The sequence below is a fragment of the Methylobacterium aerolatum genome, assembly GCF_022179085.1.
GTDB lineage: Bacteria > Pseudomonadota > Alphaproteobacteria > Rhizobiales > Beijerinckiaceae > Methylobacterium > Methylobacterium aerolatum.
Genome location: NZ_BPQE01000006.1, coordinates 1 through 57,671, shown reverse-complemented (window position 1 = coordinate 57,671; position 57,671 = coordinate 1). Strand labels below are relative to the sequence as shown.

Below are 57,671 nucleotides of genomic sequence, written 5' to 3'. Positions count from 1 at the left end.
GCCTTCTGTAATCAATGGATCACAGACCACGCCTCAATCTCTTGATGGAGAGCATACTTTTGCGCCGAACATCCATTCACTTCGGCGAAAGAAAGCATTCCTTGAAAAGGAGCCCCGCCCGGTGCCTCGGGCGGCCGGGCGGGGCGATGCGATCAGGCGTGATCGCCGAACTTGATGTGCTCGACTCCACTGTAGGACAGCGTGGTCCCATCGCTGAACGACAACGTGGTCACGCCATTCTTGAGGCTCGTCGCGCTCACGTCGGACGCGAGGTGATCCTTGATCGTCAGGGTGTCGTCGCCATTGCCGCCGATGATTGTATCGCCGGCTCCGCCAAAGATGGCATCGTTGCCGTCGCCGCCGTTCAACCGGTCCGGACCGCTACCTCCGTCCAGCGTGTCGGCGCCGGCTCCGCCGAAGAGGGTGTCGCTTCCGATGCCACCGTAGAGGATGTCGTTGCCGGCATCTCCGTACAGCAGGTCGTTGCCCGTCCCACCGTAGAGTGTGTCGTTGCCGCCGCCACCGTAGAGGATGTCGTTGCCGCTATCGCCGTAGAGCAGATCGGCTCCGTCCTCGCCGTAGAGTTCGTCGGCTCCAGTGCCACCGTACAGCGTGTCTAGACCGGCGCCGCCATAGATCGTATCGCTACCGCTTCCGCCGTCGATCAAGTCGTTGCCGCCGTCGCCGTAGAGCTCGTCGGATCCCGAGCCGCCGGAGACTGTGTCGGCGCCAGCGCCAGCGCTCACGATGTCGTCTCCGTCACCGGAATAGATCGTGTCGGCACTGGTTCCGGTCAGTGTGAGGACATCGTTTCCGCTGCCCGAGACGACGATCTTGTCGGCGTTGCTACCGATTGTCGAGTCCACGTCGTCCGCTGTCGTGAAGACGATCGCGTTGGCCGACGCTGGTACGCCGCTCACGGTTCCCGAGACATCGCTGCCATAAACGACCACGTCGGCGGTCGAGGAGGGACGTTCACCGACGTCGACCAAGCTCGTTGCTGCCGTCGAGGCATCGCTGGCGCCGTAGACGCCGACATGCTCGAGCGTCGAGATGATCTCCTGGCGCAGTTCGTCCGAGACGCCGGAGGACGCCAGCGTATCGTCGAGCTCAGTGCGCGTATAGTTGTAGTTGCCCATCAACGTCTCCTTTTCGGAGTGAAAGGAAGAATCGTGACTCGACGGTCAGCGCCCCGTCATCGACACTCCGCGGAACATCCGCACCCTGCCCAAAGCCGAGCGCGAGGGAGGCGCGGGTGTCGGTCGCACGTCCGGCTCCGCTCGAGGCCGGACAGTTGCAAGGGTGAATCTCAGGCCGACGAGCGCCTCGCGCCCCGTCGGACACGTGAATTGCAGGCGCGGGCCAGAGGCGGCGAGAACTGGCGAGCCGAGGAAAAGGGCCTGCCCCTCCAGCACATAGCGTGAGGCGCCCCGTCCGCTCAGCTCGATGCTGATGCCGACGAGTGGTGCAGCCTCTCCGCGAGTCCCGGCGAAGGTGCCGGTTCCGCAGCTGTTGAAGCGGCGAAGCTTCAGGCCCCGGCTGACGACCGTGCAAAGCAGATCGACGTCGGGCGGCCGGCCGTGCCAGCGAATCGTGAGACCTTCGATCCGGCATGGCAAGCTCGGGCCGCCGATCCATTCGCCCATCTCGACTGGTACATCACCACGTCGCGAGACATGCGCCAGGACATCGATGCGAGGGGGAGCGGCGTATGGTGACCCATCGCCCTCGACCTCCGTGTCCAGGCTGTCCAGGCGTTCCAATTGTAGGTCGGCTTCGAGTGTACCGGTCGTGCCGGACGCGGTAATCACCATTTTGGTAGGCTGCTCAGCCCGAATGAAGATGCATTCGCCAGGTGCATTCAAAACGCGCTCGGCGGAGCCAGGTGCCGCGATAAGCGACAGGCCGGCCTCCGTGAAAGGCTCCACTTCAATTCGCGGAGCTCCACGCCCGGCTGTACTTGCGACATAGCGTAAAGCGAATATGCCCTTACCGACCGAAATGGTTCGGGATTGAGACTGTGGAACTAGTTTGGTAGCACCACTGCTCATCTTCGGCTCGCTGTGTCTCTCATGTTGCCGTTTGTTGCTAATTGGCGATGATCGTCACTGTCAACGCGATTGTGAACTCCGACGGATCAGATACGATTTGATAATTACTGTACATTTTTTTCCGATGCGGTAATTATCTGCGAAATAAATCCATAACTTACATATTAATTTGCGGCAATTATTCCTGTATACTTTGATGGGTGTTTTGGTGATACGATAGACCCCAAGATCGGATTTTGTGGCTGCAAAGCCGAAAATTGTCTTGGTTGTCAGCAGTCTTGCTTAGGCTCCCCCTGGCTAATGTGGAGGAACCCGCCAGCAGCAGAAAATCCTCAGTTCAATGGCGCTACTTGGTTGCGCGACGGCATCTCCTTCGCAGCGTCCCGTCGACGTGCTCTTCGTTCACGCGAACTTTCCCGGTCAATTTGCCCTCATCGCGGCCGACCTCGCCCGCACACCTCGCTACCGCGTCTTCGCGATCGGGTCGCAGACCGCTCGTTCACTCCCGGGCGTCGAACTGGCGACCTACGAGATGCCGGCGTCTCGGCCCCGTGACGTTCACGCATTCGCAGTCCGGTTTGACGTCGAGGGAAGACGGGCGGAGGAAGTGATTTACGCTGCTAATTCTCTCAAGTTGCGCGGAATGACACCGCGTGTGATTTTCGTTCATCCTGGCTGGGGAGAAAGCCTGCCGCTTCGTGAGCTCTTCCCCCAGGCGCGCATCTGCGTTTACTGTGAATTCTATTATCGGACATCTGGCGCCGACGTGGGATTCGATACCGAATTCCCACAATTCGGTGTAGATGGCCTGACCCGGATTGCCGCACGCAACGCATCGACCTTGCTTGCTTTGGCGGACGCGGATGCAGGCATCGCGCCGACACACTGGCAACGTGCGACCTTTCCCGTGGCGTTTCAGGATAAGATCGAGGTTATCCACGACGGCCTTGATGCTCGGCGGTTGATCCCCGGTAATGCGACGTTCTCTCACCCAGCTCTCGCCGGGCCGTTGCGCACCGGCGATGAAGTGGTGACGTACGTGGCGCGGGGGCTCGAGCCGTACCGCGGCTTTCACAGTTTTATGCGCGCACTCTCAAGAGTACTTACCGCACGTCCAACGGCGCAGATCTGCGTCGCCGGATCCGATCGCGTCTGTTACGGAACCGCTCCGACCGGTCATCGATCCTGGCGGGACATGATGCTCGCCGAACTGGACGGCACGCCCGGTTTGGACCGCGTCATATTTCTCGGACAACTGCCGCACGCACAATACCTCGATCTGCTTCGGGTATCCCGCGTGCACGTCTATCTGACATATCCTTTCGTGTTATCTTGGTCGCTTCTCGATGCGATGGCGTTGGGATCACTCGTGATCGGATCGGACACCGCGCCCGTGCGCGAAGCAATCACGGACGGCGAGACTGGCCTCCTCGTGCCATTCTTCGAGCCTGATCAGATCGCTGCGCGCATGATAGAGGCATTGGTCGATCCGGAGCGATTTCAGGCGATCCGGGTGAAGGCGCGCGAGTCGGTGCTGAATCACTACGAGTTCGAGACACGGATCAAACCGGCTTACTACGGACTGATTGAACGCCTACTTCTCGCAGGAGAAAACCCCAGGTTCGTTGTCCAAGATGAGTATTCAACGAAGGCGGATAGAGAAGGTCGAGATAGTTTGCATGAATTTTACTGATTGTTACTCATAAGTAGTGAAAGTCAAAAACTTGCATCGATGCATTTGAAATCGATCTCGACATCTTGCGCTCAGTCATCGGAGCGCTGGTCGCGGACATCGCTGCCAAGGAGATGTGAGTTAGCGCGCATCCTTGAGTCTGGCGCAGATCCGACGCTGATGGGATCATGAGGCGCCGATTGGAGATGTTCGAGTTGGTCGAGCTTTTGTCGACCAAACATCTACCGCTTCGAACGCTTGAGACAGGTGATCGGCCCTCCGGTCTGGTTCGTCGTCCCGGGCTGCCTGGGAAATGCAGCGACGGCCGTCTTGTCTGCGGATCAGCATCGACTGATGCCCGTGCCACAAGCCTGATTGACTCGTTGTAGCATCGTCAGAAGCACGCTGAATATTTCGCATCACGATCGCTGCCCATTGCGATGCCTCGAAAATGGGTATTGCCGTCTGTCGGCAGCGGGTAGCGAGACTTCTGCCGGAGTTGTGGTTTGACGCCTTGGCAAAGCGGAGCGCGGACGCTTTCGGCCGAGGTGCAAGCTACGGCGAGGAAGCGGCCGTGGGGGCCGGCATTGCCCAGCCCGAGTTCACGCTATCGGCCACCGAAGCGATAGCGCATGACCCATTGGCGCGATCCGCCTGGCCAGCCGGGGAAATAGGGGTTGCCGCCATCGCTGCGGAGGCCGACCGGCAGGGAAACGATCTGCTGAACCGTCGGCTGGTTGATCGCGGCCATGGCGGCGCTCCAGCGGTTCGCGCCCCAGCGATTGCCCACGCACGACGCGTGTCCTTAGCGATCTCGTTGTGACCGCTCGTAGCCGTGCTGCTGAAGAATATGGCGCTGCGTCAATGGCTTCAACAACGGGCGAAGGCACGTGTATCCCCGCGTGTCAGGGGAGGGGAGGAGACAGAGGGAGATGGAATCCGTTCGCCGCTAAGCCGCTGATCCTAAACGCATAGACCCTGGACGTGTCGCTCACGCTGTCCCGTGCCCTCGTGACACCGGCCCACCTGACCAGTCCGTGGCGGCGGGGGCAATCCCCGGGCGGACCGACGCCCGTGGCAGGGCGTCGCCAAAATCCGTTCAGTTCGGTTCGGGTGGCTGATGAAGGCTGCGATGGGCGGATCAGCCAACCTGACAGCGCGCCGCTGACGCCGCATAACTCGGAGCGCCCGCATATTATCATAAAACTATAGTATGATTTTTAGCATGATCTTGAATAACTGACTCAATGTCAAAACTTTTTGTCGTTTTTGACGACGAATGTTCAGCCCATCCAGCGGGATCACAGCCAAGCTGATCCGACATTGCTTGCCGCACAGCGGGGGCTGCAAGAACACTTTCCGTTGAGCCGTCGACCAATATTCTAATATCAATCAAATAATCCCCCGATTTGGCCGGCTTGAACCAGTTTCGACCCGACAAATCCCGCGAACTCCCCTCTGGGGACGGCTTGTCATTCCTCCTTGGCCTGGAGATGGCCGAATGGATCGAGGCGAAAAGCCTCACCGGGGCCGATGCTGCCGATGTATCGGTCCACGCGGCCCGCGGTTGCCGGCGTCGGACCAATCGCAGCGTCTCGCATGATGCCTCACGCCCTTCGGGCGCAACCCCCGTTCGATACGTTCCCCGCCACTCTCGACTGAACTGTGCCCCATCACAGGCATGAATGATCCCGGCAGGGGTTATGATTTGAAGTTATGTTTAAAATTCCAAATCAGTTTAATTCCGGAAAAATTCATTTCGGTAATAAAACTTATTTTATTTGGCAAATATTATCTGAGGCCGTATGGTCAAGCTGCTGGAAGTTGTTCCAGCCAAATCACTTAAAATGCTGCAACACTGGATTTCGCAGAGGCGCGAAGTCTGTGATTGCACGACGATTTGGGTCGATGCCAGTACGCAGACGTGTCTGGCGTCGGATGCGGGGACACCATGCGAAATCTCAGGTTAATTCTGCTCTGCACTTCGGCTGTGATGATCGCTGGAGAACCTGCACTCGCTGCGGATCTGCCTGTCAAAAAGGCCGCCCCCGTCGAGTATGTGCGCGTCTGCACGACGTATGGTGCAGGATTTTTCTATATTCCTGGAAGTGATACTTGCCTCCGAATCTCCGGCCGGGCGCGGTATGATTTCCTGTATCAGTCGAGCAAGGTCCGCACTGGCGCAGGCGGTGACCTCACCGGATATGTCGGCCTCCTCCGCCTCAACTTCGATGCCCGGACGCAGACCGATTACGGCACGCTCCGCGCCTTCGTGCGTGCGGATATTGCGACCCGTAGCGGCCCCTTTGTGACTTCGGGCTCGCGTCAGCGGGAGGGGCAGGCTTTCCCCGGAATCGGCGGAGACGCCTTCGGTCGAACGCAGGATTTCGTCAACGCGGACAAAGCCTTCATCCAATTCGTAGGTCTCACGGCTGGGCGCGCATCCTCTTTCTTCGACTTTTACGCCCACGATTTTGAAATGATTGGCGGCACCGCCGGATCCGACAATTATAGCACGAATCTGCTGGCCTATTCGGCAGTACTCGGTAATGGCGTGACCCTCACGGCGTCGATGGAAGATCCGACCTACCGGCGTTTCCCGGTTTTCGGCACGGGCGCAGCCGTTGGTGCGTTTTCGGCCGCGGGTGGATTCGCTGGCTACAGCAACGGCTTCAACCCCTTCACACCTGCGACCTTCCTCGCTCCCATTATCGTCGCGCCGGGCACCGTCGCCTTCGCCGACGTGACGCAGAAGAGCCGGATGCCCGACTTCGTCGGCGTCGCCCGCATCGATCAAGCCTGGGGTTCCGCCCAGATCTCCGCCGCCGTGCACGAAATCAACGTCGGCGATGCAGTCTCGACCGTCACCGGAATCGGTACCGCGACGGCCGGGCTCGGCGTTTCGCCGACCGGCCGCGCCGCGAACGCCTATGGCTTCGCCGTTCAGGGCGGTTTGAAGGTCAACCTCCCCTTCATCGCCAAGGGTGACGCGCTCTACCTGCAGGGCGCCTATGCCCGGGGCGGGATCACTTATACCGGCATTTCGAACTACACGGCTCCGTATGACGCACTTGCCGCAGCACCAGTCGGTGGCGGGTCTTTCCTGCAATACTACGCAGATGCCGTGCTGAACCCGGCGACCGGGCGGCTCGAACTTTCCACGTCATTTTCCGCAGTGGCGTCTCTGCTGCACTACTGGTCACCTGATTGGCGCTCGTCCGTATTCGGCAGCTACGCGCAGATCGACTATAATTCTCGTGGCCGTAATGCGCTCGGAGCACTCGGCTTCGGCTTCGCTCCGAACGGCACCAATGCCGCCAACGCCCTCGCCTTCTCGACGAGCCCGATTTTGCGCGGCAACAACCAGATCGTCACCGGTGCCAACCTGATCTGGACCCCAGTGAAGGATCTCGATATCGGCGTGGAAGGCGAGTATGTCCGCACGGCCCTAAACAGCGGCGTAACGCCCGACATCTCGAAGAATTCGCTGCGCAACATCAGTTCGCAGGATGCTGCCCAGTTCCGCTTCCGCGTACAGAGAGATTTCTGACGCCACCCTCTCTGTCCGAAGGACGGCCAGACGCCCGACAGCGCGGCGCCCTCCGGGTGCCATGCCGTGATCCGGCCCAAAATCATCCACGCCCCTGCGCCCGGCCTCACGGCCGGGCTTTTCATTTGTGCGAGGGCCACTCTATTGAATTGACATTCAACGAATAAAACTTTTTTTCATTGCGTCACAGCCAAGATGATCTACAAAAAAGTCAGCTCAGCGGTGGCTTAGCTGGCCTTCGCCGAGCGATTGCTTAGGTTTCCGTGCCGATCGACCCAGGTACCGGGGTCGGTCGGCTCTCAACCAAAGCTTCAGACCCTTCACTCAGCCGACCGGGAAACCGGTCGGCTTTTTCTTGTTCGGCAGGGTGAAATTTAAATGCGTTTTGCAAATCAAAATGCATGTTCGATATCAAACCATTATTGTTCGATAAAATGTTGAATTTATACTTTGATAGCGGCAATATAGCGACATGTCGCCGAGGGGCGACGCCACCAATACGAGAGACCGCGATGAAGACCTTTGCTCTGGCCTGCACCATCGGCGCTGTTCTGATGTCCGGCGCGGCCTATGCCGAAGGCGCCCAGCAGCGCATCGATCCCCGTCTGATCACCCTCACGGGCGGCGATGGGCTCGATGCCGATGCCTATGCGCAGGGGAACGATCATACCGGTGGCATGTGGGAGGGCGCCACCGGTTCCAGCAGCTCGTTGGCGGCCCAGCGGCCGACCTACGTGGGTTCCATTCCGGTCAACCGCCAGTGGAGCCGATTGCCGGCGAATCGTCGTCGGCCCTACGGTGACGCCTACTGAAGAAGGAACGCCAGGCGGTTCTCTCTGGGATGAGAGAGAACCGTCGAGCTCTTATGCGCGCACTGTCGCCAACCGTGGGAGTGGCTCTGCCGCCGTGACGGGCGGCGTCCAGACCAGGGTCGCGCGCGTGCCCCCCTCATCGCTCGCGATGGTGAAACGAGCGCTGTGCAGCCTCGCGATGGAATCGACGAGGCTGAGGCCGATGCCAAAGCCGCTCTTTCCCGTTATCAGGGCTCCCCGGCGGTAGCGCTCCCGAACGGCTCCGAGTTCCTTCTCGGGGATCCCGCAGCCGGTATCGGACACGCGGATGCCAGGCGGATCGCGCATCAAGGCGACATCCACACGTCCGCCGGATGGCGTGAACTTCAGGGCGTTGTCGATGAGATTGCTGACTGCTTCAAAGATGAGGCTGCGGTCACCCTCAACCGCGCACGGATCGTTCGGCCGTTCCCAGCTCAGTGCGATCTCGCGTTCCAGGGCCAGGGGCTCGTAGTACTCGACCGCATCCTCCAGCAGCCGGGCGAGATCGACGTGCGTGAACCCGGAGCGGCGCAGGCGATCTTCCATCTCCGAGATGCGGAGCAGCGCCGAGAAGCGCACCACGATATCCTTTACCTCGGCGAGCGCGTCCTCGTTACAGGCGCGGAACGCCTCCATGGTGTCGGCCTTGCGCAGGGAACGCTCGAGCGTTCCGACCACGCGGGTCAGGGGGGTACGGAGATCGTGAGCGATGTTCTCGTTCACACCCTTGATTTCGAGCATCAGCCGTTCGAGTTGGTCGAGCATGTCGTTCACGATGCGGGTCAGGTGGGCGAGATCGGCTGAAACGCCCCGTGTCGGAAGGCGCTCGCTCAGATCGCCGCGCATAATACGCTCGACAGCCTTGGTGATCGCGTCGTTCTGGCGGAGCGAGCCCGCACCGAAGATCACCGCGCCGACGAGGCCGATGATGATCGTCGCCGCCATGCCCCAGAAGAAGGTCTCGACGAGGGCCTTCTCCAGCGCTTCTAGATCCTTGGCGGAGCGACTGACGAGAACGAATTCACCGGTCGGAAGGCGCGTCAACTGGCTGAACAGCGTGCGCAATCCTTCGGCTCCCTCCTGCGTGAGGATGAAGGGCCGATTGAACGGAGCCTTGTCCGGAAAGGGAATTGGCGCCCCCGCCTTATGGCTACGGTCCGCGCCGAACAGCACGAGCGGACGTCCGCCTTCCGCGAAATCCTCCGACGCATCGATGCGCTCACGCAGGGCGTGCGGCGGCAGGCTCAGGAGGTGCTTCGACTCCCAGCTTACCCACTCGAACGCCGCCCGGCGCCCATAGCTGCGGGTGTCGACGTAGAGAAAGGCGGACAGCGCGAGCGAGGCGGTTCCGAAGGTCGCGAAGAAGAGGCACGCGACCCGGAAACCGCTCGTGCGGCGAACTTCAAGCAATCGCACGGAGGATGAATCCGGTATTTCGTACCGTGTGGATGCGAGGGTTCAGTCCATCCGGATCGAGCTTTTTGCGGATCTTGCCGATATGGACGTCGATGACGCTCGACTCATGATTGAAGCTGTATCCCCAAACCGACTCGAAGATCATCTTGCGGCTGACCAGAACGCCCGCGTTCTGCATCAGGAACTCGATGATCGCGAATTCCTTCGGTAGCAGTTCGACTTCGCGACCCGCGCAGTGAAGCACGCGCTCGATGAGGTCGAGCTTCAGGTCGCCAACGACCAATTCACTCCCCGCCTCCGCCGCCATCTTGCGCCGGGCCAGGGCATCGACGCGGGCAGTCAATTCGATGAACTCGAACGGCTTGGCCAGGTAATCGTCGCCGCCCGCGCGAAGTCCGTCGACGCGCTCGTTCACCGCCGAGAGGGCGCTGAGGATCAGGACAGGGGTCGAGACCTTGGCGGCCCGCAGCTTGGTCAGGAGGGCGAGGCCATCGATCTCTGGAAGCATGCGATCGAGCACGATGACGTCGAAGTCGCCATCCATGGCCTTGCGCAAGCCGATGGACCCGTTCGAGGCTTCGTCGACCAGAAAGCCGTACTCCGTCAGCGCGGAACCGATCTCGGCGGCAACCCGCTGGTCGTCTTCCACTACCAAGACATTCGCCATCCGTTTTTCCTTTTTATTATGTATCCGCCGGGCGGGCCTCCGACCCTGCGGTTCGGCGGAGTTATGATCTCCCTGATCTGAGTCAATTGGAGGTTCGTCCGGCTGGCTCGGGTGCACTGTCTCGTTGCCGAGTGCCGCGTAGGGATCGTCGTGAGGCATCCCGTCACTCCGCACTGGCCTGGACGGAGAGCTTTGCGACCGATCCCTCAGAGCGCCCTTCGGGTTTCGGCGCCACATGGCTGCCGTCGCGCAGGTCGGCGGGCGGGTTGAGAACGATGGTCTCGCCCCCCTTCAGGCCCGTGCGAAGCTCCAATCTCGTCCCGAGATCGCGCGCAATCGTGATCGGGCGCAGCATCACCGTGTCGTCGGGCTGGACGACGGCGACCTGTGTCCCTGCCGCGTCGAAGATCAGGGCTTCCGAGGGGATCGTCACGAAGGGATGCGCCCGCGGCACGTCGAATGTGACGTTCACGTAGAGGCCCGGTCGCAGGATCCCGTCCGGGTTGGCTACATCGACTTCGGTGTCGAGCGTGCGTACGGAGGACCGGAGCGCGACGGAACTGCGCGACACGGTTCCCTTGAAGGTGCGCTCGGGCATCTGCGGAACCATCACCGACGCGCTCACGCCATCGTGGATGCTGACGGCGGCCGATTGCGGCACCTGGACCGACACGCGCAGCACATCCGAGCTGTCGATCGAGAAGAGCGGCGTGCCGTTGCCGGAATCGGCATGGACGAGATCGCCGACGTCGACCATGCGGGCGACGATGATGCCGTCGAAGGGTGCCGTGACGTTCTCGAAGGTGGTGAGGGTCCTCAGGCGATCGACGGTCGCCTGCTGTGCGGTGATGTTGGCCTGCGCCACCTTCACCTTGGCTTCGGCGGCCGTGAGCGAGGCCGAGGCGGTGAGCATTTGCGCCCGGCTTTGGTCGGCGTTCTGCTTCGAGGCCCAGCCCTGCCCCGCCAGCGTCGAGGTACGGGCATCGGTCACGTTCGCGAGGGTGACGTTGGCCTTGGCCTGCTCCACGTCGGCCTGCGCGACGGAGAGTTGGGCTTCGAGCTGGCCGAGTTGCGCCTCGGCTTGGCGCTTCTGCTGATCGAGATCGGGCGCGGCGATCCGAATTAGCAGATCGCCCTTCTTGACCCGCGAGCCGATATCGACCTTGCGCTCCGAAATGTAGCCGGTGGCCCGCGCGAAGATGTCGGCATGGTCGAAGGCCTGGGTCTGACCCGGCAGGGTCAGGCTCATCGGTGCGTCGTCCTCGGAAGCCGGCACCGTTCGGACCGTGGGGACGAAGCTCACCGCGTCTTCCTGCGTCTCCACCGACGTGCGGTAGGTCTGCCAATGGTGCCAGCCGCCCAGGCCCAGCGCGCTGCCGAGTGCCAGGATCGCCACGAGCACCGGACGTTTGCGCGGCGGCGGCAGGCGCGCGTGGCTGAGGGCTTCACCGGCGGTGTCGTGGCGAAGCGGATCGATCTCGACGGCATGGGCGTGAGCCCGCTCCGCGGCGTCGCTTGCGGCGTCGTGGGGGTGCGTGAGCAGGCTCATCAATAATCCTCGAGGGGCTTGATCGGGTTGCTACGGAGAAGGGTGTAGAGAAGCGGCACGAAGAGCAGGGTCGAGAGCGTACCCATGCCGATGCCGCCCATGACGGCGCGGGCCAGGGCGGCGTTCTGCTCGGAGCCCTCGCCGGAGCCGATTGCCATCGGGATCAGACCCAGAAACATCGCCGAGGCCGTCATCAGCACCGGGCGCAGGCGGGTGTTGCCGGCCATCAGCGCGGCTTCGACGGCCGAGCAACCGGTGGCCTCCCGGTGCTCCTTCGCGAAGGTGACGAGCAGGATCGAGTTCGCGCTCGCCACGCCCACCGACATGATCGCTCCGAACAGCGCCGGGATCGAAAAGGCGGTACTGGTGAGGAACAGGCTCATCACGATGCCGCAGAAGGCCAGCGGCAGCGCGGCGATGACCACGAAGGGATCGACCCAGGTCTGGTAATTGAGGACGAGCAGCAGATAGACGGCGACCAGAGCGATCCCGAGCCCGATCTCGATATGCGTGAAGGCGCCCTCCATGCTCTCGATCTGGCCGCGCACGCGGATCTTGTCGGGCGCGGGCAATTGCGCCTGCACCTGCGCGACGATCGTCTCGACCGCGTTGCGCACGCTGCCGAGGTCGGCGTCCTGCACGTTGGCGAGGATGTCGAAGGTCGGCTGCGTGTTGACATGGTTGATGACGGTCTGCTCCGGCTGCCGCTCCATCGTGGCGATGTTCGAGAGTAGGATCGGAATGCCGGGCTCGCCATCGCCGCTGCCGTGCACCGAAACCGGCGTGTTCATGAGTCGCGAGATGTCGGCATTGCGCCATTCCGGCGTCTGCACCCAGAGCTGGTAGGGCGTGCCGGATTTCGGATCCGCCCAGAAATTGGGGCTGACCTGGAAGGAGCCCGAGAGCGAGACGTTGAGATTCTGGGCGATGGATTGTTCGCTCACCCCCATCTCCGAAGCGAGACGACGATCGACGTTCACGTACATCTGAGGCGCGTCGACGATCTGATGCAGATGGACGTCCACTGCGCCGCGCACGGCCGAGATTCGACGCACGAGGTCGCGGGCAACGGCGAGATCCTTCTCGTCGTGGCGACCGGAAACCTGCACGTCGATCTGCGCGACGGTGCCGAAATTCAAAATCTGCGTGATGATGTCGGCTGGTTGAAAATAGAAGACATCCGACGGAAATGCCTGCCGCAGCACCTTCCGCAGTTTCCGCTCGTAGAATGAGATCGGCTTATGCTCGCCCTTGAGGTTGATGAGCATCTGACCATCGTTATACGCGACGAATGAGGCATCCATGAATGCGTAATTGTAGTTAGAGGCCGGCAGGCCGATATTGTCGAGGATCAAACCGAGCTCGTCCTTAGGAACAACTTGGCGGACGATGTCCTCGACCTGTGCGAAGGTCTTCTCGGCCTCCTCGATCCGCAGCCCTGGCCGGGTGCGGATGTGAAGCGTCATCTGGCTCGACTCGATTTGCGGGAAATAATCCTGTCCGACGAAGGGGAAGATCCCGGCGGTCAAGACGAGGATGCAGGCCACGCCAGCGAGCGCCCGTTTGGGATGCCCGATCACGCCGCCGAGAACCCCGACATATCCGGCGTGGAAGCGGGTGAAGCCGCGCTCGAATGCATTCCGGAAAGCCAGGGCGCCTCGCAGGGGGAACCCCAGCACCCAAGCAAACGGTGCGAGCAGGCGCGACAGGACAGAGCGTCGGCGAGGCGTTGCCATCGGGGCAGCCGCGATGCCGCCGTGATGCTTGGCGTATTCCGGCGCGACGAGGACGTCGATGAGGATTGCCACCAGCGTGCGCGAGAGGAGGTACGAAGCGAGCATCGCGAAGACGACCGCCTCGGCCTGCGGCACGAACAGGTACCGCGGGGCGCCGGTGAGGAAGAACACCGCCGAGAAGGCCGAGCAGATGGCCAGCGTCGAGATCAGCGCCGGCTTGGCGATACCGGCCACGCCTTCCAGCACGGATTGCCTGAAGGGGTAGCCCTCCTCGAACATCCGGTACGTGTTCTCGATGGCGACCGTGGCATCGTCCACAAGGATGCCAACGGCGAGTGCGAGGCCGCCGAGCGTCATGACGTTGATGGTCTGCCCCAGCGCCACCAGTACCGAGAGCGACGTGAGGATGCAGAGCGGGATTGAGACAAGCACGACCAGGGTCGAGCGCCACGAGCCCAGGAACAGCAGGATCGCGAGTCCGGTGAGCCCCGCCGCGATCACCGCCTCGCGGACGACATCGCCGATCGCATCCGAGACGAAGACCGATTGGTCGAAGAGCGGTGCGATCGTCATGCCCTTCGGCGAAGCCGCGCGGATATCCGGCAGGGCTCGCTTGACCGCGTTGACGACATCGAGCGTCGAGGCGGACCCGTTCTTCAACACCTGAAGGAGCACCGAGTGCCGGCCATCGGCGCGGACGATGTTGATCTGCGGCGGCGAGCCATCGCGGACATGGGCGACATCGCGCAGCAGAACCGGCTGATCCTTCACCACTTTGATCGGGATGCGGTTCAGCTGCTCGATGAGTTGCGGGCTCGAATTGAGACGCACCGTGTACTGTTGCCGACCGATCTTCGCGAGGCCTGAGGGCACCACAAGGTTCTGCTTGAGCACCGCCTCGGTCACGTCGAGAGGCGTCATCCCCACGGCGCGGAGCTTGGCGAGGTCGAGATCGACCATCACCTGCCTGGGCGCGCCGCCATAGGGCGAGGGCAGGGTCGAGCCCGGCACCTGCGCGAGGCGCTGACGGGTGCGGTACTGCGCGTAATCGAACACCTTGGTGAGCGGCAGGGTCTTCGATGAGAGCGCGAGCTGGATCACCGGCACCGAGGAGGCCGAGAAGCGCATGATCACCGGCGGTTGCACACCGGGCGGCATACGCGAGCGGATGGCATTCATCGCGGAATCGACCTGCGTCATCGCGAGATCGATGCTCACGGAGGAATCGAAGTAGATCCGCTCCGTCACGGTGCCTTGGATCGAGGTGCTTTCGATCCGCTTGATGTTGTTGACGTTACTGGACAGCGAGAACTCGCTGTAGTTCGTAATCCGCTGTACCATGTCGGTCGCGTCGAGACCGCTATAGGTCCACACGACGACGACGACGGGAATATCAACCGAGGGTAGTACGTCCTTGGGCGCCACGGTGATGGCTCCGAAGCCCGCCAGACCCATGAGGATCGCAAGGACATAGAAGCTCTTTCGGAATTTCAGGGCGAACCGGACGAGATTCATCGGTCAATCGCGCATCCTGAGCATCCCCTCTCGGATCCGGCGCGTCACTCGCGCCGTCTCAAAGCAGAGAAGATGTGATTTGAGTGATTTTCGCAATAAAGATCTATTACAGAGATCATATAGCCTCAAAGGCTGATTTGTTCGAATGAATTCGCGATTGTTTTTTAAAAATTATTTTTAAAGCAAAATTCTAATTTCGAACTTGCATGCTGCCTTTGCCGAATTTTTTTCAAGCGCGTGAAGGCTGCACTCTCGCCGCGACCGAGATTATTCGGTTTGAAATAAAATTTGGAATGTATATTTATTTTATCGATTGAACTTTATTATTATTGATCGATCCAGCGTTGTTCGCAAGCATTCCTCTTCACAGCCACCGGGGGTGGCGTTGGTGTTCGGAGGCTGCGATGAGACCAGGCCGCATATTCAAGCTGGCTCTTACAGCGATCACGCTGCCATGGCCGCTTCCAGCAATGGCCCGCAACGAACAGCCGGCGGGCGGTGCGTTCATGAATAGCTACACGAGCGATCCCTACTTCGATCCGAGATCGCGCTATTCGCAGGCGCATTCGCTCGGCGACATCGGCGGCCAGCCGATGCTCACGGAGCCCTACGACGAGGCTCCGCCCTGTCCTCTTTTCGACACCGCGTGCGAGCGACAGCTCGAACGCGCGCGGCATCACGCCTATCCCTGACCGTGGTCTTGCCGGCAATGCAGACCAGTGCCGCCCCCGCTCACATTCCCTTGAGCCGCCACCGTGGAGGCAGCCGGGATGCATCGATCATTCAAGCCCGCCGCTCCCGCGCGCAGGGATGTGATACCAGCTGACCGTGACGCTGGGTCTCGGCTACCTCGTCGGCCCCGCGATCTTCGCCGCCGCTTCCAGAGTCACTTGTGCATCGATCCAGTCGGAGGTGTCAGCCGAGACTGGAAAAATTGATGCAAAAACAATGAGCGAGTGCAGGCTCGCATGAACGAAGTGAGGGCGTCACTGCACTAGCGCCCGGATCCATATTGGTAGCGCGAACGGCTCGGGAGTGACTCACGGCTGCTACGGAGGGGCCGATGGACCATTTCTGGCTGACGGATGAGCAGTTCGCGAAGATCGCACCGCTTCTGCCGAATGACACGCGGGGCAAGCAGCGCGTGGGCGACCTGCGCGTGCTCAGCGGCATCGTCCACGTGCTGAAATCCGGAGGGCGCTGGACGGATGCGCCGCGCGAGATCTACGGGTCGAAGAAGACCCTCTCCAATCGCTTCGTGCGCTGGGCGGCCAAGGGGATCTGGGTCGGACTGTTCGAGACGCTGGCCCGAGCTGGCGGGCCGCCCTCTCAGGTGCTGATCGACTCCGCCGCCGTGAACGCCCACCGCTGCACCGCAGGGGGCAGGGGAGAGCGGAGCCAATCCATCGGCGCTCCCGGGGCCGGCGCACGACCATGATCCACGCCCTCACCGACCGCTTCTGCCCCCCGCTCGCCTTCCTGCTGACCGGCGGGCAGGCCGCAGACTGCAAGGCCGGCGCGCTGCTGCGCGAACGCCTGCCCGCCGCCACCGTCAGCTACTGGTTATGAGTCCGGACGGGAGGGCGCGAGCGGGAGGCCGGCACCTACGAAGCCCTGGTTCGCCGGGTTCGCGAGGCGTGGCGGGCTGCCTTCGTGCGGGAGGACGGCCTCATCGGTCAGGACCGACATGAGGATTACATCAGAGCCCTCGCGTTCGAGCTCCCTCCTGCGCACGAACGGCCTGCGGCCGCCGAACGGCTGGCGCAACTCGTCGTGGAGGCGGATCACCATCTCGCGACGGGTTTCCTGAGCACATCCCTGCTCCTGCCTTCACTGGACGCGCATGGCTATGCCGAGACCGCCTATCGTGTCGTGATGCAGACGACCACGCCGTCGTTACTCCATCAAGTCGAATAGGGCGCGACGACGACCTGGGAGACTTGGCCCGGCTACACGCGCTGCGGCCGAGCCTACATGTCACATAACCAGCGACGGGGCGATCAAGTCACATTGTTAGTGGAGGTCCCCCCGGGCACCACGGCGGAAATCCTGTTCGACGGCCGCCACGAGGTCGAGGCTGGCTGCTACCGCTTCACCGGATCGGTCTCAGGGAGCAACGCATGACGCGGCCTCGGCGAAGATCAACGGGCGGCTCCGCTGCCTCGGGCCTCTGGCAACGCCTGAAGTGGATGCTTGCTGGTGTGGCGTTGATTTGGCTCTATGCGCGTCGCACGCGGGGCTTCGATCGCATTGATCCGACGCTCCGCTCCACCCTGCTGCGCCTCCGGACGCCCTCGTTTGGCCCAATCCTGCTGAGGCTCGCCCGCATGGCCGATTTCGCGACGGCCTGCGTTGACGGCGTGACCGTCGAGACGCATCGCGTGACCGTCAAGGGCGTGACGACCAAAGTCTACGTGTATCGCCCGGCGAGCATAAAACCGTCCGGCCCTGCGATGTTGTACACTCATGGCGGTGGCATGATCATAGGATCTGCTCGGAACTACCACGCGTTCGTTTCGGCCTATGCCCGCGATCTCGGCATCGTCGTCGTCAGCGCCGAATACAGATTAGCGCCCGAGCATCCGTTTCCAGCGGCTTTGAACGATCTTCATGCGGCGTGGGGATGGCTTGTGACATCCGCCGACGAACTGGGCATCGATGCGCGCCGGATCGCAGTCGCGGGAGAGAGCGCAGGCGGTGGTCTCACGGCCGCACTGTGCCTGCGCCTGCTCGATGAAGGCGGACAGATGCCCGCCTTTCAACTGTTGAGCTGCCCGATGCTGGACGACCGTACGACCCTCAAATCTGCCCCGGCCGGACGCGGCCAGATCGTCTGGACCGAGGAATCCAATCGGTACGCGTGGTCTGCCTATCTCGGCCATCTCCCAGTCGAGGATTGGGCTCATCCCTATGCGGCGCCAGCGCGCCGTGAAGATCTGAAGGGATTACCTCCGACGTGGATCGGCGTCGGCACGCTCGATCTCTTTTACGCGGAAGACTTGGACTATGCTCGTCGCCTACGGCTCGCCGGAACGCCGTGCGAGTTGGAAATCGTCGAGGGTGCGTACCACGGTTTCGATCGGAGACGTCGATCTCCCGTCGCCGCCGCCTATGGACAGCGCATTCGCGACGCCCTCGCGGCAGGGCTCGCCATTGATTGATGAAGCGCGGCGAGACCGAGATGCAATCCGGGTCGATAGGCTGACGCCTCAAAGTGCGCTTGATCGATTTGCAAATCCTTTGAGATACCCTTCCGGTCGGGCTGCCTTGATGGAGATGCTCCACGGTGTGCACTTGGCGCCAAACGATTTGGCCCCTACAAAGGGGCCCTGGTCCTGCGTGCAAGCTCAGGCTGCTAGCACGCCTTTCCAATGGCATTTCATTCGGCATTAGGCCGGTGACAAGGCGCTCGGTCACGCGGGCCGACAGCCCCTCGATCACCGGAGGGTTAGCCGCACGGTCGATCGTCAACAATGTGAGCCCGTGGACGAGAAGCTGGCCCACGCCGTCCGCGAACGCTGGCCGCCGGCGTCGATCACGGTCACCTCTGGGCGGCGGAAGGTGACGAAGGAGGACCTGACCGAGAACGGCCCGTCCTTCGCCAAGCGTACCCGCCGGACGACATCGTAAAGGCCCTTCACGACATCGCCGCTCAGATGGCGACTTAGTCGTCCAGTCGCCAAGCGTCCGCATTCTTCGAGGCTGCGCCCGAAAGCGGAATGGCAACAATCCACCCTGAGCCGTCCTCCTGCTCCCGACCCTACCCAGCCGAAGACATCACGGGGGCGGTTTCGCCGAAGCGGCCATAGGTCGCTAACGCCTCCAAGTTGCGTGGCGCTGGTTCGTGCGGATACCAGCACGATGCATCAGGACAACGTCGTCTCTTCCGAACCGCGCAGTGCTCCCGCCGCTTTCAGCGGAGGCGCGGTCATTGGAGCGCTTGGTGGCCTGATCGGGCTCGGTGGTGCGGAGTTCAGGCTCCCGCTCCTCATCGGGTTGTTCCGCTTCGCTGCCCTGGAGGCCGTGATCCTGAACAAAGCCATGAGCCTCGTGGTGGTCGCCACCGCCTTGCCCTTCCGTGCGAGGACGGTACCCTTCGCTGAGGTTGGCGCGCACTGGTCGATCATTCTCAACCTTTTGGCAGGAAGCCTGCTCGGCGCTTGGTTTGGCGCGGGCTGGGCCACACGGCTCCGGTCGGAGACCTTGTACCGGGTCATCGCTATGCTGCTGGTGATGATCGCGGCCGTGCTTGTGCTCGGTCACGACGCCAGCACCGGGGCGGCGCTAGTCACCGGCCCTGCGCAGATCGTGGCCGGGGTGATCGTCGGGTTCCTGATCGGCGTGGTGGCATCGCTGCTCGGTGTAGCGGGAGGCGAGCTACTGATCCCGACGCTGGTCCTGCTCTTCGGCGCGGACATCAAACTTGCCGGGAGCCTGTCCCTCGCAGTGAGCTTGCCGACGATGATCGTTGGGTTCACACGCTACAGCCGAGACCAGAGCTTTGCCGTGATTGGACGCAACCGAGCGTTCCTCCTTGTCATGGCGGCGGGGTCGATCATCGGCACCTTCATCGGGGGTCAACTGCTCGGAATTGTCCCGAGCGGCGTCCTGCTCCCGCTCTTGGCCGTGATCCTGGTTGTCTCAGCCGTGAAGGTTTGGCGTCACGCCTAGCATCCGGCTTGCTAAGTGTGTGTCCGCTTTCGTTCATCACCGTTCGGAAGCGGAAAGGCAGAAATCCACCCGAGTAAGTCACGCATCGCTGCCGCTGTGCGCCAAGAGCCGACATGAGCTCGCTGCCCGAAACCAGACGTTCGGCTGCGCGCGCATCACGGCCATTCGGCGATCGACGCCGGTATCCCGGAAGCGGACGTCGTCTCCCATTGAATGATGGGCGCAGACTGTGCGTGAACTATCATGGAACCCGTCGTGCGGAGTCGGGCGGCGAAGAACGATGGCTATCCGCCCGAAGAACGGCTTCGGGCCAGCGGCCGCAACGGGGTCGCCCTGTGCCGATCGAGCCGAAGGCAACCAGGATTCGGAAGAAGTCCAACAGGTCATGCGATTGGCCAAGCCGCCTTTCTGAAGCCGCTCGCTTGGCGGGTGGCCGCTTCGGAGAAGGCCACGCCTTTCGCCTCGAGAGCCCCGGCCCGTTCGGGTCTCAGAGGTCGGTATGCCTGAGTGCCGGATGAATGCTGCAGATGGCCGCTCGCGCCCTCCCTTGAGAGCTCGTCCCTTTTAGGGATACTTGATACATAATGCTCGTTTGGGGGGAGGATCCGATGGCACGACTGAACGTGAACGGGGTCGTGCGTGAGGTCGATGCCGAGCCGGACACGCCTCTCCTCTGGGTCATCCGCGAGCAGATCGGGCTGACCGGCACCAAGTACGGGTGCGGCATCGCCCAATGCGGCGCCTGCACCGTCCATCTCGACGGGGCGGCCGTCCGCTCGTGCTCGATGCCGCTCTCGGCGGTCGAGCCGGGCCAGAAGATCGTCACGATCGAGGGGCTCGCCCCAGATGCCCGCCATCCGGTCCAGCAGGCATGGGCCGAGCTCGACGTGCCGCAATGCGGCTTCTGCCAGCCGGGCATGATCATGGCCTCGGCGGCCCTGCTGGCGCAGACCGCACGCCCGAGCGAAGACCAGATCCGCCAGGAGATCACCAACATCTGCCGCTGCGGCACCTACAACCGCGTGTTGGCGGGCATCAAGCTCGCCGCCGAGCGCGGCCAGGCCGGCTGAGGGGGAGGGAAACGATGAGCCTCGAACCCAAGGCCGCCCCGCAGGTCGCCCGCCCCACCCGCCGCACCTTGCTGGCCGGTGCCGGTCTCTTCACCCTGGGCTTTCATATCCCGTTCCCCGCACGCGCTGCGACGCTCGGTGCGGCGCCCACCACGCCGGAGGTGAATGCCTGGGTCGTGGTGAAGCCGGACGAGACCGTCGTGATCCGCATCGCCCGTTCGGAGATGGGTCAGGGCACGCTCACCGGCCTCGCACAGCTCGTCGCCGAGGAACTCGATTGCGATTGGGCGCGGGTCACCACCGAGTACCCGAGCCCGGGGCAGAACCTCGCCCGCAAGCGCGTCTGGGGTGATTACTCGACCGGCGGCAGCCGGGGTGTTCGCGACTCCCACGAGTACGTGCGCAAGGGCGGCGCCGCCGCCCGCTTCATGCTGGTCGCCGCCGCCGCGAAGGGCTGGGGCGTGCCGCCCGCCGAATGCCGCGTCGAGCGGGGTGTGATCACCCACGGCCCGTCCGGCCGCAGCACCACGTACGGCGCGGTCGCCGCCGAGGCGGCCAAGATCGAGCCGCCCAAGGACGTCACCCTCAAGGATCCGAAGGACTGGACCATCGCAGGCAAGCCGCTGAAGCGGCTCGACACCTTGCCGAAGCTCGACGGCAGCCAAGTCTACGGGATCGATCTGAAGCTGCCCGGTCTGCTTAATGCCGCCATCCGGGATTGTCCGGTCACCGGCGGCAGCGTGAAGAGCTTCGAGGCCGCGGCGGTGTCGGGCATGCCCGGCGTGAAGCGCGTGATCCAGGTCGGCGACAGCGCGGTCGCGGTGGTGGCCGACACGTTCTGGCGGGCCAAGACCGCCCTCGACGCCCTGCCCATCGTCTGGGACGAGGGCCCGAACGCGAAGGTCTCCAGCGAGACCATCGCGGCGGTCCTGCGGGAAGGGCTCGATGCCAAGGAGGCCTTCGTCGGCAACAAGGCTGGCGACGTGGCGGGTGCGCTGAAGGGTGCCGCCAAGGTGGTTGAGGCCGTCTACGGCGTGCCGTTCCAGAACCACGCCACGATGGAGCCGATGAACGCCACGGCGCTCTGGACGCCGGAGCGCTGCGAGGTCTGGACGCCGACGCAGAACGGCGAGGCCGCCCTTGCCGCGACCGCCGATGCGGCCGGGCTGCCGGCCACATCCTGCGAGGTCTACAAGATCCACCTCGGCGGCGGCTTCGGCCGACGCGGTGCCACCCACGATTGGGTGCGGCAGGCGGTGCTCATCGCGAAGGAGATGCCGGGCACGCCGGTCAAGCTGCTCTGGACCCGCGAGGAGGACATGACGCATGGCCGGTATCACCCGGTCACGCAGTGCCGGATGCGCGCCGCCCTCGATCAGGACGGCAACCTGACCGGGCTGCACATGCGCATCTCCGGCCAGTCGATCCTGGCCGCCATCGCCCCCCAGCGCATGGTCGAGGGTCGTGATCCGGTCACCTTCCAGGGCCTCAACCCCGGCGGCCCGGAGGCGGCGATCGGCTACACGATCCCGAACATTCTGATCGATCATGCCATGCGCAACCCGCACATCCTGCCGGGTTTCTGGCGGGGCGTGAACCTGAACCCGAACGCCATCTACCTCGAATGCTTCATGGATGAGCTGGCCCACGCCACCGGCCAGGACCCTTTGGCGTTCCGGCTGAAGCTGATGGACAACCACCCGAAGCACCGGGCCGTGCTCCAGGCGGTGGCCGACAAGATCGGCTGGAAGACCAAGCCGCCCGAGGGCGTCTACCGGGGCATCTGCCAAACGATGGGCTTCGGCAGCTACGTGGCGGGGGCAGCCGAGGTCTCGGTCTCCGACCAGGGCGAGTTGAAGATCCACCGCATCGTGGCGGCCACCGACCCCGGCCACGCGGTCAACCCGCAGCAGATCGAAGCGCAGGTCGCGGGCTCCTTCGTCTACGGGCTCTCGGCCGCGCTCTACGGCGCCTGCACCGTGAAGGACGGGCGGATCGAGCAGACGAACTTCGACAGCTACCCGGTCATGAAGATGGATGCGATGCCGGCGGTCGAAGCCATCCTGATGCCGTCCGGCGGCTTCTGGGGCGGCGTCGGCGAACCGACCATCGCGGTCGCCGCGCCGGCCGTGCTCAACGCGATCTTCGCGGCGACCGGCAAGCGCGTCCGCCAGCTTCCGCTGAAGGACACGGACCTGCGCCGGGCATGAGGGTCCTGCTTCCGGCGCTGACTCTGTCCGCCTTGCTCGTCGGGGGAGGGGGCGCGGACGCTGCCGGGACGCGGCCGCCGCCCGGCGCCTCGTCCTGCACCGGCTGCCATGCCGAGGGCTCCGCCATGGGCGTCCTCGCGGGGCGACCGGAGGCGGAGATCGCCGGCGCGCTCGAAGCCTTCCGCTCGGGCTCGCGCCCGGCAACGATCATGAACCGCATCGCGAAGGGGTTCGACGCGCAGGAATCACAAGCTATCGCTGCTTGGTTCGCGGAGCAGGGGAAACCGTGATGCGCGCTTCCCCCTCGCCGAGCCGGCGTGCCCTGATCGGTGGAGCCGCGGCCGCTGCGCTGGCCCGTCCCGCACTTGGCGGCACGTCACCACGCGTCGTGGTCGTGGGCGCCGGGTTCGGCGGCGCGACGGCGGCGCGCTGCCTCGCGGCGGGCGGCGTCGACGTGACCCTGGTCGAAGCAGCCGAGCGATACGTCGCCTGCACGGGCAGCAACGCGGTCGTCGTGGGCCTGCGCGGCATCGAAGCCCAGACCTTCGGTTATGAGGCCCTCGGGCGGGCCGGGCTGCGCTTCGTGCGGGGGATGGCGAATTCCGTCGATCCGGCGGCGCGCCGGGTCACTCTCGGCGATGGCATGACGCTGCCCTATGACCGCCTGATCCTGTCACCGGGCATCGACCTTCGCTTCGACGCGGTGCCTAGTTACGACGCGAAAGCCGCGGAGGTGATGCCCCATGCCTGGAAGGCGGGAGCGCAGACGGTGCTCCTCGCCCGACAGCTCGAGGCCATGCCGGAGGGCGGCACGGTGGTTCTCTCGGCGCCCGCCAACCCGTATCGCTGCCCGCCCGGCCCCTATGAGCGCGCTAGCCTGATCGCCCATTTCCTGAAGACCCGGAAGCCCAAGGCGAAGCTCGTTCTGCTCGACGCGAAGGACACGTTCTCGAAGCAGAAGCTGTTCGAGGCGGCGTGGGCGAAGCTCTATCCGGACGTGCTCGAATACGTGCCGCTCGCCTCGGGCGGCGCGGTGACCGAAGTCGATCCCACAGCGATGATCGTTCGCACCGACTTCGCCCAGGTCAAGGCGGATGTCGCCTGCATCATCCCGCCCCAGCGGGCCGGCCGCATCGCGGCGCAGGCGGGCTGCGCCGATCGCAGCGGCTGGTGCCCCATCGACCCCGTGACGTTCGAATCGCACCTCGTGCCGGGCATTCATGTCATCGGCGACGCGGCCATCGGCGGGGCGATGCCGAAATCCGCCTTCTCGGCGAACGCGCAAGCCAAGGTCTGCGCCCAGGCGGTGATCGATCTGCTGGCCGGACGGGAGCCCGAGAGCCCGAAGCTGATCAACACCTGTTGGAGCCTCGTCGCGCCCGGCAACGGCATCTCGATCGCGGGCGTCTTCCGTCCGACCGACGGCCTCCTCGCGGATGTTCCGGGAGCAGGCGGCATCAGTCCCCTCGACGCGCCCGACGCGGTGCGTGCGCAAGAGGCAGCCTATGGCGAGAGCTGGTACCGGACGATCACGCGGGACGTGTTCGGATGAGGCGGAGCCGCGTGGCCGCCCTGCTCGTTCTGGCCCTCATGACCTTACCGGCGCTGGCCGAGGAGGGCTTGGTTCCCACGACGATCGTCGGCGACGCCATCCCCGAAAGCCTGACCAGCGCGCCGGGCGATCCCGCGCGCGGCCGGGCCATCGTCTCGGACCGGGCCCGTGGGCTCTGCCTTCTCTGCCATGCCGGACCCTTCCCGGAGGAACGGTTCCAGGGCAACCTCGCGCCGGATCTCACGGGCGTCGGCGGGCGGTTGAGCCCGGGACAGCTGCGGCTGCGGCTGGTGGACGGCCGGGTGTTGAACCCGGAAACGATCATGCCATCCTATTACTCACTGGCGGGGCTCGCCCGCGTGGGACGGGCGTGGCAGGGGCGCACGATCCTGAGCACCAGTGAAATCGAAGACGTCGTCGCCTTCCTGGCGACACTGCGCGAGGAAGCATCCGGGGAAAGCCGATGATCGGGCACAGGGGACGGAGCGCGCGTGCGGTGGACCGACGCGGCGTGCTCGCTGGGGCGGCCGGGACCGCGCTCGCCATCGCCTTGCGCCCCGCTGCCGCCGCGACGGCGCTACCGCGCACGGAAACGACGGAATCCGCCATCCGGCGCTTCGCGGGCGACAATCCGATCCGGCCGGGCCGGGTGACGCTCGACCTGCCGCCGCTTGTGGAGAACGGCAACACGGTGCCGCTTTCAGTGAGCGTCGAGAGCGCGATGACGCCCGAAGACCATGTCCGCCGGATCGGCGTGTTCAACGAGAAGAACCCGCAGCCGAACGTCATCACGATCCACCTGCGTCCGGGCGCCGGTCACGCGCAGGTCGCGACCCGCATCCGGCTCGCGGACACGCAGCGCATCACCGCCATCGCCGAGATGAGCGACGGCACCTATTGGTCGGCGAGCGCGGACGCCATCGTGACGCTCGCCGCCTGCCTGGAGGGCTGACGCCGATGGCCCGGACGCTGATCAACGTGCCCAAGACCGCCAAGCCCGGCGACACGATCACGATCAAGACGCTGATCTCGCATCCGATGGAGACGGGCTTCCGCCCCGGCACGGACGGCCGCATCCTGCCGCGCAGCATCGTGACGGAATTCATCTGCCGCTTCGAGGACGAGGAGATCTTCCGGGCCGAGTTGTTTCCCGCCTCGGCGGCCAACCCGTATCTGACCTTCACCTGGGTCGCGACACGCAGCGGGCGCTTCAGCTTCACGTGGCGCGGCGATGGCGGTTTCGACCAGACTGAGTCTGCAACGATCACCGTAGCCTGAGCCCGGCCATGTTGCGCCGCTCAGGGAGCTTGCTGCCGATGGCGCTCATCGGGCTGCTCCTCTCCCACACTCTTGCAGGGGCGGAGCCAATTCCACAGGCTGAGCGGCGCTCGGGCTTCGACCAGATGAGCCCCGAGATCCAGGCGATGCAGCGGGACGACGGGGCCAATCCCGGCATGCTCGCGGTCGCAGATGGGGAAGACCTCTGGACGAAGGCGCCTCCCTCCGGCGGCCCCGCCTGTGCCGGCTGCCACGGCGTGGCCTCGTCCACGATGCGGGGCGTCGCGGCTCGTTATCCTGCGTGGGACGCGCGGACGGATAAGCCCATCGACCTGCAGGGACGGGTGAATGTGTGCCGGCGCGAGCATCAGGGGGCCGAGCCTCTCGCCTACGAGAGCCCTGACCTGCTGGCACTCACAGCCTTCGTTGCCGCGCAATCCCGCGGTCTGCCGATGGCCCCACCGGACGATGCCCGGCTCGATCCCGCCCGGGCGGAGGGCCGCGCGCTGTTCGAGGCGCGTCAGGGTCAGCTTGGCCTGTCCTGCGCGGTCTGCCACGACGACCATTGGGGTCGCCGCCTCGGCGCGGCGGTGATCCCCCAGGGACAACCAACCGGCTATCCGCTCTACCGCCTCGAGTGGCAGAGTGTCGGCTCGTTACAACGACGCCTGCGCAACTGCCTCAGCGGCATGCGCGCAGAACCCTTCACGTATGGCGCGCCGGAATATCTCGCGCTCGAACTCTACCTCGCGACCCGGGCCGCCCCGCTGCCGCTGGAGTCGCCGGCCGTGCGGCCGTGATCGGCAGGGCCCGTCAGGGACGGCCGCGCAACGAGGCCGGTTGGCCTGGGAGTGGCAAGCGGAAGCCCGTCTCCCGGATCATGTCTCCCTCGATCCGGTACACGCCGAGACTGCGGTCGGTGTAGTTACAAATGTAGACGTAGGTCCCGCTCGGATCGAAGGCGATGCCCTGGACCACCGCGCCAGCCGGCGCGTGGCCGAGGACGCGCAGCCGTCCCTCTGGCAGGATCGCGATCAGCACGACCGCGCTGTCCAGGGTGTAGGCCGAGCTTGCCTTGGGCGCGGCCGAGCCCTTCACGACAGCGATCGCCGCGTAGCGGCCGTCCGGGCTGATCGCCAGGGTCTCGGCGGTGTCGCCGACACCCACGACATCGAGCACCACGGGAAGCGTGGCGCCGGCCCGGATGAGTGCGACCGTGTCGGCGTGGCCGTCGCTCGGCGTGGGGCCGACGTTGCTGGAGAGGGCGAAGGCCCCGTCCGGCGTCACCTCCAGCCCGTAGGTGCCGGGGCCGACCGGCATGTCCAGGGCCGGATCATGGCGCCACCGGCCGTTTTCCTCGGTCAGCACGCCGACCGTGCCGGCCTTGTTCTTGGCGACGAACGCTCGGCGCCCATCCGGCGCCAGCGCGACCGCGGCGGCCTCGGCCCCAACATCGACCTCGGACTCAACGGTGACGCGTCCATCCCGGATCGCCAGGACGGACACGCTGCGGCTTTCGCGGTTGGCCACCAGCGCAACGCCGCCGGTCCTGGCGATCGCGACACCGGAGGGCTGCCGGCCAACGCGGATCGTCTCGATCAGGACAGGTGGCACGGCGGCGAGATCGACGACGTGCAGGCGGTCGTCCGGCTGCGCCCACCAGTTCTCGCCCTCCTGCCGCATGGTGACGGGGCTGGTGACGAGGCCGAGCCGGCCGTCCGGCGTGATCTGCAGGTTGGTCGGCGGCCCGTAGACGGAGGTATCGAGCTTGACGACGTGCGCGAGACGCGGCCGGGCCGGATCCAAGATGTCGATGACGGCGAGTCCATCGTGGCCGTTCGGCCCGTTCACCGGGCCATCGGGCCGGAAGAACGTCTTGCCGTCGAGACCCGCGATCAGGACGGATCGCTCCTCCCCGGCTGAGGCGCCGCCAGCGTGCAGCAGAACCAGCGAGAAAAGGGCTACCCTACAGAAAGCATCAACACGCATGAAACGCCCTGCCTCGCCACATCTCCCTTATTTGAATAGCTGCCACGCGTGACGCATCCAATGCCGGGAAAGACGAGCCGCTCTCGATCCGGCCGGTCGCGTCGCATCTATCCCGGATACGCGACGCCTCGCAGCGGCCGGAGATGCGGCGCGCCGCTCTACCCCCTTGGCTGCGGGCGTCATGCTCGCCGCATCACAGCGCCTGCGTGGCGGCTCCTTTTGCGCGACCGATGAACAGGATTCGGCCCGTCGGCCGACCGATGGGGGAGCCTGCCTCAGGTTCCAGCGTAATCTCGAACAGTTGCCCATCTCCGATGGCCTCCAGCCGTTCCGGCGGCAGGCGGATCGCTCCACCCGGGGGTAGCACGCCGAGGGAAACTGGGCCGCGAGCTTGGTCCCACAGCGTCCAGAGCTGCAGCGCGCGCCCGCTTCCCGGCTGCACATCAACCAGCGGCAGCGACCGGACGGTGCCATTCTGGGCAATCTGGATGAGCCATCCTGGGCCGCTCTCCTGACCGAGGGTGTCGCGACTCTGCAAGATCGCGAAGTAGCGCGTTGGGCTCTCGGCAGGCGCTGACATGCGGCTCAGCAGGATCGCTAGAACGAGGGCGGCAGCAGAAGCGAGACCAGTCGTGGTCCGCCACAGCGTGGGGCTTCGCCACGCCGCCCGCATCATTCCGGACTTCGAACGCGTTAGCGCGGGAGGCGTGCTTCGATCGAGCGCCTGCCGGCGCGTCGCGAGGGCCTGCTCGATGCGTGCCCATTGTGCCGAATCGACCTCCGCCTTCCCGAGGGCAGAGGACGCCGGCAGCAGTTGCTCCTCCCAGAAAGCGACGCGGCGCGCGAGATCTGCATCGGTACGCAGGGCTTGCTCGACGTCCGCCATCGCCACCGCATCCAGCAGGCCAAGGACGTATTCGCCCGCCAGGACATCGCGGTCTGCCGGATTGCTCGGGATCATGACAGGCAATCCTTCAGGGCGATGAGGCTGCGGCGGACCCACGCCTTCACAGTCCCGAGCGGCGTTGCCAGCCGCTCGGCTATCTCCGACTGCGACAGTCCATCGACGTAGGCGAGCAGGATCACTTGCCGTTTATCGGCGCCGAGCCGTGCGAGGCAGCCGTGCAGGCGCACGCCGTCCTGCGACGCCGCCAGCGCGGCGAACGGATCGGGCGCGGCGTCGACGATCTCCGCCACCGTCACCGCATCGATATCCGTCTCTCGGCTTGCTGCGCGGATATACTTCAGCGCGCGGTATCGCACGATGCTGGTGATCCAGGCGCGACCCGTCCCGCGACTGCTGTCGAAGCTGCCGGCACGCTCCCAAATGTCGAGAAACGCGTCGTGGAGGACGTCGACGGCAACGTCACGCCGCCGGACGATCCTGAGCGCGACGGCGAGCAGGAACCCGGCCTCCCGGTCATAGAGTCGACGCAACGCCGCGGGGTCTTGGCGGGCGCAGCCCTTCAGGGCGGACGCATGATCGAACGGCTCCATGATCCTCCCGGAACTCGGCAGGACCGGCAATCTGGCCGGTCCTGCATCTGCGGAGCGAACTAGGACTTGGGCAGGATGGCGATGTCACGGACCTTGCCGGACACGCCACCGATCTTGGCAACCGCCTCGCCCTTCCCAGTGGCGAGATCCACCTTGTACAGCGTGTCGCCCGCCATGGCCCAGGCCTGGTTGCCACCCTGTCCGTCTGACACGATGTCGAAGGCGACCGCCTCGCCGGACATGCCGAGCAGGCCGACGGTGTTCAGGATACCGTCGTTCGGCGGAGCCTGCTTCAGTAGCGCGCCGGAGGCCTCGATGTCGTAGAGAGCCGTCTCTTTGGTGCCCTTGAAGGCATTGGTGTAGGCGCCCGCCATCACCTTCGGGGTCTTGCCCTTCATGGTGTCGGTCTCGGCGAACGTGAGCTGGCCGTCCTTCGTGACCTTGCCGTCGTCGACGTTGGCGCGGAGATTGGTCCCATCCGAGCCGATGATGCGCAGACGGTCGGCGACGGGATTGAAATCGACCGTGGCCGAAGTGCCGGAGGCCAGCGTCGTATCGAGCTTCGATTTCGCCGTGGCCTTGCCCGACATCGGATCGACCGTGACGACGCTGCCGTCCGAGATCACTGCGTAGAGCATGCCATCGGCCGGCCGGACGTCGATGCCGAGGACACTGCCGCCGATCCCGGTGATCGTCACCGTCTTCGTAACCGTCTTCACGGCTGTGTCGACGTGCGCCAGTGTGGCGTCGCCGACGAGCGCTGCGACGATGTCGGCATGCGCGACCGATCCAAAGCAAGTGCCGGCCAAGAGGGTTGCAGCGATCAGGTTCAGTCGCATGGTGCTCTCCATCTGCCGCGGATCGGCATCGACGGCGCTAGCCATGGGCTGGGTGATCGGATGCAGCGGAAGCGAGATATTTTGCGTCCGGGCTCAGCGTCCGCTTGCGAGCGCCAGTCCGGTGGTCGGCTCCGTCGGGTTTGGGTCGGACAGTGGCTGTCCGCTGTTCCCGCTCCTTCTCCGAAGCGCACCGGCGGCTTTCGGCCAGATCCAGTCCCTCACGATTGTCTTTTGAATGACCGGGGTGGGTGGAGTGTAGATTGCCTGCTTTCAAGTATTGGATCTTATGAAGATGATCTCCGATGATTGCATAAAATGAGTCTCGGCATAAACTCTTTCTCAGGCTTCAAGACCGTGGTCCTACACCCGAAGTAGCTCGGATCGCGATTGTCGGCGCAGTGAAGAGATGAGCAGGCACACGGCTTTGCGCATCCCACGGACCGGACATCGTGTAATGCTGCCGTAATCGAGCACGCTTAGCCCCCTCCTGCACGGAGGAAGGCGCTTCATGGCCGAAGGTCCAGAGCATCCGGATGATGCTTTCGAGATACTGCTGAGGGAAACGGTGACGAAGGCCGTCATCTCAGGGCTGGAAAATGAGCATTCGTGGAATGATGACATCATAATTCGTTTGATGGACTACGAAGCGCGAGCCCAGCAGCAGCGGCTGAGTTCCCAGACCCTGCAGGTCATCCTGTCGGGCAGGCGCATTCTCGGCAGATCTCAAGAAAACGGCCGGCCGCCTCGGTCGCGGTAAACGGCGCATCGCGTTCGATGCATCCGCCAAGGTTGGATCACTCCTCCGGACGACGGTACCCCCAGGTCCATGAGACAAAATCTTGCCAGCCAGTTCGAATCGGAAGGGGCGGACAACACCGCCTACGACGAGGGCGCGACGGCGCACGTCTCGATGGCGCGCATCCTCGGCCTGTTCCGGCCATACCGGGGGCGGATCGCGCTCGTCCTGTTACTGATCGCCCTGGCGTCGGCCACCGGGCTCGCCGCCCCGTTCCTGCTCCGGGCGATCATCGACCATGCCCTGCCCAAGGGCGACCTGCCGTTATTGGCCGTGCTCTCCGGCAGCCTCGTCGGCCTCGCAGCCGTGGGGGCGGGTATCGGCGTGCTGCAGGTCCTCGTCACCGCGAAGGTCGGGCAGGCGATCATGCACGATCTCCGGGTGGCGGTGTACACCCACCTCCAGTCGCTCTCGCTGCGGTTCTTCACGGCCACCCGGGCCGGGGACGTCCAGTCCCGCATCGCCAACGACATCGGCGCCCTGCAGGCCCTGGTGACCCACACGGCCGGCGAGGCGACCCGGAACGCCAGCACCGTCGTCATGACCGCCGCGGCCATGGTGCTCCTGGAGTGGCGCCTCGCCCTGCTCTCGTTTCTTGTCCTGCCGCTGGCGACCTGGATCAGCGACCGGGTCGGCCGGACGCGCGAGGCCCTGACCTACGAGCAGCAGAAGCGGATCGCGCGGATGTCCTCGACGGTTCAGGAGTCCCTGTCCGTGTCCGGCATCGTCCTTGCCCGCACCATGGGGCGCACGTCGTACCTGACGCAACGCTTCGCCCGGGCATCGCGCGAGGTCGCGACGCTGGAGGTCCAGTCCCACACGGCGGGCCAGTGGCAGTGGTCGGTCATCGACTTGGTGCTCCAGGCCATGCCGGCCCTGACCCTGCTCCTCGGCGGCTGGATGATGGCGTCGGGCACCGCCATGACCATCGGCACGCTGGTGGCCATGATCGCCCTGCAGGAGCAACTCCTATTCCCGCTCGAAGAGGTGCTGCGCTCGGGCGTCGAGGTCAGGAAGACACGGGCCCTGTTCGCCCGCATTTTCGAGTACCTCGACAAGCCGGTCGAGATCACGGAACGGCGGGACGCCGTCACGCTCGACAAGGCCACGGTCACGGGCCACGTCAGGCTGGATCGCGTGGCCTTCTCCTACGACCAGGCCGGACCCGCCACCATCCGGGGCGTCACCGTCGATATCCCGCCGGGCTCGCACACCGCCATCGTCGGCGCCACCGGGTCGGGCAAGTCCACGCTCGGCTACCTGCTCGCCCGCCTTTACGACGTCGATGCCGGCGCCGTGCTCTACGACGGCGTCGACGTGCGCGACCTGAGCCTGCACTCGCTCACGGACATCCTCGGCGTCGTCACCCAGGATCCGTACCTGCTCCATGCCAGCGTCGCGGAGAACCTGCTCTTCGCCCGGCCTGACGCGACCGACGCGGACCTCCACGCGGCCGCCCGGACGGCGCAGTTGCACGACCTTCTCGCGGCTCTGCCAGACGGGTACGATACGGTGGTCGGCGAGCGGGGGCACCGCTTCTCCGGCGGCGAGAAGCAGCGTCTGTCCCTCGCCCGCACCATCCTGCGCGATCCGCGGGTGCTGCTGCTCGACGAGGCGACGAGCGCGCTCGACACCGCCACCGAGATGGCGATGACCCGTGCCCTCGACCGCCCCGGCAGGAACCGCACCACCATCACCATCGCGCACCGGCTCTCGACCGTGCGCCGGGCCGACCAGATCATCGTGCTCGACAAAGGGGTAGTGGTCGAGCACGGGACGCACGAGGCGTTGATGGGCAGCAGCGGCGCCTATGCCCGTCTCGTCCGCAAGGCGGCGTGATGACCCGGATCAAGCGGACCTGGCCTGTCGGGATGGGCGTTCGCTCATCGGCTGCCGGTTCGCCATCCCGGCTCGCTGCCATCACTTCTCGGAGGTCCCACCGTCTTGCGCGTCTTGGTCGTAGAGGATGACCCCCAGCTGGGCGCGTGGCTCAAGGCCACGCTCTCGGAGGCTCTCGGGCACGCCGACGTCGTCGACAACCTCGACGAGGCGCTGGCGGCCGTCAGCGTCCAGCCGTTCGATCTGGTCGTCCTAGACCGTAGGCTGCCCGACGGCGACGGTATCACGCTGATCGCGCGGCTGGCGCAACTCAGGCCACGGCCGGGGGTGCTGATGCTGACGGCGTTCGACGATCCCGTAGAGATCGCGCGGGCGCTCGACGCCGGGGCCGACGATTACGTGCCGAAGCCCTTCGAGCCGGTCGAACTCGTCGCCCGCGCCAGGGCCGTGATCCGTCGGCTCCAGGTCGACCGGAAGGGCGTGCTGAGGATCGGCAACCTGTCCTTCGACACGGCCGCAAGGTCGGTCAGCATCGAGGGGCATCCCGTCCCGGTCCCGCGCCGGGAGCTCGCGCTGCTCGAAGCTCTTATCCGCCGTGCCGGACAGGTCACCATGCGTGAAACCCTGGAAGCCGCGGCCTACGGCTTCGACGACGAGATCCAGTCCAACGCCATCGACGCCCACATCTCGCGCCTGCGGAAGCGATTGCGGGCCGCCGACTGTTCCGTGGCGATCAAGCCGCTCCGGGGCCTGGGCTACGTGCTGGAGGCCGGGTGATGCCGCGCCGGCAGCCTTCCATCGCCCGTCTCGCCGCGGTCCTGCTCAGCCTCGTCGTCGCCGCCACCATCCTGTGCACCTGGACCCTGGTCATCGCCCTGCAGGGCGATGACGGCCTCCTCGCCCAATACGACGCGGCGAGGGCGATCAAGGCGTCGCTCTCGCGCGACGCGGGCGGGGCGCCGGTCGTGTCGCCGACGAGTGAGCTCGAGGGGATCGAGCGGACCTTCCCCGACCTCTGGTACGTCGTGACGACGAAGGGAGGGACGACGCATCGCGGCGCTGTGCCGGCATCGGTCCGGGATGGCGACACGGCGGCACCCGATGCATCGGCCTTCTCGGACAGCGGCGATGCCATGCGCCTGACCAACGCGACAGTGGTGACGCGGCTCGGAGGGGAATTCGTACGGATTCGGGTCGGCGGCGCCGCCTACACCCCCGCGCAGGCCGCCCTGAGCAGCCTGCGCGACGTGAACTACACGGCGATCCCCATCCTCGCCGTGGTCGTCGCGACCATCCTGGTCGCGCTCATCACCGTTCCCGCCCTGATCGCCCGGCCCGTGCGCCGGGTCTCGCAATCGGCGGAGCGCATCGACGGCGGATCACACGGCGTTCGACTGCCGCTGGGAGAGGCGCCCCGGGAACTCGTCCCGATGGTGGCCGCCTTCAACCGCGCCCTGGAGCGCATCGAGGTGGCCTCGGCCGCGCAACGTCGGTTCCTGTCGAACGCGGCCCACGAGCTGCGAACCCCGCTGACCCGGGTCCGGACCGGCCTGGAGCGGGTGGACGACCCTCACCTGCGCAGGCTGCTCGTGGCCGACATCCAGTCCTTGTCGTCGACCGTCACGATGCTGCTCCAGATCGCGCGGCTGTCCTCGGACGGTCCGGAGATGCGCCGGTTCGACCTCGTGGCGGCGGTCCGCGCCACGACCGCGGAGCATGTTCCCTCCGCGCTCGCCGCCCACGTCGACATCGCCTTCTCCGGGGAAGGCGACGCCGTCTTCGTCACCGGTTCGGAAACCGCCGCCCGCATTGCCGTGGGCAACCTCCTGCGCAACGCCCTGCAGCACGCCCGTTCCGGAAAGTCCGTCCTGGTCGAGGTGCGTCCCCCCGGGACCGTTCTCGTGATCGACCACGGCGAAGGGGTCGGGGACGGCGCCCGGACGGAGATGCTCCAGCCGTTCGCGCGGGGGCAGGCGAGCGACGGCACGGGGCTCGGGCTCGCCCTGGTCGCGCAGGTGATGGCCATGCACGGGGGAAGCGTCGCGATGGACGAGACCCCCGGCGGCGGCCTGACGGTTTCCCTCACGTTCCCGGGCGCGGCGGCCTGACCATCGCCCTCGACCGACCCCGCCGGGCGTAATGTTGCGGCAACCTCGGCCGCTAGGATCGGCCCGACCTTCCCTCCCGGGAGCCGAGGTGACCCCATGCGCAACAAAGCCTTAATCCTCGCGGCCGCGCTCGCCGCGTCCTCAGCACGGGCGCAGCCGGCCTACGACGACGGCAACGAGTACGGGCCGCCCGAGTGCGACCGAGGCTATCGCCGCCGGTTCGTCATGTACGAGTACGAGCCCCCGTTCGAGCCGTTCGGCTTCCACGACGACCGGGACGATTGAGGTCCCAGGTCCCCCACCCGTTCCCAGGGCACGGGTCCACGAAGACAGGGGGCTGCCGTTGCCGACTGCCGCCCGGAGAACCGGGCGTCCGGGGCTTGGCCCGGCCCGACGAGATTTTCGAGATGCGGTTTCCGAGTTCGAGCGCCCGCTCGACCATGACATGCTGCCTCGCCGCGGTGCTGGGGTTGGAGGTGTCCATCGCCGCGGCGGCGGCCCCCGTGATCCCGGGGGTGCCGCAGACGCGCACCGACGACGGTCCGCTGGCCGCGCTTGAGCGATCCTGGTCGGAGGCCGTCGCGTCCCTCGGCGCCGCCCTGTTAGAAGCGCCGTCGTTCGGGCCGGTCCTCGTGTTCGCGAAGGCCCGTTGCCCGAGCGTGGACAACGGGGCGTCCCTGGATTGCGGGCTGGCCACCGACCGCATCTGCCGGGAAGCCGGTCGCACGACGGGCATGTCCTTCGACGTGACGACGGTGCGGACCTGCCGGGGCGGTATCGCCGCTCAGACGGGCGGGCCGTCCCTCTCCTGCAAGCCGTCCGCCTGGATAAGTCATGCCCTATGCTGGTGATGCGTCCGTGATGTCGCGCCCGATTCCACCCTCCCTGCGCGGGCGGGCCCGTCGCTCGCAACCGGTCGCGGTCGGCTTGGTCATCCTCGCCCTGGCCGGATGTGAACGGGGCGTCGACGGTAAGGCCGCGCAGGAAGCGGACGCGGGGCCGCCCACGGTCTCGACGGCCGTCGTCGAGGCGGCGACGGTGCCGCGTACCCTCGACCTGCCGGGGCGCCTGGCCTCGACGCGGGTCGCTGAGGTGCGGGCGCAGGTCGCCGGCATCGTCCGGGAGCGCGCCTTCGAGGAAGGCGGCCTCGTCAGCAAGGGCGACGTCCTGTTCCGCATCGACTCCGCCGTGTACCGGGCCGAGGTCGATGCCAAGTCCGCCGCGCTCGACCGGGCCGAGGCGGCGCGGGTGCAGGCGCTGAGGCAATCGGAGCGCACCGAGACGCTGCTGGAGCGCCAGGCGGCCAGCAATGCCCAGAACGACATCACGACGGCGGCCCTGCGGCAGGCCGAGGCGGATGTCGCGAGCGCGAAGGCGCAGCTCGCCCGAGCCCGGATCGACCTCGACTACGCGACGGTCCGCGCGCCCATCGCCGGCCGCATCGGCCGGGCCATGGTCACGGAGGGCGCCCTCGTGGGCCAGGGCGAGGCGACGAAGCTCGCCCTGATCCAGCAGGTCGACCCGATCTTCGCCGACTTCAACGCCCCCGCCGCCGAGTCGGTCAGCATCGCCGCAAGCGGGACCGAGGGGGCGGAGGTGCGCCTCGTCCTGCCGGACGGCTCGCTCCACGCCGACGCCGGGCGGCTCCTGTTCACCGACGTGAGCGTCGACCCCGGCACGGGACAGGTGTCCCTGCGGGCGAAGTTCCCCAACCCGAAGGTCGCGTTGCTGCCCGGCACCTACGTCCGCGTTCGCGTCGCGCAGGGGATCTTGCCGGGCGCGGTCGTCGTCCCGGCCCAGGCCATCCAGAGGAGCAGCGCCGGGGTCGCGCAGGTCTTCGTGGTCGGCGAGGACAGGACGGCCGCCCTGCGCCCAGTGCGGGCGGGGGCGCTGACCGATGCGGGTTGGATCGTCGAGGACGGGCTGAAGGCCGGGGAGACCGTGGTGGTCGAGGGTTTCCAGCGCATCCAACCCGGCATGGCGGTGAATCCGATGCCCTGGCACGGCGCCCGGACCGCCGCTGCCTCCGAGAAGCCCTGACCGCGCCGGGACCGACCGCCATGAGCCGCTTCTTCATCGCACGCCCGATCTTCGCCTGGGCGATCTCGATCTTCATCTCTCTGGTGGGGGCGATCTCCATCGCGTACCTGCCGGTCTCGCAGTACCCGGACGTCGCCCCCGTCACGATCCAGGTGACGGCGACCTACCCGGGCTCCCCGCCGGAGCGGCTCTACGACGGCGTCACCCGCATCATCGAGGAGGAACTGAACGGCATCCCGGGGCTGATGTACTTCGAGAGCACCAGCGACACCTCGGGCACGGCGCAGATCACGGCCTCCTTCGCGCCGGGCTCGGACCCGGCGAAGGCGACCGTGGCGGTCCAGAACCGGATCAAGCGCATCGAGGCGCGCCTGCCCCGGGCGGTGATCCAGCAGGGCGTGATCGTCGAGGAAGCCAGCACCAGCTTCCTCCAGTTCGTCACCGTTTCCTCGAAGGACGGCTCCCTCAGCGAGACCGACCTCGGCGACATCGCCGCCCGTCGCCTGCTCGGCGAGTTGCGGCGCGTTCCGGGCGTCGGCCGGGCGACGCTCTTCTCTTCCGAGAAGGCGCTGCGCATCTGGATCGACCCGGTCAAGCTCGTCGGGTTCGGGATGACGCCGGGCGACGTCACCGCCGCCGTGAGCGCACAGAACGCGCAGGTGGCCTCGGGGACCGTTGGCGCGCAGCCCGCGGCGGAAGGCCAACGCATCGCCGCCAACGTGCTGGTGAAGGGTCAGCTCTCCACCGTCGCCGAGTTCGGGGAGATCGTGCTCCGCGCCAATCCCGACGGTTCGCTGGTGCGCCTGCGCGATGTCGCCGAGATCGAGCTCGGCGGTCAGTCCTACGCGATGCAGACCCGCCTCGACGGGCGTCCCGCCGCCGGCATCGGCATCCAGTTGGCACCGGGCGGCAATGCGCTCGCCGCGGCCAACGGTGTCAAGGCGAAGCTCGCCCAGCTCCAGCGCACGCTGCCCGCCAACGTTCGAGTGACGATCCCCTACGACACCACCCCCTTCGTCGAAGTCTCGATCAAGAAGGTGCTGGTGACGCTCGCTGAGGCCATGGCGCTGGTCTTCGCGGTGATGTTCCTGTTCCTCCAGAACGTCCGCTACACCCTGATCCCCACCATCGTCGTGCCGGTGGCGCTGCTCGGGACTTGTGGGGCGCTCCTGCTCGCTGGCTTCTCGATCAACGTGCTGACGATGTTCGGCATGGTGCTGGCCATCGGCATCCTCGTCGACGACGCCATCGTCGTGGTCGAGAACGTCGAGCGCATCATGGGCGAGGAGGGTCTGCCGCCGCGGCAGGCGACGGCCAAGGCCATGGGCCAGATCACCGGCGCCATCGTCGGCATCACCTCGGTGCTGGTCGCCGTGTTCGTGCCGCTCGCCTTCTTCCCCGGCTCGGTCGGCGTGATCTACCGCCAGTTCGCGGTCAGCATGGCGACCTCGATCGCCTTCTCGGCCTTCCTGGCGCTGTCTCTGACGCCGGCCTTGTGCGCCACTTTGCTCAAGCCCGTCGAGGCCGGGCATGGCCACGCCAAGGGTGGGTTCTTCGGCTGGTTCAACCGCCGCTTCCGCGCCGGCACGCTGGCTTATCGCTCCGGCGTCGCGGGCCTGCTGCGCCGGCCGGTGCGGGCGCTCCTCGTCTACGGTCTGCTCGTCGCCGCCCTCGGGTGGGGCTACGTGCACATGCCGGGAAGCTTCCTGCCCATCGAGGACCAGGGCTACGTCATCGTCGACGCGCAGACTCCACCGGAATCGGCTACCGGGCGCACCCTCGACGTGGCCAAGAGGATCGAGGAGCACTTCGCGCGTGAGCCCGGCATCGACAGCCAGACCCTGCTGCTCGGGTTCGGCTTCTCCGGCCAGGGCCAGAACGCGGCCCTCAACTTTGTCGGGCTGAAGCCCTGGGGCGAGCGCGGGCCGCACGATAGCGCGGATGCCATCTCCGCCCGCGCCAACGCCGCCTTCGGCGGCCTGCCCGACGCCATCGCCATGTCGCTCTCGCCGCCGGCCATCGACTCGCTCGGCAATTCCAGCGGCTTCGCCTTTCGCCTGCAGGACAAGGGCCAGCAGGGCCAGGCGGCGCTGGCGGCCGCGCGCGACCAGCTCCTGAAGGCTGCGAGCCGGAGCCCGGTCCTGCGGGGCGTCTACGTCGAGGGCCTGCCGACCGCGCCGCAGATCGAGCTCGTCCTCGACCGGCAGAAGGCGAACGCGCTCGGCGTGACCTTCGCAGATATCAACGACGCCCTCTCGACGAGCCTGGGTTCGGCCTATGTCAACGACTTCCCGAACCAGTCGCGGATGCAGCGGGTGATCGTCCAGGCCGAGGCAGCCCGGCGGATGAAGGCCGAGGATCTGCTGCACCTGAATGTCCGTAACGCCAAGGGGCAGATGGTCCCGCTCCAGTCCTTCGCCCGGGTGCAATGGACGATGGGCCCGTCGCAGGTCGTGGGCTTCAACGGCTACCCGAGCATCAAGATCTCCGGCAGCGCGGCGCCCGGCTACGCCAGCGGCGACGCCATGGCGGAGATGGAGCGCCTGGCGGGGCAGTTGCCGGCAGGCTTCGACTTCGCCTGGACCGGGCAGTCGCTGCAGGAGAAGCTGTCGGGCAGCCAAGCGGTCTACTTGCTCGCGCTGTCGCTGTTCTGCGTCTTCCTGTGCCTAGCGGCGCTCTACGAGAGCTGGTCGATCCCGCTCGCCGTGCTGCTCGTGGTGCCAACCGGCGTGGTCGGCGCGGTCTTCGCGATGCTGCTGCGGGACATGCCGAACGACGTCTACTTCAAGGTCGGCCTGATCACGGTGATCGGGCTGACGGCGAAGAACGCCATCCTCATCATCGAGGTGGCGAAAGACCTCGTGGCGCAGGGCCGGTCCCTGCACGATGCGGCGCTGCAGGCGTGCGAACTGCGATTCCGCCCCATCGTCATGACGTCGTTCGCCTTTATCCTCGGCGTCGTACCGCTCGCCGTCGCGACCGGGGCCAGCATGAACAGCCAGAGGGCCATCGGGACGGGTGTGCTCGGCGGCATGGTGACGGCGACGGTGCTCGCGGTCTTCGTCACGCCGCTCTTTTACGTCCTTATCGCGCGGGTCTTCGGTTCTGCGGCAACCGGCCAGCCGGAGGTCGCTTCCGTCCGACACGGCATTCCAGTGCCCTGAAGGTCATCAACATCGCCAGGATAGCGGCGGAGCATAGGTCCGCTTACGGGAACCACTAAGAAGCGGTTGAACGACTGAGTGCGGTCGATAGGAGGCGGTCCGGTTTTGCGGCGGCCCCTCTCCGAAGCGGACCGGCAGCTTTCGGCCAGATCCAGTCCCGCATGATTGTCTTTTGAATGACCGGGGTGGGTGGTTTCCCGCCCGTCAGCTCTCGGTCAGCGGATGGCCACAAGCAGACATCGCCATAAGGACCGTTCAAACCCCCGCCGGACTTTCGAGCAGCTTATCCTAAGGTGTCGGTGATGGGAACACAGCATCCAGAAAAGCTAGGAAAGCATCCACGCTCGGGCTGCCGCGTCGGCTTTCCGGCCAAAGTGCTGTGAACACGGAACGCTCGGTGGCGAAGTTCTAGAGCACTGGCACCAATGCGCCCCGCTCAACGTCGGACGCGGCGACACCTTCATCAAAATGAGACCGATCCAACGTGGTTTTGCCTATTCTTCCCTAATCAATTAGCCGACTCAAATAATCCTACTGTTGCGTCAAAGTAACATACATATAGACAAATACATTGTGACTGGATTATGACGAAGAGTATATCTTAAAAAATCGTTAAAGGTTCCGCCGCCGGGGACTAGCCGGATGGGGACAGTCATGGACTTCAAGCAGAGTGTTTCACTTGCTGCGCTCACCCTTGCTGCCTTTGGCACGCAAGCTGCGCAAGCGCAGACGGTCAATACCACGCCGTCGAACGTGAACGTTCTCAACCTGCTGAGCCCTTTCTTAGGGCTGAACGCGACGCAGGTGGGCCAGCAGACCCTTCAGCTCAACCTTTCGCAGGCCGTTGCCCAGAACCAGAGCGCCTCGCTGGCGGATCAGCAGAAGGCGATTAGCGACAAGGCCCTGCCCGGCAGCGCGGCCTTTACCACCACGATCACGCTCGCCAATGGGACGCGGATCAATCTCGGCCCGGCGGACAACCTCGCGGGCGGGCTCCCGGCGCAAGCGCCACAGAGCGCAGGCGGCCTGAGCCCGCTCCAGCCGGTGGGCGGCCTCGGTCCACAGCTCGGTGCGATCTACCAGACCGGTATCCGCGCGAGTAACGCCAATGCAGGCCCTTTGACGGCGACGTTCAACCTTCTGAACCAAGCCTATAGCGTGTTTAGCTCCGATCTCGGCGTCGCAAAAAATTACTTCGCCAATGGCGCCGCCACGAACCCGAGCACGACGCCCGCCGGCTATGTCCCGATCCCGGCGGTGGCGCCCGCCGGTTACACCCTGCCGACCGGCCCTTACACGATCCCTGCCGGTTCGCCGGCCGGCGCGGCCGGTTCCACAGGTATGCTGCCCAACCGGTTCGATAGCGTGCTCGACCTCGCCTACGGTGTGCGCAACACGCAACCCGGCCAGGACGTCTATGGTTCGTCGCGGCCGATCCAGGTGGCGCAGAGCCAGTACAACGTATTCGATCCGACAGCGCTGAACGGTATCGCCACCAACCCGTCCTTCCCGAGCGGGCACACGCAATACGCCTATACGGACGGCTACCTGCTGGCGATGCTGGTGCCGCAGCAGTATCAGAACATGCTGCTGCGGGCGTCCGACTACGGCAACAGCCGCATCGTGCTTGGCGTGCATTACCCGCTCGACATCATCGCATCGCGCGCCTTCTCGGCTTACGACCTCGCGCAAGCGTTCACGAATCCCGCCTACATCAACAACGCGACGACGACCGGCACGGCGATCAACATGCCGCGTCTTTTCACGGCGGCGCAGGGTGAGTTGCAGACCTACCTCTCGGCTCAATGCGGTAACACCGTCGCCGCCTGCGCCACCGGCACGGCGAACACGACAAACAACCCCTACCTCCCCTCCAACGCCAATCAGGCGCTCTATCAATCGCGCCTCACCTACGGCCTGCCGATTCTAACCTTCGCGCAGGCGCCTCGCGAACAGGCGCCGGTCGGCGGGCCCGATGCCTCGATCCTTCTCGCTCCGCTCTACGGCGGCAGCACCAGCGCGGCGAAGTCCATCGCGCCGAACGGCGGCCTCTACGGCCAACTCTCCACGAGGACGATCAACCAGATCATCGTGAACACCGAGGGCAACGCGCTCGCCGCCTTCTACGGCACCGCGCTGAGCTACTGGGCGCGCCTCGATCTCTACTCGGCGGCAGGGTACTTCGGGAACGTCACCGGCACGTTGGCGATGGATCCGACCGACCGGCTCACCACCGGCGCCAGCATCGGCAACGGCGGCGCCCTTTACGCCAACGGCACGATCGGCGGCACAGTCATCGTCAACGGAGGCGGTCTCCTCGGCGGCACCGGCACGGTGGGCGGGCTCGCCGCGCTATCCGGCGGCACGGTGGCGCCAGGCAATTCCATTGGCACACTGACCGTGGCCGGCAACGCCTCCTTCGCGGCGGGCTCGGTCTATCAGGTCGAGGCCAACGCGGCGGGTCAGTCGGACCGGCTCGCGATCTCCGGCACCGCGACACTGGCCGGCGGCACGGTGCAGGTGCTGGCGCAGAACGGCACCTACAACCCGCGCACCCAGTATACGATCCTCAACGCCACCGGCGGAGTCACCGGCCAGTTCGCCGGCGTCACCTCCAACTTCGCCTTCCTCACCCCGACCCTGCGCTATCAGCCGACCGAGGTCGACCTGACGCTCACCCGCAACGACGTGGCCTTCGCCTCCGTCGCCACGACCCGCAACGGCGCCTCCGTCGCCAACGCGATCCAGTCGGGCGGGCCGAGTAGCGCCATCTACGGCGCCACCGTTGGTCTGACCACGCCGGAGGCGCAGGGCGCCTTCCGCGTCCTGGCCGGCGACATCCATGGCTCGACGGTCTCCTCGTCCTACGGGACGGCGTTCTTCGTTCGCGAGGCGATCCTCGACCGGCTGCGCTGGGGCACCACCCCCGGCGCGGCGGACGGCCTGAGCTTCGGCACCTTACCCGCCGCTTACACCGCCGACTTGCCCGGTCGCCGGCCGCCGGTGGCGAGTGTGCCGATGCAGACCCTCGACCCCACCGTGGTTGGAATCTGGGGCCAGGGCTTCGGCGCCTTCGGTAGCGCCAGCAGCGGCGGCAACGCGTTCGGGCTCGACCGGACGCTTGCCGGCTTCGCGGCGGGCCTCGACGTGCGCCTGCCGAGCGGCATAAAGCTCGGCGTGGTCGGCGGCTACACCGAGAACACCCTCGACACGACAGGCCGGTTCGAGTCGGCTCGTGTGACGAGCGGGTTCGGCGGCATCTACGGCGGCTACGAGCTGGGGCCGGTGTCCCTGCGCCTGGGCGCAGTCTACGCGGACGAGTCGTTGCACACCCGCCGCACGGTGATCTTCCCCGGCGTGGCCGATACCCCCACCGGCCGCTACGGCGGCTACACGGTGCAGGGCTTCGGTGAGATCGGGTACAAGATCTTCGTTGGCCAGCCCGCCCGGGTGGCGCTGGTCTCGAAGGGTGCGGCGGTACAGCCGGTGCAGCCAAGCGCGACCTACATCGAGCCCTTCGTAGGCGGCGCGTATGTCGGCATCCACCGGGACGGCTTCGCCGAGACCGGCGGCGTCGCGGCCCTGCGCGGGTTTGCCCGCGGCTACGATCTCGGCGCCCTGACGGTGGGCATGCGCGGCCAGACGGCCTTCGACTTCGGCACCGGCTTGCCGCTCTCAGCCCACGCACTGGTCGGATACCGCCGAGCCTTCGGCGATGTGGTGCCGAAGGCGCTCCTGTCCTTCGGGACCGGCCCGGCGTTCCTGTCGGCCGGTGTGCCGATCGACCGAGACGCTGTGGTGGCGGAGGTCGGTCTCGACCTGCGGGTCACCCCGAACGCGACCTTCGGCGTGGCCTATACGGGCCAGACCGGCTCCAGAGCACAAGACCAGGCGGTGAAGGGAAACTTCACGTATCGGTTCTGATCCGGCCTACATCGATCTTCTGCTGATGGGGCCGCCACCCGCCGGGCGGCCCCATCAGCAGTCGGCCAGCGGTCCATCTCGTCGCCGTGATGCATGAGCGGCCAGTTGCGTGCGATCAGAGTCTTGGTGGCGTTGTGGACAGTGAGGTTTTTGAAGATAGCGAGCTTCTCGCGAGGGCCGAATAGAGCAGATCCGGTAGCGTCCGAGGTGGGTGGAATTTGGCCTGCCCGCCTTCCAATCCAAAGGCTCGGAAAACGGACACGCATTGTTTCGGTGTCGAGTAAAATTCCGCTTTGCTCGATGGCTAGCGCATCGATCCAGTCGGAGGCGTCAGCCGAGACTGGAAAAATTGATGCAAGAACAATGAGCGCGTGCAGACACGCATGAACGACGTGAGTGCGTCACTGCACTAGGCCGCCCGGACTGTGGACAGGAAGCGCGCGACTTCCCCTCCCAGATGTTCCGACTGGCGCGAGAGCTCGGAGGCCGCCGACAGGACCTGTCCGGCCGCGATCCCCGTCTCCTCCGATGCATGCGCCACACCGGCGATATTGCCTGTTACCTCGTTCGTGCCGGTCGATGCCTGCGCGACGTTGCGCACGATCTCCTGGGTCGCCGCACCCTGCTGCTCGACAGCCGCCGCGATCGCGGTTGCAATGCTATTGATCTCCCGGATGCGGCCCATAATCCCGCCGATCGCCGTCACCGCCTGCCCGGTTGAGGCCTGGATCTGCGCGATCTGGCCCGAAATCTCGTGCGTCGCCTTGGCAGTTTGCTCGGCCAGCGCCTTGACCTCGGATGCGACCACCGCGAAGCCCTTGCCGGCCGCACCGGCCCGGGCCGCCTCGATGGTGGCATTGAGCGCCAGCAGATTTGTCTGCCCGGCGATGTTCGCGATCAGCCCGACGACGTCGCCGATACGCATGACCGCGGTGTTGAGTTCCTGCACGCGAATGCCTGTCTGATCGGCCTCGCTCACCGCGAGATGCGCAAGGCTAGCCGACCCCTGCACCTGCCGGCCGATCTCTTGCACGGAAGAGCCGAGTTCCTCGGCCGCAGCCGCGACCGTGTTGACATTGGTCGATGCCTCCTCAGCAGCGACGGCCACGGCAGCGGACTGCGCGGCGGTCTCCTGGGCGGTGGCGGTCATCTGCTGCGCGGTGGCCTGGAGCTCCGTGGCTGACGAGGAGACCATGCCGACGATCCCGCCGACCGTGCGCTCGAAGCCGTCGGCCAGTTCCACCATGGTGCGCTTGCGCTCGGCCGCGGCTGCCTCGTCGGCGATGCGCTTGATCTCGGTCTGCTCGGCCGCCTTCTGCGCGACCATGGCCTTGATGCCCTCGACCGCCTTGCCGACGGCACCGATCTCGTCGCCGCGGGCAGCCTCGCGGATCTCGGCATTAACGTCGCCGCGGGCCATCCGCTGAAGCACACCGACGAGGCTGCCGAGCGGGCGGGCGACTTGCACGACAATCACGTAGACGCCGTAGGCGATGCTGAGTGCGGCGAGAGCGAGCGCAGCCAGAAGCGCAAGGCGCGACCAGCCGGAAATCGTCTCGGAACGACGGTATTCCGCCTCGGCCTCTCGAACCTGCAACGCGGTCAGCTTGCTGAGAGTCGCGTTGGTGTCCTTCATGCTCTTCAGGAGGTCCGCATGCGTGGCCTCGAAATCCGAGGCAGCACCGGCGGCGATGCGCTTGAGAATCTCGGCGGCGGCCGCGTCGTTTTGATCGATGCGCCCCTGCAGCTCCTTGGCGAGCACTTCCTCTTCCGGAGTCAGGTAGGTCGCCAAATAAGCAGACCACTCGATGTGGAGCTTAGACAAATCGCGCTCGATCTTGTCTTTAGCCTGGACCGGCTCGATTTGCTTGCTGCCGAGCATGCGCGAGACGTCGATCAAGTTATCATAGGCATCGCGGATGACGCTAAATTGTCGAAGACAGACAACCCTGTCATCGAACATCGTCTTGATGCTCGAATGGCTCCAATGAAGGGCGAAATTCCCTAACGCTGCGGTTGCAACAAGAAGCAATCCCAAAATACCAAGCAAGACGACAAGCCGTAGTTTGACCGTCACTTTCATTGAAGGAATACCTCTAGCAATTTTGTTTTAAAATGATGATTCTTCATGCCGAAGTGGCCCTCAGCACATGGGTCGAAATTTATGATAATGATCTTTAAGATCTGATATAGAGATTGCATATTTTGACGAATTTTGCGAAAAAAATCTCTATTTTGTGATCTCGGATTCGAGTTTCCGCGGTTTTTCAATCTATAGGCGAATTGAAAAACTGAGTTCAACTTAAAGTCTGTTGCGCCGTGTGCGGCGCGTGATTTTGGCATGCCATCAGAGCGACCGCTTAGAAGAACCTGCGCTTACGGTCCCCGTCGACCGATTTAGGTCGATAGGAGGCCGTCCGCCTCGGGTGAGACATCAAACTCGGCAGTGTGCGTGATCAAGGGTTGGGCTCCCTCGCCAGCGTGCTGCGCCTCATCGAAGGCAGCGTCAGCGATGTCCAAAACCGTTGACGCTCATGAGACTCCGGCTAGAGTTGCGGAGCCCATAACCCCAGCGAACTCGGTCCGCAGGAAGAGATGCAACGCACGCTCCGTAGTTACGAACTCTCGTGTCTGCGGAACCTACGAACCAGTCTCCAGCCCCGCGGCAATTTCGGAAGAGAAAAATCGAGACCAGACGGCGAGAACGGCGTCTGATCTGGCCTGGTCGCTGAAAAGTGGTCCTCCCTGCGATATGGCTTTGAGCCATGTGGCGGATCTCATCATGGGACGGAAGAAGCGTACGGCCGAAGAGATTGTCGCCAAGCTGCGCCAAGTTGACGTTCCGGTCTCGCAGGGTCGGAAGGTTGCTGAAGCAATCCGATCCATTGAGTGGCCGAGGTCACGTACGACCGGTGGCGTCCTGAGTACGGTGGCTTGAAGGATGATCAGGTCATGCGACTATCGTCGCGCCTCGAACCGATTGCTTTCCCGTCGATCGCCCCGGCGTCGGGGTGATCACTCTGCTTCTGACGTCGAAGGCCGGAACGGCGATCTGTTCAGGCCTGCCGGTTTTTCGGCCAGCAGTCTTCACGGTGTGGCGGGGTTCAGTGGCTGCCGCCGCTTTGCGCGATAGCCCGGCCAAGGCTTAGAAGAAGCAGATCGACCGCCACGCAGACCTCGGGTGGCGCGGCATCCGCGAGCGACCGCTTGAGGGCGATGACGGTATCGGCCGCCCGATCGAGAGGGTCCTCCGGCATCAATGCGCTGCTGAGGACGTAGCGCTCGCCAGTTCCCTGCATCTCGGTGATATCGATGATGATGCCCCGTGAGCGGATGGGGTGCCCGAGCGAGTTTTGGTAGATGCGTCCACGGCTCAGCAGCCAGCGCACGGTGCCGTCGTTTGCGAGAACGCGATACTCGGCCAGCATCAAACCACCGCGCCGCAGGGCCTGCTGTACATGCTCGATCAGCCATTCATGATCGGCCGGATGCACGGCGGAAATGGATTCGACGCCGAAGATCTCCCTATCGGCGTGGGAGGCATCGCCGGTCAGCAACTGTGCCGCCCCTGCGTCGTAGACCATCCCTCCCTTGACGATATCCCAGTCCCATGTGCCAACCACGCAGGATGCGTCGAGGGCTGCGCGCAAGCGGTCCAGCGGTCCGCTGAAGCCATTGATCGCGTTGACTGACTGATCCAGTCGTTGCCCCACCGGTCGCTCCCTCAAGCTCACTTGATTTAATGTCACTCAAAAAGTCGCTACTGTCATCATCAGCAACAAACAGAAGCGCCACAGCAGCGCTGCTTCGGTCGGCGACCGGGGGGATAAAACTTGGCAGATAGACCCTCCGTGCCTGACGATGTGAGCCATCCCATGGAGGCGCGCCGGAACGCATCGCTCGCGCGCATTGCCGACGCGTTGGGACTTCCGGTGTCGCACTTCGACCCGGCCGCCGACGGTAAGGCGCAGGTGGACGGGACCAGCAAGATCAGGGATGACGCGTTGCTCTCCCTCGTCCGATCCTATCTGCAAACCGTCACTCCCGCCGCCCGACGCGACTTCGTCGAGTCGGTGAAGGCGCTTGCCGACGACCTGCCATCGTGAGGAGGACCGGTTCGCCGGGCCCGGCGGAGCGATCGGCGGCAAGTCGGGAGCCCCTCGCTGCGCGAAAGCGGGCATCGGGCGAGCGATCTCCGTGGTGTTCGAACCGTCCTTTCGGCCGCTCGACAGGTCGGCGTCCGGCCCCATGTCCCTAGCCAGCAACGATGGGGTTGCGCGCGCCTCGGCACCGGCCAGCCGCAGAACGGTTCGCGCCGTCGATCGAGACGTCCGTTCGGCTCCGCGTCGAGGCATGCCGTCCATGCAGCCGGCTGCGGACGGCACATCGATCAGCGCACGGAGATGCCCATGCCCGAGGTCGAGGCGACACCTTACTGGCTCGACGGCAACTTCGCCCCCGTCCAAGAGGAGATCACGAGCGTCACGCTGGAGGTCGAGGGCGCGATCCCGCCCGAGTTCTCCGGCGTCTACGCCCGCAACGGCGCCAACCCGCGCGATGGGCATTCCGGTCACTGGTTCCTCGGCGACGGCATGATCCACGGTGTCGCGCTCCGCGATGGCCGGGCCGACTGGTACCGGAACCGCTGGGTGCGCACCCCGCGTTTCGAGGGCCGCGCCTCCGGCAATCCGCTCGACCTGCGCGGCAGCGTGGCGAACACCAGCGTCGTGGCCCATGCCGGGCGCACCTTCGCGCTCGTCGAGAACGCCCTGCCGATGCGCATCGGTCCCGAACTCGAGACGCTGGGCTACGAGGATTTCGGCGGGCGCCTGACGACGCCGTTCACCGCCCACCCGAAGATCTGCCCCGAGACGGGTGAACTGCACTTCTTCGGCTACAGTCCGCGGCCGCCGTTCCTGACCTACCACGTCGCCGATGCCGCGGGCGCGCTGGTGCGCAGCGTGGCCCTGCCGCTGCCTGCACCGGTGATGATGCACGACTTCGCTCTCACGCGCGGACACGTCGTGTTCATGGACCTGCCGGTCGTCTTCGACCTGGGCATGGCGCTGCGCGGCACGATGCCCTTCGCCTGGAGCGACACGCACGCGCCCCGCCTCGGCGTGCTGCCGCGGGGCGCGGGAGCCGAGGCCCTGCGCTGGGTCGCGGTCGAGCCGGGCTACGTCTTCCATGTCGGCAACGCCTACGAGGAGGCGGACGGGACGCTGGTGCTGGACGTGGCGTGGTACCCCGAACTGTGGCGGGGCGGCCCCTCCGCGTCGCACTTCGAGCAAGCGCGGCTGCGGCGCTGGCGTATCGGCCCCGGCGCGGACCGCGCGCGGGAGTCGGACTTGGATGACCGCGCGATCGAGTTCCCGCGCATCGACGAGCGGCGCACGGGGCTGGCGCACGGCGCGCTCTACGCCGTGCAGACGGGGGCCGGGCCGAGCGGGGATGCGTCCGCCGACGGGGCGCTGGTGCGCTACGACCTCGTGCGCGGCCGGGACGCGACGCATGTCTTCGCCCGCGGCATCCCGAGCGAGTTCGCCCACGTGCCCGGCGCCTCGGGCGAGGGCTGGCTGATGGGCTTCGTCTACGACCGGGTTCGCGGGGCGAGCGACCTCGTGATCCTCGCGGCGTCGGACGTGGCGGCCGCGCCCGTGGCACGGGTGCATCTGCCGCGGCGGGTGCCGCAGGGCTTCCACGGCACCTGGATCCCTGACGCCTGAGAGCGGGCACTCCGCCGGCCCGGCCGGCCACCTCTCCAGTCCGACGGGCACAGCCGGGGGAGAGGGAGCTTGCTCCGAGCGGCGACGCCCGGCGGTTCGCCCCTTGCCTCCGGTGAGGCGTTCGCCGGTGCGCTTCGCCAGAGCGAGCCGGGCCTGAGGATCGCGCGCGAGACCCCCCAGGACTCAGCCGAGCTTACCGGTCGCGGCCTCCAGCAGGCCCATCGCCTCGTCGCCGAACTTCTTGCGCCACTCCTGATAGAAGCCGCTCTTGCGCAGCTCCTCCTTGAATGGCGCCGGATCGACATCGTTGAAGATCAGGCCCTGGCTCGTCAGGTCCTCGCGCAACCCGGCATTCAGACGCTCCACCTCCTTGCGCTCGTTCAAGCAGGCCGCATTGACGTTCTTGGCGAAGATCTCCTGCAAATCCGCCGGTATCCGCGCCCAGGCGCGGCGATTGATCAGGAACCACCATCCATCCCACATGTGGTTCGTCATCGAGCAGTATTTTTGTACCTCGAAGATCTTCGCGGCCTTAATGGTGACGAGCGGGTTTTCCTGCGCATCCACCACCTTCGTCTGCAACGCCGAATAGACTTCCGAGAAATTCAGGCTGGCCGGTGCGGCCCCGAGCGACCGGAACAGGGACGTCCACAGGGCGCTGATGGGAACGCGGATCTTCAGGCCCTGCAAGTCTTTCGGCTCGGTGATCGGCCGTACGCTGGTGGTGACTTGACGAAAGCCGTTGTCCCAAATCCTCTCCAGGACGGCGAAACCGCCGGCCTCGATCTGGGAGCGCAGATGCTTGCCCAATGCGCCGTCCATGGCGCGCCAGACCGCAGGATAATCCGAGAAGGCGAAGCCGAGGCCGTAGATCGACGCGGTGGGGATGATCGTGGAGAGCACGTTCACACCCGAGAGGGCGAAGCATTCGAGCGCCCCGGAGCGCAGCTGCGAGAGCATGTCGCTCTGCCCGCCGAGCTGGTTGTTCGCGAAGATCCGAAGCTCGACGCGCCCGTTCGTCTGTTCCCTGATCGCATCCGCGGCCTTCTGTGCGTGAACGTTGAGCGGATGGGTAACGGGCACGTCGGTGCCGAGCTTGAAGACGAATTCCGCCGCGCGGGCGTATTTCAGCGGAGAGACGGCACCGATCAGGCCGGCACCGACCGTGCCGGCCACGAGGGCGCGGCGCGAGAGGGGAGCACGCGACATGGGGTTTCCTCCAGAGGCTTCTTCGGGTGGCCGCGGCGCCGTTCTCCGGCGCTCTGTTGACCGTTGGTGAGCGGATGGACGGAGGGGGTGGCGGGCACCTCCGTCGCGGTGGACATGCACACGCCCCCGGTCTCGAGATCGTCACGGACCGCCGCCCGCCCGCTCTCCCGGCCGAGCCCGGGGAATCTCATGCCGTCCCTCCTCCCGGGCCCGCAGTCGCAGGCGATGAAAGCCTCGTGCATCGATCCAGACGGAGGCGTCAGCCGAGTCTGGGAAAATCGATGCAAATGAAAGGTCTGGTGCTCGGGCGCGTGAACGGAGCGACTGCGTCGGAGCACTAGAATTCGATGATCGGCTTGATCTCTTCGAAGTTCTTCATCCGGTTCAGTGCCGTATCGACATCCTCGAGCTTGTAGCGATTGGAGACCATGCGCGCGAAAGGCACCTCGTGCTGATGCTTCGCGACGAATTCGAGGGCCTTCCAATACGCCTTGGCCTGGCCGGAGAACGATCCGAGCACACGGAGATTCTTGCTGACGAGGGTCGAGGGCTTGATCGTCGTCGTGCCCTGGCCGAGCTGTCCGACGACGACGTAGCTCGCGCCCCGACGGGCGAGATCGAGCCCCTCGCCGAAGGCGCCCGGATGCCCGGTGAACTCCATCACCACGTCCGCGCCGCGCCCGTCCGTGAGGGCGCGGACGTGATCGAGGCGTTCCTCGTGCGTCGTCCGTTCGATCGAGAGCACCTCGTCGGCGCCGAACTCCCGGGCGAGGGCGAGCCGTGGATCGGGGGCGCCGAGGGTGACGACCCGGCGCGCGCCCGAGATTTTGGCGACGGCGGTGGCCAGCAGCCCGAGGGGCCCCGCTCCCTGCACCACCACGGTGTCGGTCGGATCGATGCGCCCGAGCACGTCGAAGGCATTCATCACCGAACGGAAGGCACAGCTTGCCATGCTGGCCAGTTCGTTCGGCACGGAGTCGGGCACTTTCACCCGCCCGGAATCCGGCAGCACGTAGCCGTATTCGGAGAACCCGCCGAGGAGATAGGGTGCGACGTCCATCCGCTCGTACATGTACTTGCGGCTGTACTGGCAGAGGGTCGGCTCCCGCGCGACCGTGCAGAAGTAGCATCGCCCGCAGGCCGTATGGGTCCAGGTGATGCGGTCGCCGACGCGCAGCGATTGGCCGACGGAGTCGCGATCCGTCCCGGACCCCATGGCGACGATACGCCCGACCATTTCATGCCCGATGATGACGGGCAGATCGACCTTGAGCGCGAGCGAGCCCTGCCACAGGTGAACATCGGTGCCGCAGATCGAGCACGTCTCGATCCGGGTCAGGATGGTGCCGGGCTCCAGCTCCTTCGGGATCGGCACCTCCTCGATGCAGACCGGAGCCTTGAACGCGCGCACCACGGCGGCGCGGCTGCTGCTGGGAAGACGCATCATGGGTCGACTCCTCGACCGGTCGGGTGTGCCATATCGGTGGCCCTGGCGAGCACCCGGTGCGCGAGCTTCAGGTGCGCGATGTCGATCATCTTGCCGTCGAGGGTCGCGACCCCGGCGCCGTTCCCCTCCAGGAGCCGGACCACCGTCCTCGCCCAGTCGATGCGCTCGGGCGACGGCGTGAAGGCGGCGCGCACCGCATCGAGCTGAGCGGGATGGATGCAGAGCTTGCCCGAAAAGCCATCCGCGGCGCTGGCCGCCGCCTCGGCCGCGAGGCCCGCCGGATCGCGGGGATCGGGAAACGGCGTGTCGAGCGCGGCCACCCCGGCGGCGGTCGCCGCGATCAGCACCCGGGTGCGCGCCGCCGCGAGCGGGGTCGCGAACGTCCCCTCTCGGCGCGGCTCGATGCCGAAATCGGCCGACAGGTCCTCCGCGCCGAAGCACAGGGCGCGCAGGCGCGGGGATACGCCCGCATAGGCCATGCTGCCGAGGGACGCGGCGGTCTCGGTGGCGAGCAGGAGCACGGCAACGCGACCGGCCGGAACCCCGCCGACGGCTTCGAGAACGTCGATCTGTTCCGACAATGCCAGCAGGTCCGCCGGCCCGGAGCATTTCGGCAGCAGGATCGCGGCCGGCCGCGCGGGGACGATGGCCGCGAGGTCGTCGAGGTACCACGGGGTGCCCCGCGGGTTGATCCGAACCACGAGTCGATCGGGATGAAGGCGCAGGGTCGCCGTGGCCGCCTCGCGCGCGGCCGCCTTGCCCGCGGGCGCAACGCTGTCCTCAAGGTCGAGGATGACGCCGTCGGCGCCGGACAGAATCGCCTTCTCGACCTTTCGAGGGGCATCGGCCGGTGCGAAGAGAAGGGTGCGCATCCTCACGGCACGCTCTCCCGCGCGCATTCGGCGTCGATCTCCGCCTCGTCCTGTCCCAGCGTCGGCGCGGGGCGCCGGATCCGTCCGGGCGTGCGCGACAGGCGCGGGAACGGGGCGTGCATCGGGATCGCACCGTGGTCCGGATCCTCGACCTCCACGAGCACGCCACGCCCGCGCACGTGCGGATCGAGGGCGAAGCCCGCCGGATCGTAGACCGGACCGACCGTCACCTCCGCTCTCTCGAAATACGCCAGGTTCTCGGCGAGATCGCGCTCGGCGATGAAGCCGCCCACGATCGCGTCCACCTCGTCGACGTTGTCGAGGCGGGCGGAGTTCGTGGCGAAGCGGGGATCGTGGATCATGTCGCCCCGGCCGATGGCGTCGAACAGGCGTGCCGCCATGTCCTGGGTCGAGGCCGACAACGCGACCCACTCGCCGTCGCGGGTCCGGTAGACGTTGCGGGGCGCCGTGATGCTCACGCGGTTGCCGATGCGGGACGGCGAGCGGCCCGTCAGCCGATGAATGGCGGCGTCAGGGCCCAGCGTGGCGTGCAGCGGCTCGAGCAGCGACAGGTCGACGACCTGACCGAGGCCCTCCGGCCGCTCCGCGACCCGCAGCGCCGCCAGCGTGGCGAAGGCGCCCGACAGGCCCGCCACCATGTCGGCGAGGGCGAGGTTCGGCAGGGCCGGCGGCTTGTCGGCGAAGCCGTTCTTTGCAGCGAAGCCGCTCATGGCCTCGATCAGCGAGCCGAAGCCCGGGCGCTGAGCATAGGGGCCCGTCTGCCCGAAGCCGCTGATGCGCACCATGACGAGCTTGGGGTTAAGGCCGAGCAACACGTCGGGCGCGAAGCCCGCCGCCTCCATCACGCCGGGCCGGAAGCCTTCGATGAGGACCTGGGCCGTCGGCACCAGCCGCCGCAAGGTCGCCTTGCCCTCGGCGCTCTTCAGATCGAGCCGGATCGAGCGCTTGTTGCGGCTGTAGACCTTCCACCAGGCGGGGATCCCGCTCTCCTGCCAGTGGCGGAGGGGATCGCCCCGGTCCGGCTCCAGCTTGATGACCTCGGCACCGAAATCGGCCAGCTGGAGGCTGAGCATGTTTCCGGCGACGAGGCGGGAGAGATCGAGGACGCGGATCCCGGCGAGCGGACCGACCGCCTCCATCGAAGACGTCGTGCTCATGAAAAGCGCCCCGCAGCTCCGGCGCCGATCCGCGGACGTAACGCGTGAGCCATTCCCCCCTCCCGGAAAGTCTTGTTCGTCGGCTGGAGCGTTTTCGGAGAAACCCGGATCATAGGCCGGCCCCGACTTTCGCGAGTGTCAGCGAAGCAATCCAGGGCTGCGGGACATCCCCGAACGTGGCGGATCCCTGGAAGGCTTCGCTTCGCTCGCAAAGACGGTCGAACAGGCGAACCGGATCGAACCGAAACCGCTTTGGACCATCCTGGCCGAGTCAGCTCACGAGAACGAGAAGGATTTCACGAGGCCGCTATCGAGAATTCTTATGGGTCGATGAGCGCCGCCCCTCCCCAGGCACCGCTCTGCACCAGCCGGCGCATCTCGGAAATCGTGAGATCGGCGACGAGGGACGTCGGCCCGACGAAGGGTTGGTTGGCCGCCGAGCACAGGGCGAGCGTGCGGGAGATCGCCGGTTCCACGATGCGGGCCGCGTCCGGCCGCTGCGCGTCGTCGAACCCCGACAAGGACGAGATGGGCAGGATGGTGGCTGCCAGGCCGGACGCGGCGACCTTCCGCATCGTGGGCAGGCTATCGACATCCGCTATCACGGTGAGGGCACGGCCCTCCTGCGCGAACGCGGCCTCGACCATCGTTCGGAGTGTATGGGTCGGACTCGGGAGCACCAGCGGAATGGTCGAGACGTCCTCCATCCGGATCGTGGTGCCCGACAACGATCCCCTCTTCGCCACCAGATAGAGATCTTCGTTGAGGACGGGGCGTGCGATCAGCCCCTGGCTGGATTTGTCTTTGTAGAGTATCGCCAGCTCCAGCCGGTGACGAACGACAAGCTCATGCAGATATCCAGATAAACTCTCAAATAACTCCGGTCGAATTCCCGGGTATTCATTCAAGATGGAACTCAAAAGCGGAAACGACAGGACCGTGGCGACGCTCGTCGGCAATCCGATCGCGACACGGCCGATGATGTGAGTGGGGCCGGTGATGTCGGCAACGGCGCTTTCCACTTGCCGAAGGATGGCGCGGGCGTGACGGTAGAAGCGATCGCCGGCTTCGGTCGGATGAACGCCTCGCGTGGTTCTGCTGAGCAGTTCGCCACCCAGCCCGCCTTCGAGTTGGGCGATCTGCTGACTGAGGGCGGGCTGGGCGACATTCAGGTGAGAGGCCGCACGGGACAGGCTGCCCCAGTCGACGGCGGCGACGAAGAAGCGAATTTGCTTCAACGTCGGAGTATACCCGCCTGCTTTGTGACGATGCATGTCGTGTTCTCATACAGGAAAGCGGGGACGCAAGACCCGCTGCCGCGGTGTCGACCTCGCAATGTCACGGGTGTGGACGAAGCTCTATCGCGTATGCTCCGTGCAATCCTTGGAGCGCGTGGCAACGCCCGGCCGGAAACGGGCTGCTATTGAACGGTCGAACCGGGTTGGCCGCCACTCAGCTCGCTGCGCAGCCACGCGACAACGCTGCGCAGATCGGCCCGGGTCCGCAGGTGGTCCGCGATCCACAGTTGGAGACTGTGCGGTCCCATCGCGAAGCCGAGGGGAGCCACCAGATGGCCGGCCCGAATCTCGTCGGCCACGAGCAGGCGCGGGGCCAGGGCGAAGCCCAGGCCGCAGGCGGCCGCCTGGATCACGAGGTAGAAATGGCCGAAGACCTCGTGCGGCGTGATCCCTAAGGTCCGCCGCCCGACCGCATCCGTCCACTCGGACCAGCCCCCCAGGCGCGTCGCGCAGCCGAGGATCCGTGCCCTGGCGAGATCGTCGATCGTCGCGATCCCGTGGCGGGCCGCATAGTCCGGGTGGCAGACCGGTCCGATCTCTTCCCGGATCACGGTCTCGGCCACCGCGTTCGGCGGCGGGTGGTACATGCTGTTGCGGATCGCGACGCTGATCTCGTCGCGAATGAAGTCGACGTTGCCGTAGCTGATGTTGAGCCGCAGATCGATAGCCGGGTTCGCTCGCTTGAACCCTTCGAGCCGGGGGATCAGCCAACGCATCATCACCGTGGCCGAACAGGACAGGGTGAGGGGGCCGGGCTGCAACTGCGAGACGGCCAGATGCATCCGCGCGAAGGCCTCCCCAAGCTCGTCGGCCAGCCGCGCCCCTTCGCGGGTCGGCGCGACCGCGCGGGGACCGCGCTCCAGAAGGGGCAGGCCGAACTGAGCCTCCAGCCCGCGCACATGCCGGCTGATCGCCCCGTGGGTCACGCCGAGCTCGGTCGCCGCCGCGCTCATGCTGCCGAGGCGGGCCGTCGCCTCGAAGGCGCGCAAGGCGTTCAGCGGCAGTCGCGGATGAGACACGGCGCTTCCCCTCGCAGGACTGTCCCCGGCGACGGGCCACTGCGGGGCTCCGCGGCGTCCCTGTGAGTTTTCTTCACGGTTCCCTGCGTCGAACTCAAGTTCCAGTCCCGACAATCCGCGCATAGTGTCTGCATAATAATGCTATCGCGGATCGCTCCGACGACTGCGCCGCCCGGAATACCGGGGCGCGGGACACGCAGGGTGGGGACATGGGCCAGCGCCTCCAGAACAAGATCGCCATCGTCTTCGGCGCCGGTTCGGTCGGGCCGGGCTGGGGGAACGGCAAGGCCGCAGCGACCCTGTTCGCCCGCGAGGGCGCCACCGTCGTCTGCGTCGACGTGAACGAGGCGGCGGCGCGCGAGACGGCGACGATCATCGGCGGCGAGGGCAATCGGGCTGAGGCCGCGGCCTGCGACGTCACCCGCTCCGGCGACATCGAGGCCTTGGTGGAGCAGGTAATCGCCGAGCACGGCCGCATCGACATCCTGCACAATAATGTGGGCTACGCGACGATGGGCGGGCCCATCGAGATGGACGAGGAGGGCTGGAACCGGACCTTCGACCTCAACGTCAAAGGCTGTTTCCTCACCTGCAAGCACGTGCTGCCGCACATGCTGTCCCGCCGCTCGGGGGCGATCGTGAACCTGTCCTCGATCGCGGCGGTCCGGTTCATGGGCTACCCCTATCCCGCCTACCACGCGGCGAAGGCGGCCGTGAACAGCTTCACCATGGGGCTCGCCCTCCAATACGCGAAGGAGGGCATCCGCGTGAACGCGATCATGCCGGGGCTGATGAACACCCCCCTGATCCACCAGCAGATCTCCGAGCAGTACGCCGACGCCGACGAGATGGTCCGGGCGCGCGACGCCGCCTGCCCCACGGGCAAGATGGGCACCGCCTGGGACATCGCGAAAGCCGCCCTGTTCCTCGTCGGAGACGAGGAACAGGGCGGCTTT

Annotated in this window: 46 protein-coding genes and 3 pseudogenes; 30 read left to right on the top strand and 19 right to left on the bottom strand. The window is 65.8% G+C overall.

Annotation, left to right across the window (positions count from 1 at the left end; all coding sequences use genetic code 11):
• Positions 1-152: 152 nt before the first annotated feature.
• Positions 153-1,139 carry a calcium-binding protein gene (locus MFF06_RS04840; protein ID WP_238201886.1) on the bottom strand — a complete coding sequence of 329 codons (987 nt, stop codon included), beginning with the start codon at positions 1,137-1,139 and terminating at the stop codon, positions 153-155.
• Between the two features lie 45 nt (positions 1,140-1,184).
• On the bottom strand, positions 1,185-2,051 hold the full coding sequence (locus MFF06_RS04835; protein ID WP_238201885.1) for a hypothetical protein: 867 nt from the start codon (positions 2,049-2,051) through the stop codon (positions 1,185-1,187).
• Between the two features lie 340 nt (positions 2,052-2,391).
• Here MFF06_RS04835 and MFF06_RS04830 point away from each other — a divergent pair, with 340 nt between their 5' ends.
• Positions 2,392-3,744 (top strand): glycosyltransferase, encoded by a 1,353-nt coding sequence (locus tag MFF06_RS04830; RefSeq protein WP_238201884.1) that lies wholly within the window; start codon positions 2,392-2,394, stop codon positions 3,742-3,744.
• Between the two features lie 586 nt (positions 3,745-4,330).
• Here MFF06_RS04830 and MFF06_RS04825 read toward each other — a convergent pair.
• Entirely contained in the window at positions 4,331-4,474 is a 144-nt protein-coding gene (locus tag MFF06_RS04825; protein WP_238201883.1) for an Arm DNA-binding domain-containing protein, read from the bottom strand.
• Positions 4,475-5,674: 1,200 nt separating this feature from the next.
• Here MFF06_RS04825 and MFF06_RS04820 point away from each other — a divergent pair.
• Both MFF06_RS04820 and MFF06_RS04815 read left to right on the top strand, forming a co-directional pair.
• Positions 5,675-7,273: a porin gene (locus MFF06_RS04820; RefSeq protein WP_238201882.1), complete on the top strand. Its 1,599-nt coding sequence runs from the start codon at positions 5,675-5,677 to the stop codon at positions 7,271-7,273.
• Positions 7,274-7,785: 512 nt separating this feature from the next.
• Positions 7,786-8,085, top strand: a complete 300-nt coding sequence (locus MFF06_RS04815; RefSeq protein ID WP_238201881.1) for a hypothetical protein — start codon at positions 7,786-7,788, stop codon at positions 8,083-8,085.
• A 51-nt stretch (positions 8,086-8,136) separates the two neighbouring features.
• On the opposite strand, the gene MFF06_RS04810 is transcribed toward MFF06_RS04815, so the two are convergent.
• The 4 genes from MFF06_RS04810 to MFF06_RS04795 all read right to left on the bottom strand — a co-directional run bounded on the left by MFF06_RS04810 (position 8,137) and on the right by MFF06_RS04795 (position 14,989).
• Positions 8,137-9,522: a sensor histidine kinase gene (locus tag MFF06_RS04810; protein WP_238201880.1), complete on the bottom strand. Its 1,386-nt coding sequence runs from the start codon at positions 9,520-9,522 to the stop codon at positions 8,137-8,139.
• Positions 9,509-10,189, bottom strand: a complete 681-nt coding sequence (locus tag MFF06_RS04805) for a response regulator transcription factor (RefSeq protein WP_238201879.1) — start codon at positions 10,187-10,189, stop codon at positions 9,509-9,511. Before MFF06_RS04805 ends, MFF06_RS04810 begins: the two co-directional genes overlap by 14 nt.
• Positions 10,190-10,352: 163 nt before the next feature.
• Positions 10,353-11,738: an efflux RND transporter periplasmic adaptor subunit gene (locus tag MFF06_RS04800; RefSeq protein ID WP_238201878.1), complete on the bottom strand. Its 1,386-nt coding sequence runs from the start codon at positions 11,736-11,738 to the stop codon at positions 10,353-10,355.
• Positions 11,738-14,989 carry an efflux RND transporter permease subunit gene (locus MFF06_RS04795; RefSeq protein ID WP_238201877.1) on the bottom strand — a complete coding sequence of 1,084 codons (3,252 nt, stop codon included), beginning with the start codon at positions 14,987-14,989 and terminating at the stop codon, positions 11,738-11,740. Before MFF06_RS04795 ends, MFF06_RS04800 begins: the two co-directional genes overlap by 1 nt.
• A gap of 404 nt (positions 14,990-15,393) precedes the next feature.
• On the opposite strand from MFF06_RS04795, the gene MFF06_RS04790 reads away from it, so the two are divergent.
• The 14 genes and pseudogenes from MFF06_RS04790 to soxA all read left to right on the top strand — a co-directional run bounded on the left by MFF06_RS04790 (position 15,394) and on the right by soxA (position 26,570).
• Complete coding sequence (locus MFF06_RS04790) at positions 15,394-15,681, top strand: hypothetical protein (RefSeq protein WP_238201876.1); 288 nt, start codon at positions 15,394-15,396, stop codon at positions 15,679-15,681.
• Positions 15,682-16,052: 371 nt separating this feature from the next.
• A pseudogene (locus MFF06_RS04785) lies at positions 16,053-16,543 on the top strand (IS5 family transposase); the annotation flags it as partial.
• Positions 16,544-16,582: 39 nt separating this feature from the next.
• A pseudogene (locus tag MFF06_RS04780) lies at positions 16,583-16,906 on the top strand (alpha-L-rhamnosidase-related protein); the annotation flags it as partial.
• 203 nt (positions 16,907-17,109) lie between these two features.
• Positions 17,110-18,150 (top strand): alpha/beta hydrolase, encoded by a 1,041-nt coding sequence (locus tag MFF06_RS04775; protein ID WP_238201875.1) that lies wholly within the window; start codon positions 17,110-17,112, stop codon positions 18,148-18,150.
• A gap of 322 nt (positions 18,151-18,472) precedes the next feature.
• Positions 18,473-18,619: a hypothetical protein gene (locus MFF06_RS04770; RefSeq protein ID WP_238201874.1), complete on the top strand. Its 147-nt coding sequence runs from the start codon at positions 18,473-18,475 to the stop codon at positions 18,617-18,619.
• Between the two features lie 231 nt (positions 18,620-18,850).
• On the top strand, positions 18,851-19,660 hold the full coding sequence (locus MFF06_RS04765; RefSeq protein WP_238201873.1) for a sulfite exporter TauE/SafE family protein: 810 nt from the start codon (positions 18,851-18,853) through the stop codon (positions 19,658-19,660).
• Positions 19,661-20,268: 608 nt separating this feature from the next.
• Positions 20,269-20,730, top strand: coding sequence for a (2Fe-2S)-binding protein (locus MFF06_RS04760; RefSeq protein ID WP_238201872.1), 462 nt, complete (start codon positions 20,269-20,271; stop codon positions 20,728-20,730).
• Between the two features lie 14 nt (positions 20,731-20,744).
• A complete protein-coding gene (locus MFF06_RS04755; RefSeq protein ID WP_238201871.1) occupies positions 20,745-22,940 on the top strand; it encodes a xanthine dehydrogenase family protein molybdopterin-binding subunit in 2,196 nt (731 codons plus the stop codon).
• Positions 22,937-23,230 (top strand): c-type cytochrome, encoded by a 294-nt coding sequence (locus MFF06_RS04750; RefSeq protein WP_238201870.1) that lies wholly within the window; start codon positions 22,937-22,939, stop codon positions 23,228-23,230. Before MFF06_RS04755 ends, MFF06_RS04750 begins: the two co-directional genes overlap by 4 nt.
• Positions 23,230-24,492 carry an NAD(P)/FAD-dependent oxidoreductase gene (locus tag MFF06_RS04745; RefSeq protein ID WP_238201869.1) on the top strand — a complete coding sequence of 421 codons (1,263 nt, stop codon included), beginning with the start codon at positions 23,230-23,232 and terminating at the stop codon, positions 24,490-24,492. Before MFF06_RS04750 ends, MFF06_RS04745 begins: the two co-directional genes overlap by 1 nt.
• An 11-nt stretch (positions 24,493-24,503) precedes the next feature.
• The gene (gene soxX, locus MFF06_RS04740) at positions 24,504-24,959 is read left to right on the top strand and encodes a sulfur oxidation c-type cytochrome SoxX (protein ID WP_370876733.1); all 456 of its coding nucleotides are present in this window, start codon (positions 24,504-24,506) and stop codon (positions 24,957-24,959) included.
• A complete protein-coding gene (locus MFF06_RS04735) occupies positions 24,956-25,444 on the top strand; it encodes a SoxY-related AACIE arm protein (RefSeq protein ID WP_238201867.1) in 489 nt (162 codons plus the stop codon). Before soxX ends, MFF06_RS04735 begins: the two co-directional genes overlap by 4 nt.
• Before the next feature lie 5 nt (positions 25,445-25,449).
• Positions 25,450-25,770 (top strand): thiosulfate oxidation carrier complex protein SoxZ, encoded by a 321-nt coding sequence (locus tag MFF06_RS04730; protein WP_238201866.1) that lies wholly within the window; start codon positions 25,450-25,452, stop codon positions 25,768-25,770.
• Positions 25,771-25,808: 38 nt separating this feature from the next.
• Positions 25,809-26,570: a sulfur oxidation c-type cytochrome SoxA gene (gene soxA, locus MFF06_RS04725; RefSeq protein ID WP_238201865.1), complete on the top strand. Its 762-nt coding sequence runs from the start codon at positions 25,809-25,811 to the stop codon at positions 26,568-26,570.
• A 13-nt stretch (positions 26,571-26,583) separates the two neighbouring features.
• Here the strand turns inward: soxA and MFF06_RS04720 are convergent, their stop codons facing one another.
• The 4 genes from MFF06_RS04720 to MFF06_RS04705 all read right to left on the bottom strand — a co-directional run bounded on the left by MFF06_RS04720 (position 26,584) and on the right by MFF06_RS04705 (position 30,140).
• Positions 26,584-27,759, bottom strand: a complete 1,176-nt coding sequence (locus MFF06_RS04720) for a lactonase family protein (protein ID WP_238201864.1) — start codon at positions 27,757-27,759, stop codon at positions 26,584-26,586.
• Between the two features lie 193 nt (positions 27,760-27,952).
• Entirely contained in the window at positions 27,953-28,720 is a 768-nt protein-coding gene (locus MFF06_RS04715) for an anti-sigma factor (protein WP_238201863.1), read from the bottom strand.
• Positions 28,717-29,256 carry a sigma-70 family RNA polymerase sigma factor gene (locus MFF06_RS04710; RefSeq protein ID WP_238201862.1) on the bottom strand — a complete coding sequence of 180 codons (540 nt, stop codon included), beginning with the start codon at positions 29,254-29,256 and terminating at the stop codon, positions 28,717-28,719. The genes MFF06_RS04715 and MFF06_RS04710 overlap by 4 nt, the downstream gene beginning before the upstream one ends.
• Positions 29,257-29,315: 59 nt before the next feature.
• On the bottom strand, positions 29,316-30,140 hold the full coding sequence (locus MFF06_RS04705; protein WP_238201861.1) for a DUF4394 domain-containing protein: 825 nt from the start codon (positions 30,138-30,140) through the stop codon (positions 29,316-29,318).
• Between the two features lie 463 nt (positions 30,141-30,603).
• On the opposite strand from MFF06_RS04705, the gene MFF06_RS04700 reads away from it, so the two are divergent.
• The 9 genes from MFF06_RS04700 to MFF06_RS04660 all read left to right on the top strand — a co-directional run bounded on the left by MFF06_RS04700 (position 30,604) and on the right by MFF06_RS04660 (position 43,966).
• Positions 30,604-30,852: a hypothetical protein gene (locus MFF06_RS04700; RefSeq protein ID WP_238201860.1), complete on the top strand. Its 249-nt coding sequence runs from the start codon at positions 30,604-30,606 to the stop codon at positions 30,850-30,852.
• A gap of 69 nt (positions 30,853-30,921) precedes the next feature.
• Positions 30,922-32,730: an ABC transporter ATP-binding protein gene (locus MFF06_RS04695; protein WP_238201859.1), complete on the top strand. Its 1,809-nt coding sequence runs from the start codon at positions 30,922-30,924 to the stop codon at positions 32,728-32,730.
• A 105-nt stretch (positions 32,731-32,835) separates the two neighbouring features.
• Positions 32,836-33,507 (top strand): response regulator transcription factor, encoded by a 672-nt coding sequence (locus tag MFF06_RS04690; protein WP_238201858.1) that lies wholly within the window; start codon positions 32,836-32,838, stop codon positions 33,505-33,507.
• A complete protein-coding gene (locus tag MFF06_RS04685; protein ID WP_238201857.1) occupies positions 33,507-34,838 on the top strand; it encodes a sensor histidine kinase in 1,332 nt (443 codons plus the stop codon). The genes MFF06_RS04690 and MFF06_RS04685 overlap by 1 nt, the downstream gene beginning before the upstream one ends.
• Before the next feature lie 96 nt (positions 34,839-34,934).
• Positions 34,935-35,123, top strand: coding sequence for a hypothetical protein (locus tag MFF06_RS04680; protein ID WP_238201856.1), 189 nt, complete (start codon positions 34,935-34,937; stop codon positions 35,121-35,123).
• Positions 35,124-35,245: 122 nt separating this feature from the next.
• Positions 35,246-35,689 (top strand): hypothetical protein, encoded by a 444-nt coding sequence (locus MFF06_RS04675; RefSeq protein WP_238201855.1) that lies wholly within the window; start codon positions 35,246-35,248, stop codon positions 35,687-35,689.
• Positions 35,690-35,699: 10 nt separating this feature from the next.
• Positions 35,700-36,878 carry an efflux RND transporter periplasmic adaptor subunit gene (locus tag MFF06_RS04670; protein WP_238201854.1) on the top strand — a complete coding sequence of 393 codons (1,179 nt, stop codon included), beginning with the start codon at positions 35,700-35,702 and terminating at the stop codon, positions 36,876-36,878.
• 20 nt (positions 36,879-36,898) lie between these two features.
• Positions 36,899-40,042, top strand: a complete 3,144-nt coding sequence (locus MFF06_RS04665) for a multidrug efflux RND transporter permease subunit (RefSeq protein WP_238201853.1) — start codon at positions 36,899-36,901, stop codon at positions 40,040-40,042.
• A gap of 753 nt (positions 40,043-40,795) precedes the next feature.
• Positions 40,796-43,966, top strand: a complete 3,171-nt coding sequence (locus MFF06_RS04660; protein ID WP_238201852.1) for an autotransporter family protein — start codon at positions 40,796-40,798, stop codon at positions 43,964-43,966.
• Between the two features lie 409 nt (positions 43,967-44,375).
• On the opposite strand, the gene MFF06_RS04655 is transcribed toward MFF06_RS04660, so the two are convergent.
• A complete protein-coding gene (locus tag MFF06_RS04655) occupies positions 44,376-46,049 on the bottom strand; it encodes a methyl-accepting chemotaxis protein (protein WP_238201851.1) in 1,674 nt (557 codons plus the stop codon).
• A 699-nt stretch (positions 46,050-46,748) separates the two neighbouring features.
• Between MFF06_RS04655 and MFF06_RS04650 the strand changes: the two are divergent.
• Positions 46,749-46,927: pseudogene (locus tag MFF06_RS04650) on the top strand (IS3 family transposase); the annotation flags it as partial.
• 143 nt (positions 46,928-47,070) lie between these two features.
• Here MFF06_RS04650 and MFF06_RS04645 read toward each other — a convergent pair.
• On the bottom strand, positions 47,071-47,679 hold the full coding sequence (locus tag MFF06_RS04645; RefSeq protein WP_238201850.1) for a PAS domain-containing protein: 609 nt from the start codon (positions 47,677-47,679) through the stop codon (positions 47,071-47,073).
• Between the two features lie 138 nt (positions 47,680-47,817).
• Here MFF06_RS04645 and MFF06_RS04640 point away from each other — a divergent pair, with 138 nt between their 5' ends.
• Positions 47,818-48,072, top strand: coding sequence for a hypothetical protein (locus MFF06_RS04640; RefSeq protein ID WP_238201849.1), 255 nt, complete (start codon positions 47,818-47,820; stop codon positions 48,070-48,072).
• A gap of 303 nt (positions 48,073-48,375) precedes the next feature.
• On the top strand, positions 48,376-49,692 hold the full coding sequence (locus MFF06_RS04635) for a carotenoid oxygenase family protein (RefSeq protein ID WP_238201848.1): 1,317 nt from the start codon (positions 48,376-48,378) through the stop codon (positions 49,690-49,692).
• A 183-nt stretch (positions 49,693-49,875) separates the two neighbouring features.
• On the opposite strand, the gene MFF06_RS04630 is transcribed toward MFF06_RS04635, so the two are convergent.
• The 6 genes from MFF06_RS04630 to MFF06_RS04605 form a co-directional block, all read right to left on the bottom strand.
• Positions 49,876-50,901 carry a TRAP transporter substrate-binding protein gene (locus MFF06_RS04630; RefSeq protein WP_238201909.1) on the bottom strand — a complete coding sequence of 342 codons (1,026 nt, stop codon included), beginning with the start codon at positions 50,899-50,901 and terminating at the stop codon, positions 49,876-49,878.
• Between the two features lie 337 nt (positions 50,902-51,238).
• Positions 51,239-52,348, bottom strand: a complete 1,110-nt coding sequence (locus MFF06_RS04625; protein ID WP_238201847.1) for a zinc-binding dehydrogenase — start codon at positions 52,346-52,348, stop codon at positions 51,239-51,241.
• On the bottom strand, positions 52,345-53,220 hold the full coding sequence (locus MFF06_RS04620) for an HpcH/HpaI aldolase/citrate lyase family protein (protein WP_238201846.1): 876 nt from the start codon (positions 53,218-53,220) through the stop codon (positions 52,345-52,347). The genes MFF06_RS04625 and MFF06_RS04620 overlap by 4 nt, the downstream gene beginning before the upstream one ends.
• Positions 53,221-53,222: 2 nt before the next feature.
• Entirely contained in the window at positions 53,223-54,398 is a 1,176-nt protein-coding gene (locus MFF06_RS04615) for a CaiB/BaiF CoA transferase family protein (RefSeq protein WP_238201845.1), read from the bottom strand.
• A gap of 320 nt (positions 54,399-54,718) precedes the next feature.
• Entirely contained in the window at positions 54,719-55,672 is a 954-nt protein-coding gene (locus tag MFF06_RS04610) for a LysR substrate-binding domain-containing protein (RefSeq protein ID WP_238201844.1), read from the bottom strand.
• 146 nt (positions 55,673-55,818) lie between these two features.
• Positions 55,819-56,715, bottom strand: a complete 897-nt coding sequence (locus tag MFF06_RS04605) for a LysR substrate-binding domain-containing protein (RefSeq protein WP_238201843.1) — start codon at positions 56,713-56,715, stop codon at positions 55,819-55,821.
• A gap of 209 nt (positions 56,716-56,924) precedes the next feature.
• On the opposite strand from MFF06_RS04605, the gene MFF06_RS04600 reads away from it, so the two are divergent.
• The coding region (locus MFF06_RS04600) for an SDR family NAD(P)-dependent oxidoreductase (RefSeq protein ID WP_238201842.1) at positions 56,925-57,671 on the top strand (747 nt) is incomplete at its 3' end.

Excerpts from the sequence above, each read along its gene's own strand:
- MFF06_RS04805 (WP_238201879.1), bottom strand. The coding sequence starts at position 10,189 with ATGGCGAATGTCTTGGTAGTGGAAGACGACCAGCGGGTTGCCGCCGAG.
- MFF06_RS04730 (WP_238201866.1), top strand. The coding sequence starts at position 25,450 with ATGGCCCGGACGCTGATCAACGTGCCCAAGACCGCCAAGCCCGGCGAC.
- MFF06_RS04675 (WP_238201855.1), top strand. The coding sequence starts at position 35,246 with ATGCGGTTTCCGAGTTCGAGCGCCCGCTCGACCATGACATGCTGCCTC.
- MFF06_RS04830 (WP_238201884.1), top strand. The coding sequence starts at position 2,392 with ATGGCGCTACTTGGTTGCGCGACGGCATCTCCTTCGCAGCGTCCCGTC.
- MFF06_RS04750 (WP_238201870.1), top strand. The coding sequence starts at position 22,937 with ATGAGGGTCCTGCTTCCGGCGCTGACTCTGTCCGCCTTGCTCGTCGGG.
- MFF06_RS04765 (WP_238201873.1), top strand. The coding sequence starts at position 18,851 with ATGCATCAGGACAACGTCGTCTCTTCCGAACCGCGCAGTGCTCCCGCC.
- MFF06_RS04705 (WP_238201861.1), bottom strand. The coding sequence starts at position 30,140 with ATGGCTAGCGCCGTCGATGCCGATCCGCGGCAGATGGAGAGCACCATG.
- MFF06_RS04665 (WP_238201853.1), top strand. The coding sequence starts at position 36,899 with ATGAGCCGCTTCTTCATCGCACGCCCGATCTTCGCCTGGGCGATCTCG.
- MFF06_RS04745 (WP_238201869.1), top strand. The coding sequence starts at position 23,230 with ATGCGCGCTTCCCCCTCGCCGAGCCGGCGTGCCCTGATCGGTGGAGCC.
- MFF06_RS04710 (WP_238201862.1), bottom strand. The coding sequence starts at position 29,256 with ATGGAGCCGTTCGATCATGCGTCCGCCCTGAAGGGCTGCGCCCGCCAA.
- MFF06_RS04775 (WP_238201875.1), top strand. The coding sequence starts at position 17,110 with ATGACGCGGCCTCGGCGAAGATCAACGGGCGGCTCCGCTGCCTCGGGC.
- MFF06_RS04615 (WP_238201845.1), bottom strand. The coding sequence starts at position 54,398 with ATGAGCACGACGTCTTCGATGGAGGCGGTCGGTCCGCTCGCCGGGATC.
- MFF06_RS04825 (WP_238201883.1), bottom strand. The coding sequence starts at position 4,474 with ATGGCCGCGATCAACCAGCCGACGGTTCAGCAGATCGTTTCCCTGCCG.
- MFF06_RS04700 (WP_238201860.1), top strand. The coding sequence starts at position 30,604 with ATGGCCGAAGGTCCAGAGCATCCGGATGATGCTTTCGAGATACTGCTG.
- MFF06_RS04840 (WP_238201886.1), bottom strand. The coding sequence starts at position 1,139 with ATGGGCAACTACAACTATACGCGCACTGAGCTCGACGATACGCTGGCG.
- MFF06_RS04620 (WP_238201846.1), bottom strand. The coding sequence starts at position 53,220 with ATGCGCACCCTTCTCTTCGCACCGGCCGATGCCCCTCGAAAGGTCGAG.
- MFF06_RS04680 (WP_238201856.1), top strand. The coding sequence starts at position 34,935 with ATGCGCAACAAAGCCTTAATCCTCGCGGCCGCGCTCGCCGCGTCCTCA.
- MFF06_RS04835 (WP_238201885.1), bottom strand. The coding sequence starts at position 2,051 with ATGAGCAGTGGTGCTACCAAACTAGTTCCACAGTCTCAATCCCGAACC.
- MFF06_RS04610 (WP_238201844.1), bottom strand. The coding sequence starts at position 55,672 with ATGCATCGTCACAAAGCAGGCGGGTATACTCCGACGTTGAAGCAAATT.
- MFF06_RS04670 (WP_238201854.1), top strand. The coding sequence starts at position 35,700 with ATGTCGCGCCCGATTCCACCCTCCCTGCGCGGGCGGGCCCGTCGCTCG.
- MFF06_RS04720 (WP_238201864.1), bottom strand. The coding sequence starts at position 27,759 with ATGCGTGTTGATGCTTTCTGTAGGGTAGCCCTTTTCTCGCTGGTTCTG.
- MFF06_RS04635 (WP_238201848.1), top strand. The coding sequence starts at position 48,376 with ATGCCCGAGGTCGAGGCGACACCTTACTGGCTCGACGGCAACTTCGCC.
- MFF06_RS04685 (WP_238201857.1), top strand. The coding sequence starts at position 33,507 with ATGCCGCGCCGGCAGCCTTCCATCGCCCGTCTCGCCGCGGTCCTGCTC.
- soxA (WP_238201865.1), top strand. The coding sequence starts at position 25,809 with ATGGCGCTCATCGGGCTGCTCCTCTCCCACACTCTTGCAGGGGCGGAG.
- MFF06_RS04715 (WP_238201863.1), bottom strand. The coding sequence starts at position 28,720 with ATGATCCCGAGCAATCCGGCAGACCGCGATGTCCTGGCGGGCGAATAC.
- MFF06_RS04795 (WP_238201877.1), bottom strand. The coding sequence starts at position 14,989 with ATGAATCTCGTCCGGTTCGCCCTGAAATTCCGAAAGAGCTTCTATGTC.
- MFF06_RS04760 (WP_238201872.1), top strand. The coding sequence starts at position 20,269 with ATGGCACGACTGAACGTGAACGGGGTCGTGCGTGAGGTCGATGCCGAG.
- MFF06_RS04755 (WP_238201871.1), top strand. The coding sequence starts at position 20,745 with ATGAGCCTCGAACCCAAGGCCGCCCCGCAGGTCGCCCGCCCCACCCGC.
- MFF06_RS04625 (WP_238201847.1), bottom strand. The coding sequence starts at position 52,348 with ATGATGCGTCTTCCCAGCAGCAGCCGCGCCGCCGTGGTGCGCGCGTTC.
- MFF06_RS04655 (WP_238201851.1), bottom strand. The coding sequence starts at position 46,049 with ATGAAAGTGACGGTCAAACTACGGCTTGTCGTCTTGCTTGGTATTTTG.
- MFF06_RS04815 (WP_238201881.1), top strand. The coding sequence starts at position 7,786 with ATGAAGACCTTTGCTCTGGCCTGCACCATCGGCGCTGTTCTGATGTCC.
- MFF06_RS04735 (WP_238201867.1), top strand. The coding sequence starts at position 24,956 with ATGATCGGGCACAGGGGACGGAGCGCGCGTGCGGTGGACCGACGCGGC.
- MFF06_RS04630 (WP_238201909.1), bottom strand. The coding sequence starts at position 50,901 with ATGTCGCGTGCTCCCCTCTCGCGCCGCGCCCTCGTGGCCGGCACGGTC.
- MFF06_RS04695 (WP_238201859.1), top strand. The coding sequence starts at position 30,922 with ATGAGACAAAATCTTGCCAGCCAGTTCGAATCGGAAGGGGCGGACAAC.
- MFF06_RS04820 (WP_238201882.1), top strand. The coding sequence starts at position 5,675 with ATGCGAAATCTCAGGTTAATTCTGCTCTGCACTTCGGCTGTGATGATC.
- MFF06_RS04800 (WP_238201878.1), bottom strand. The coding sequence starts at position 11,738 with ATGAGCCTGCTCACGCACCCCCACGACGCCGCAAGCGACGCCGCGGAG.
- MFF06_RS04790 (WP_238201876.1), top strand. The coding sequence starts at position 15,394 with ATGAGACCAGGCCGCATATTCAAGCTGGCTCTTACAGCGATCACGCTG.